General features: G+C 72.4%; 52 protein-coding genes and 1 pseudogene (1 of these 53 only partly in view). 28 read left to right on the forward strand and 25 right to left on the reverse strand.

The features are described 5' to 3' along the window. Positions 1 to 163: 163 nt before the first annotated feature. From ACWF9Z_RS13265 to ACWF9Z_RS13285, 5 genes are all read right to left on the reverse strand, one after another. Complete coding sequence (locus ACWF9Z_RS13265; protein WP_214946746.1) at positions 164 to 931, reverse strand: succinate dehydrogenase iron-sulfur subunit; 768 nt, start codon at positions 929 to 931, stop codon at positions 164 to 166. Beyond that, the gene (gene sdhA / locus ACWF9Z_RS13270; protein ID WP_453601233.1) at positions 931 to 2,685 is read right to left on the reverse strand and encodes a succinate dehydrogenase flavoprotein subunit; all 1,755 of its coding nucleotides are present in this window, start codon (positions 2,683 to 2,685) and stop codon (positions 931 to 933) included. The genes ACWF9Z_RS13265 and sdhA overlap by 1 nt, the downstream gene beginning before the upstream one ends. 23 nt (positions 2,686 to 2,708) lie before the next feature. After that, positions 2,709 to 3,191 carry a succinate dehydrogenase hydrophobic membrane anchor subunit gene (locus ACWF9Z_RS13275; protein WP_356651941.1) on the reverse strand — a complete coding sequence of 161 codons (483 nt, stop codon included), beginning with the start codon at positions 3,189 to 3,191 and terminating at the stop codon, positions 2,709 to 2,711. 5 nt (positions 3,192 to 3,196) lie between these two features. Further along, a complete protein-coding gene (gene sdhC, locus ACWF9Z_RS13280) occupies positions 3,197 to 3,577 on the reverse strand; it encodes a succinate dehydrogenase, cytochrome b556 subunit (RefSeq protein ID WP_283844494.1) in 381 nt (126 codons plus the stop codon). A gap of 152 nt (positions 3,578 to 3,729) precedes the next feature. After that, positions 3,730 to 4,335 (reverse strand): 2-oxo-4-hydroxy-4-carboxy-5-ureidoimidazoline decarboxylase, encoded by a 606-nt coding sequence (locus ACWF9Z_RS13285; protein WP_453601238.1) that lies wholly within the window; start codon positions 4,333 to 4,335, stop codon positions 3,730 to 3,732. Between the two features lie 407 nt (positions 4,336 to 4,742). Between ACWF9Z_RS13285 and ACWF9Z_RS13290 the strand changes: the two genes are divergently transcribed. Continuing rightward, on the forward strand, positions 4,743 to 5,507 hold the full coding sequence (locus ACWF9Z_RS13290; RefSeq protein ID WP_453601420.1) for an RNA polymerase sigma factor: 765 nt from the start codon (positions 4,743 to 4,745) through the stop codon (positions 5,505 to 5,507). Continuing rightward, entirely contained in the window at positions 5,507 to 6,631 is a 1,125-nt protein-coding gene (locus ACWF9Z_RS13295; protein ID WP_453601241.1) for a hypothetical protein, read from the forward strand. Before ACWF9Z_RS13290 ends, ACWF9Z_RS13295 begins: the two co-directional genes overlap by 1 nt. A 252-nt stretch (positions 6,632 to 6,883) precedes the next feature. Here ACWF9Z_RS13295 and ACWF9Z_RS13300 read toward each other — a convergent pair whose 3' ends face one another. After that, complete coding sequence (locus ACWF9Z_RS13300; RefSeq protein ID WP_453601244.1) at positions 6,884 to 7,762, reverse strand: L,D-transpeptidase family protein; 879 nt, start codon at positions 7,760 to 7,762, stop codon at positions 6,884 to 6,886. Positions 7,763 to 7,917: 155 nt separating this feature from the next. Between ACWF9Z_RS13300 and ACWF9Z_RS13305 the strand changes: the two genes are divergently transcribed. Both ACWF9Z_RS13305 and leuE read left to right on the forward strand, forming a co-directional pair. Further along, a complete protein-coding gene (locus ACWF9Z_RS13305) occupies positions 7,918 to 9,531 on the forward strand; it encodes an acyl-CoA mutase large subunit family protein (protein ID WP_453601246.1) in 1,614 nt (537 codons plus the stop codon). A 141-nt stretch (positions 9,532 to 9,672) separates the two neighbouring features. Next, positions 9,673 to 10,371 (forward strand): leucine efflux protein LeuE, encoded by a 699-nt coding sequence (gene leuE, locus ACWF9Z_RS13310; protein WP_453601249.1) that lies wholly within the window; start codon positions 9,673 to 9,675, stop codon positions 10,369 to 10,371. 45 nt (positions 10,372 to 10,416) lie between these two features. Here leuE and ACWF9Z_RS13315 read toward each other — a convergent pair whose 3' ends face one another. After that, positions 10,417 to 11,844, reverse strand: a complete 1,428-nt coding sequence (locus tag ACWF9Z_RS13315; RefSeq protein ID WP_453601252.1) for a polysialyltransferase family glycosyltransferase — start codon at positions 11,842 to 11,844, stop codon at positions 10,417 to 10,419. Beyond that, complete coding sequence (locus tag ACWF9Z_RS13320; protein WP_453601254.1) at positions 11,841 to 12,869, reverse strand: glycosyltransferase family 2 protein; 1,029 nt, start codon at positions 12,867 to 12,869, stop codon at positions 11,841 to 11,843. The genes ACWF9Z_RS13315 and ACWF9Z_RS13320 overlap by 4 nt, the downstream gene beginning before the upstream one ends. A gap of 176 nt (positions 12,870 to 13,045) precedes the next feature. Between ACWF9Z_RS13320 and ACWF9Z_RS13325 the strand changes: the two genes are divergently transcribed. From ACWF9Z_RS13325 to ACWF9Z_RS13380, 12 genes and pseudogenes are all read left to right on the forward strand, one after another. After that, a complete protein-coding gene (locus tag ACWF9Z_RS13325; RefSeq protein WP_453601257.1) occupies positions 13,046 to 14,431 on the forward strand; it encodes a DUF6716 putative glycosyltransferase in 1,386 nt (461 codons plus the stop codon). A gap of 62 nt (positions 14,432 to 14,493) precedes the next feature. Then, positions 14,494 to 14,850, forward strand: a pseudogene (locus tag ACWF9Z_RS13330) (cytidylyltransferase domain-containing protein); the annotation flags it as partial. A gap of 360 nt (positions 14,851 to 15,210) precedes the next feature. Beyond that, on the forward strand, positions 15,211 to 16,119 hold the full coding sequence (locus ACWF9Z_RS13335; RefSeq protein ID WP_453601423.1) for an N-acetylneuraminate synthase family protein: 909 nt from the start codon (positions 15,211 to 15,213) through the stop codon (positions 16,117 to 16,119). A 94-nt stretch (positions 16,120 to 16,213) separates the two neighbouring features. Continuing rightward, on the forward strand, positions 16,214 to 17,389 hold the full coding sequence (locus tag ACWF9Z_RS13340) for a hypothetical protein (RefSeq protein WP_453601259.1): 1,176 nt from the start codon (positions 16,214 to 16,216) through the stop codon (positions 17,387 to 17,389). A gap of 137 nt (positions 17,390 to 17,526) precedes the next feature. Beyond that, a complete protein-coding gene (locus ACWF9Z_RS13345; protein WP_453601426.1) occupies positions 17,527 to 18,786 on the forward strand; it encodes an amidohydrolase in 1,260 nt (419 codons plus the stop codon). Positions 18,787 to 19,058: 272 nt separating this feature from the next. Beyond that, on the forward strand, positions 19,059 to 20,114 hold the full coding sequence (locus ACWF9Z_RS13350) for a BMP family lipoprotein (RefSeq protein ID WP_453601261.1): 1,056 nt from the start codon (positions 19,059 to 19,061) through the stop codon (positions 20,112 to 20,114). A gap of 230 nt (positions 20,115 to 20,344) precedes the next feature. After that, positions 20,345 to 22,033: an ABC transporter ATP-binding protein gene (locus tag ACWF9Z_RS13355; RefSeq protein ID WP_453601429.1), complete on the forward strand. Its 1,689-nt coding sequence runs from the start codon at positions 20,345 to 20,347 to the stop codon at positions 22,031 to 22,033. Beyond that, entirely contained in the window at positions 22,030 to 23,145 is a 1,116-nt protein-coding gene (locus ACWF9Z_RS13360) for an ABC transporter permease (RefSeq protein ID WP_453601264.1), read from the forward strand. The genes ACWF9Z_RS13355 and ACWF9Z_RS13360 overlap by 4 nt, the downstream gene beginning before the upstream one ends. Further along, positions 23,142 to 24,407 carry an ABC transporter permease gene (locus ACWF9Z_RS13365; protein ID WP_453601266.1) on the forward strand — a complete coding sequence of 422 codons (1,266 nt, stop codon included), beginning with the start codon at positions 23,142 to 23,144 and terminating at the stop codon, positions 24,405 to 24,407. The genes ACWF9Z_RS13360 and ACWF9Z_RS13365 overlap by 4 nt, the downstream gene beginning before the upstream one ends. A gap of 8 nt (positions 24,408 to 24,415) precedes the next feature. Beyond that, positions 24,416 to 24,808 (forward strand): cytidine deaminase, encoded by a 393-nt coding sequence (locus ACWF9Z_RS13370; protein WP_453601268.1) that lies wholly within the window; start codon positions 24,416 to 24,418, stop codon positions 24,806 to 24,808. A gap of 100 nt (positions 24,809 to 24,908) precedes the next feature. Beyond that, on the forward strand, positions 24,909 to 26,186 hold the full coding sequence (locus ACWF9Z_RS13375; RefSeq protein WP_453601271.1) for a thymidine phosphorylase: 1,278 nt from the start codon (positions 24,909 to 24,911) through the stop codon (positions 26,184 to 26,186). Between the two features lie 96 nt (positions 26,187 to 26,282). Then, positions 26,283 to 26,873 (forward strand): Uma2 family endonuclease, encoded by a 591-nt coding sequence (locus ACWF9Z_RS13380; RefSeq protein ID WP_453601274.1) that lies wholly within the window; start codon positions 26,283 to 26,285, stop codon positions 26,871 to 26,873. A gap of 271 nt (positions 26,874 to 27,144) precedes the next feature. Here the strand turns inward: ACWF9Z_RS13380 and ACWF9Z_RS13385 are convergent, their stop codons facing one another. From ACWF9Z_RS13385 to ACWF9Z_RS13400, 4 genes are all read right to left on the reverse strand, one after another. Beyond that, positions 27,145 to 28,155: a sigma-70 family RNA polymerase sigma factor gene (locus ACWF9Z_RS13385; protein ID WP_453601276.1), complete on the reverse strand. Its 1,011-nt coding sequence runs from the start codon at positions 28,153 to 28,155 to the stop codon at positions 27,145 to 27,147. Between the two features lie 21 nt (positions 28,156 to 28,176). Next, positions 28,177 to 28,827, reverse strand: coding sequence for a hypothetical protein (locus tag ACWF9Z_RS13390; RefSeq protein WP_453601279.1), 651 nt, complete (start codon positions 28,825 to 28,827; stop codon positions 28,177 to 28,179). A 1-nt stretch (position 28,828) separates the two neighbouring features. Then, positions 28,829 to 30,073: a DUF402 domain-containing protein gene (locus ACWF9Z_RS13395; RefSeq protein ID WP_453601281.1), complete on the reverse strand. Its 1,245-nt coding sequence runs from the start codon at positions 30,071 to 30,073 to the stop codon at positions 28,829 to 28,831. Between the two features lie 93 nt (positions 30,074 to 30,166). Then, a complete protein-coding gene (locus tag ACWF9Z_RS13400) occupies positions 30,167 to 31,492 on the reverse strand; it encodes an MFS transporter (protein ID WP_453601283.1) in 1,326 nt (441 codons plus the stop codon). A gap of 99 nt (positions 31,493 to 31,591) precedes the next feature. Between ACWF9Z_RS13400 and ACWF9Z_RS13405 the strand changes: the two genes are divergently transcribed. After that, entirely contained in the window at positions 31,592 to 32,530 is a 939-nt protein-coding gene (locus ACWF9Z_RS13405; protein ID WP_453601286.1) for a LysR family transcriptional regulator, read from the forward strand. Here ACWF9Z_RS13405 and ACWF9Z_RS13410 read toward each other — a convergent pair. The 3 genes from ACWF9Z_RS13410 to ACWF9Z_RS13420 all read right to left on the reverse strand — a co-directional run bounded on the left by ACWF9Z_RS13410 (position 32,502) and on the right by ACWF9Z_RS13420 (position 36,057). Beyond that, positions 32,502 to 33,617 (reverse strand): LuxR C-terminal-related transcriptional regulator, encoded by a 1,116-nt coding sequence (locus tag ACWF9Z_RS13410; RefSeq protein WP_453601288.1) that lies wholly within the window; start codon positions 33,615 to 33,617, stop codon positions 32,502 to 32,504. The genes ACWF9Z_RS13405 and ACWF9Z_RS13410 overlap by 29 nt on opposite strands. A 606-nt stretch (positions 33,618 to 34,223) precedes the next feature. After that, positions 34,224 to 35,042 carry a MerR family transcriptional regulator gene (locus ACWF9Z_RS13415; protein ID WP_453601290.1) on the reverse strand — a complete coding sequence of 273 codons (819 nt, stop codon included), beginning with the start codon at positions 35,040 to 35,042 and terminating at the stop codon, positions 34,224 to 34,226. Positions 35,043 to 35,340: 298 nt separating this feature from the next. Further along, positions 35,341 to 36,057, reverse strand: a complete 717-nt coding sequence (locus ACWF9Z_RS13420) for an alpha/beta hydrolase (RefSeq protein WP_453601293.1) — start codon at positions 36,055 to 36,057, stop codon at positions 35,341 to 35,343. A gap of 377 nt (positions 36,058 to 36,434) precedes the next feature. On the opposite strand from ACWF9Z_RS13420, the gene ACWF9Z_RS13425 reads away from it, so the two are divergent. The 3 genes from ACWF9Z_RS13425 to ACWF9Z_RS13435 all read left to right on the forward strand — a co-directional run bounded on the left by ACWF9Z_RS13425 (position 36,435) and on the right by ACWF9Z_RS13435 (position 38,908). Continuing rightward, positions 36,435 to 37,583 carry an adenosine deaminase gene (locus ACWF9Z_RS13425; RefSeq protein ID WP_453601295.1) on the forward strand — a complete coding sequence of 383 codons (1,149 nt, stop codon included), beginning with the start codon at positions 36,435 to 36,437 and terminating at the stop codon, positions 37,581 to 37,583. A gap of 139 nt (positions 37,584 to 37,722) precedes the next feature. Beyond that, positions 37,723 to 37,983: a hypothetical protein gene (locus ACWF9Z_RS13430; protein ID WP_453601297.1), complete on the forward strand. Its 261-nt coding sequence runs from the start codon at positions 37,723 to 37,725 to the stop codon at positions 37,981 to 37,983. A 166-nt stretch (positions 37,984 to 38,149) separates the two neighbouring features. Further along, positions 38,150 to 38,908: a hypothetical protein gene (locus ACWF9Z_RS13435; protein WP_453601300.1), complete on the forward strand. Its 759-nt coding sequence runs from the start codon at positions 38,150 to 38,152 to the stop codon at positions 38,906 to 38,908. An 18-nt stretch (positions 38,909 to 38,926) separates the two neighbouring features. Here the strand turns inward: ACWF9Z_RS13435 and ACWF9Z_RS13440 are convergent, their stop codons facing one another. The 6 genes from ACWF9Z_RS13440 to ACWF9Z_RS13465 all read right to left on the reverse strand — a co-directional run bounded on the left by ACWF9Z_RS13440 (position 38,927) and on the right by ACWF9Z_RS13465 (position 43,667). Next, positions 38,927 to 39,136, reverse strand: a complete 210-nt coding sequence (locus ACWF9Z_RS13440) for a PspC domain-containing protein (RefSeq protein WP_449483765.1) — start codon at positions 39,134 to 39,136, stop codon at positions 38,927 to 38,929. A gap of 43 nt (positions 39,137 to 39,179) precedes the next feature. Next, positions 39,180 to 39,875, reverse strand: a complete 696-nt coding sequence (locus ACWF9Z_RS13445; protein WP_453601302.1) for a VanZ family protein — start codon at positions 39,873 to 39,875, stop codon at positions 39,180 to 39,182. Between the two features lie 50 nt (positions 39,876 to 39,925). Beyond that, positions 39,926 to 40,579 carry a PH domain-containing protein gene (locus tag ACWF9Z_RS13450; RefSeq protein ID WP_453601305.1) on the reverse strand — a complete coding sequence of 218 codons (654 nt, stop codon included), beginning with the start codon at positions 40,577 to 40,579 and terminating at the stop codon, positions 39,926 to 39,928. Positions 40,580 to 40,604: 25 nt separating this feature from the next. Beyond that, complete coding sequence (locus ACWF9Z_RS13455; RefSeq protein WP_453601308.1) at positions 40,605 to 41,222, reverse strand: class F sortase; 618 nt, start codon at positions 41,220 to 41,222, stop codon at positions 40,605 to 40,607. 50 nt (positions 41,223 to 41,272) lie between these two features. Next, on the reverse strand, positions 41,273 to 42,259 hold the full coding sequence (locus tag ACWF9Z_RS13460; RefSeq protein WP_453601311.1) for a hypothetical protein: 987 nt from the start codon (positions 42,257 to 42,259) through the stop codon (positions 41,273 to 41,275). A gap of 415 nt (positions 42,260 to 42,674) precedes the next feature. Continuing rightward, positions 42,675 to 43,667 carry a hypothetical protein gene (locus ACWF9Z_RS13465; RefSeq protein ID WP_453601313.1) on the reverse strand — a complete coding sequence of 331 codons (993 nt, stop codon included), beginning with the start codon at positions 43,665 to 43,667 and terminating at the stop codon, positions 42,675 to 42,677. A 254-nt stretch (positions 43,668 to 43,921) separates the two neighbouring features. Here ACWF9Z_RS13465 and deoC point away from each other — a divergent pair, with 254 nt between their 5' ends. The 3 genes from deoC to ACWF9Z_RS13480 are packed head-to-tail and all read left to right on the forward strand — an operon-like array spanning position 43,922 to position 47,239. Next, complete coding sequence (deoC, locus tag ACWF9Z_RS13470; RefSeq protein WP_453601432.1) at positions 43,922 to 44,884, forward strand: deoxyribose-phosphate aldolase; 963 nt, start codon at positions 43,922 to 43,924, stop codon at positions 44,882 to 44,884. Positions 44,885 to 44,889: 5 nt separating this feature from the next. Then, positions 44,890 to 46,326, forward strand: coding sequence for an aldehyde dehydrogenase family protein (locus tag ACWF9Z_RS13475; RefSeq protein WP_356651882.1), 1,437 nt, complete (start codon positions 44,890 to 44,892; stop codon positions 46,324 to 46,326). Next, positions 46,319 to 47,239: an aldehyde dehydrogenase family protein gene (locus ACWF9Z_RS13480; protein WP_453601316.1), complete on the forward strand. Its 921-nt coding sequence runs from the start codon at positions 46,319 to 46,321 to the stop codon at positions 47,237 to 47,239. Before ACWF9Z_RS13475 ends, ACWF9Z_RS13480 begins: the two co-directional genes overlap by 8 nt. Positions 47,240 to 47,376: 137 nt before the next feature. Here the strand turns inward: ACWF9Z_RS13480 and ACWF9Z_RS13485 are convergent, their stop codons facing one another. Next, a complete protein-coding gene (locus tag ACWF9Z_RS13485) occupies positions 47,377 to 47,739 on the reverse strand; it encodes a hypothetical protein (protein ID WP_453601318.1) in 363 nt (120 codons plus the stop codon). A 66-nt stretch (positions 47,740 to 47,805) separates the two neighbouring features. On the opposite strand from ACWF9Z_RS13485, the gene ACWF9Z_RS13490 reads away from it, so the two are divergent. Beyond that, entirely contained in the window at positions 47,806 to 48,504 is a 699-nt protein-coding gene (locus tag ACWF9Z_RS13490; protein ID WP_453601435.1) for a uridine kinase family protein, read from the forward strand. A 248-nt stretch (positions 48,505 to 48,752) separates the two neighbouring features. On the opposite strand, the gene ACWF9Z_RS13495 is transcribed toward ACWF9Z_RS13490, so the two are convergent. Beyond that, the gene (locus ACWF9Z_RS13495) at positions 48,753 to 49,472 is read right to left on the reverse strand and encodes a SigE family RNA polymerase sigma factor (RefSeq protein WP_453601320.1); all 720 of its coding nucleotides are present in this window, start codon (positions 49,470 to 49,472) and stop codon (positions 48,753 to 48,755) included. Positions 49,473 to 49,715: 243 nt separating this feature from the next. On the opposite strand from ACWF9Z_RS13495, the gene afsQ1 reads away from it, so the two are divergent. Genes afsQ1 through ACWF9Z_RS13510 form a run of 3 tightly spaced genes read left to right on the forward strand, consistent with a single transcriptional unit; the run spans position 49,716 to position 52,523 of the window. Further along, on the forward strand, positions 49,716 to 50,393 hold the full coding sequence (gene afsQ1 / locus ACWF9Z_RS13500; RefSeq protein WP_385374671.1) for a two-component system response regulator AfsQ1: 678 nt from the start codon (positions 49,716 to 49,718) through the stop codon (positions 50,391 to 50,393). Further along, positions 50,390 to 51,877, forward strand: a complete 1,488-nt coding sequence (locus ACWF9Z_RS13505; RefSeq protein ID WP_453601324.1) for an ATP-binding protein — start codon at positions 50,390 to 50,392, stop codon at positions 51,875 to 51,877. Before afsQ1 ends, ACWF9Z_RS13505 begins: the two co-directional genes overlap by 4 nt. After that, the gene (locus tag ACWF9Z_RS13510) at positions 51,861 to 52,523 is read left to right on the forward strand and encodes a hypothetical protein (RefSeq protein ID WP_453601326.1); all 663 of its coding nucleotides are present in this window, start codon (positions 51,861 to 51,863) and stop codon (positions 52,521 to 52,523) included. Before ACWF9Z_RS13505 ends, ACWF9Z_RS13510 begins: the two co-directional genes overlap by 17 nt. 66 nt (positions 52,524 to 52,589) lie before the next feature. On the opposite strand, the gene ACWF9Z_RS13515 is transcribed toward ACWF9Z_RS13510, so the two are convergent. Continuing rightward, a complete protein-coding gene (locus ACWF9Z_RS13515; RefSeq protein WP_453601329.1) occupies positions 52,590 to 53,498 on the reverse strand; it encodes a LysR family transcriptional regulator in 909 nt (302 codons plus the stop codon). Between the two features lie 124 nt (positions 53,499 to 53,622). On the opposite strand from ACWF9Z_RS13515, the gene ACWF9Z_RS13520 reads away from it, so the two are divergent. Next, positions 53,623 to 54,390 (forward strand): SDR family NAD(P)-dependent oxidoreductase, encoded by a 768-nt coding sequence (locus ACWF9Z_RS13520; protein ID WP_453601332.1) that lies wholly within the window; start codon positions 53,623 to 53,625, stop codon positions 54,388 to 54,390. 97 nt (positions 54,391 to 54,487) lie between these two features. Here ACWF9Z_RS13520 and ACWF9Z_RS13525 read toward each other — a convergent pair whose 3' ends face one another. Next, positions 54,488 to 55,558 carry the 3' portion of a phospho-sugar mutase gene (locus ACWF9Z_RS13525; RefSeq protein WP_453601437.1) on the reverse strand. Its footprint extends 588 nt past the window's final position, so 1,071 of the gene's 1,659 nt are visible here — the last part of the coding sequence; its start codon lies beyond the right edge, outside the window; the stop codon is at positions 54,488 to 54,490.

Below are 55,558 nucleotides of genomic sequence, written 5' to 3' on the forward strand. Positions count from 1 at the left end.
TCTGTTTCTCTCATCCCGGGGGTGGCGGCGCGGCCCCCACCCGCCGCACCGGCGAGCGCCGCGCGCGGGGGCGGGGGGGGGGGCCGCCCCCGCGCCCCCCCCCCCCCCCCGCGCCCGGTGCGTGAACACCGGGCGCGGGGCCCTCGGTACGGCGGGGCGAGTCTCAGAAGCGGCGCGTGATGAGGGCGCGCTTGACTTCCTGGATCGCCTTCGTGACCTCGATGCCACGCGGGCACGCGTCGGTGCAGTTGAACGTCGTGCGGCAACGCCACACGCCGTCCTTGTCGTTCAGGATCTCCAGCCGCTGCTCGCCGGCCTCGTCACGCGAGTCGAAGATGAAGCGGTGCGCGTTGACGATCGCCGCCGGGCCGAAGTACTGGCCGTCGTTCCAGAACACCGGGCACGAGGACGTGCACGCGGCGCACAGGATGCACTTGGTGGTGTCGTCGAAGCGCTCGCGGTCCTCGGCGGACTGCAGGCGCTCGCGCGTCGGCTCGTTGCCCTTGGTGACCAGGAACGGCATGACGTCCCGGTACGCCTGGAAGAAGGGCTCCATGTCGACGACGAGGTCCTTCATCACCGTCAGGCCCTTGATGGCCTCGACCGTGATCGGCTTCTCCGGGTTGATGTCCTTGATCAGCGTCTTGCAGGCGAGCCTGTTCTTGCCGTTGATCCGCATCGCGTCGGAGCCGCAGATGCCGTGCGCGCACGACCGGCGGAAGGTCAGCGTGCCGTCGAGGTCCCACTTGATCTTGTGGAGACCGTCGAGCACGCGCTCCTTCGGGTCGATCTCGATCTGGAAGTCCTGCCACTGCGACTCGTCCGAGATCTCGGGGTTGAAGCGGCGGATCCGGAACGTGACCGTGATGAAGGGCGAGGCCGCGGCCGCGGCCTCCATCTCGTCCGTCTTGGACAGGGTCGGGGTGGCCATCAGTACTTACGCTCCATCGGCTGGTAGCGGGTGACGACGACGGGCTTGTAGTCGAGCCGGACCGAGTCCTGACCGTTGTCGTCGACCTCGCGGTACGCCATGGTGTGGCGCATGAAGTTGACGTCGTCGCGGTTGGGGTAGTCCTCGCGGTAGTGACCGCCGCGGGACTCCTTGCGCGCGAGCGCGGACACGGCCATGACCTCGGCCAGGTCGAGCAGGTTGCCCAGCTCGATGGCTTCCAGCAGGTCCGTGTTGAAGCGCTTGCCCTTGTCCTGGACGGACACGTTGAGGTAGCGCTCGCGCAGTTCCGCGATCTTCTCCACCGCGGTCTTGATCGTCTGCTCGGTGCGGAACACCATCACGCAGGCGTCCATCGTCTCCTGGAGCTCGAGGCGCAGGTCGGCGACCCGCTCGTTGCCCGTGGAGTTGCGCAGCCGCTCGACCTGGTCGATGACCTGCTGCGCCGGGTTCTCGGGCAGCTCGACGAAGTCGTTGGCGTGGGCGTACGCGGCGGCCGCGATGCCCGAGCGCTTGCCGAAGACGTTGATGTCCAGCAGCGAGTTGGTGCCCAGGCGGTTCGCGCCGTGCACCGACACGCACGCGACCTCGCCGGCCGCGTACAGGCCCGGGACGACGGTGGTGTTGTCCATGAGGACCTCACCCTCGACGTTCGTCGGGATGCCGCCCATGGCGTAGTGCGCGGTGGGCTGGATCGGGATCGGGTCCGTGTACGGCTCGATGCCCAGGTAGGTGCGCGCGAACTCGGTGATGTCCGGGAGCTTCGCGTCGAGCTGCTCCGGCGGCAGGTGCGTCAGGTCCAGGTACACGTGGTCACCGGCCGGACCGCAGCCGCGGCCCTCACGGATCTCGGTGTAGATGGAGCGCGAGACGACGTCACGGGACGCGAGGTCCTTCATGACCGGCGCGTACTTCTCCATGAAGCGCTCGCCGTCCTTGTTGCGGAGGATGCCGCCCTCACCGCGGGCGCCCTCCGTCAGCAGGATGCCCATGCGCCAGATGCCCGTCGGGTGGAACTGGAAGAACTCCATGTCCTCCAGCGGCAGGCCGCGGCGGTAGCAGGCCGCCTGGCCGTCACCCGTGAGGGTGTGCGCGTTGGAGGTCACCTTGAAGAACTTGCCGGTGCCGCCCGAGGCGTAGATGACGGACTTGGCCTGGAACACGTGGATCTCGCCGGTGGCGAGCTCGTACGCGACCACGCCGGCCGACTTCTTGACGCCGTCCTCCTCGACCAGGAGCTGGTCCAGGACGTAGAACTCGTTGAAGAACTCCACGCCCTCCTTGACACAGTTCTGGTAGAGGGTCTGGAGGATCATGTGACCGGTGCGGTCCGCGGCGTAGCAGGACCGGCGGACCGGCGCCTCGCCGTGGTTGCGCGAGTGGCCGCCGAAGCGGCGCTGGTCGATGGTGCCGTCCGGGGTGCGGTTGAACGGCAGGCCCATCTTCTCGAGGTCGAGGACCGCGTCGATGGCCTCCTTCGCCAGGATCTCGGCGGCGTCCTGGTCGACCAGGTAGTCACCGCCCTTGACCGTGTCGAAGGTGTGCCACTCCCAGTTGTCGTCCTCCACGTTGGCGAGCGCGGCGGCCATGCCGCCCTGCGCGGCGCCCGTGTGGGAGCGGGTGGGATAGAGCTTCGTCAGCACGGCCGTGCGGCTGCGCTTCGTCGACTCGATGGCGGCGCGCATGCCCGCACCACCTGCCCCGACGATGACGGTGTCGTACTTGTGGATCTTCATTGGTTTCGCCTCAGCCCCGTTGCCTAGCGGATGTTCGGGTCGAAGGTGAAGATCACCAGCGTGCCCAGAAGAATGGTGAACACGGTGGCGGTGTAGAGCAGGCCCTTGAGCCACAGCCGCGTGTTGGCGCGCTCCGCGTAGTCGTTGATGACGGTACGCAGACCGTTCGCGCCGTGGAGCATCGCGAGCCACAGCATCAACAGGTCCCAGCCCTGCCAGAACGGGGACGCCCAGCGGCCGGCCACGAAGGCGAAGCCGATCTTGGAGACGCCGCCGTCGAGGACGAGCTGGATCAGCAGGTGGCCGATGACCAGGACGACGAGCACGACGCCCGAGAGGCGCATGAAGAGCCACGCGGCCATCTCGAAGTTGCCACGGGTCGAGCGCGGGGTCTTGGAGGTCCGCTTGCGCGGAGCCTCGATGTACGGCGCCGGGTTGTCGACGTCGTAGAGGGACACGCCCTCCACGTCGCCGATGCCCTTTTCGAAAGAAGTGTCAGAAGACATGCGCGTCACTTCCCGAACAGTTCAGCAGCTGCGTGGCCGAGTACGGGGTACAGGGCCCCGACCATCAGCACGACCCAGATGCCCACGACCGACCAGAGCATCTGCTTCTGGTAGCGCGGACCCTTGGACCAGAAGTCCACGGCGATGACACGGAGACCGTTGAGCGCGTGGAACAGGATTGCGGCGACGAGGCCGTACTCCAGCAGCGCGACGATCGGAGTCTTGTAGGTAGCCACGACATCGTCGTACGCCTCGGGGGAGACGCGGACGAGAGCGGTGTCGAGGACGTGTACGAACAGGAAGAAGAAGATGAGGACGCCGGTGACTCGATGAGCCACCCAGGACCACATTCCTTCCCGGCCGCGGTACAACGTTCCAGCCGGCACGGAAAACCCTCCGGAAGCGGGGCGGGGGCCAGCCGGCTTCTTTGTCGGTCGGGCCCGGCCGGGTACGGTCCTCCGGCCCCGGACATCGTAGCGACGCTTTGTCGGTTCCCTTGCGCGGGGGCCATCGGTGTGATCAAACAGGCACGGACGGACTATCCCACAGGGGCGAATAGCCCGAATTCGGCCGCAGACACCCCGTCCGCCGACGTCAGCCAGTGCGTCAGGTCGGCGAGCCGGGCCTGCGCGACGCGGCGGAGCTCGTCCGCGGAGATCGCGCGCTCCTCGTCCACCTCCAGGTCCATCCGCCGCCGGATGGCGGCCAGCAGCTGGTCCGCCTGCTCTCCCGGGGTGCGCGCGTCCAGGAAGATCACGAAGGCGTGGCCGAAGGTCCGCTCGTACGCGCAGTGGGCCGCGCGGAGCGCCAGCAGCGCGGCGTACGGGGCCCCGGGCTCCAGTTCCGGCGGGAACTCCCAGGCCAGCGCCTCCGAGAGGTCCGCCTGGGCGAGGTCGTACGAGGCCTCGTCCGCGGCGGCCAGCAGCGCGTCGGAGTCGGGGTAGGGCCGGTGCGCCGCCACCCGCTGGGCCCAGCGGGCGCTGCCGCAGCAGTGCAGCAGGGCGGCATGGGCGGCTTCGGGGGACAGGGCGTTGAACCGCGCGAGCCCGGAGCCGTGAGAAGGGTCGGAGCCTCCACGGGCCTGTGCCGGAAGGTGGCTGGACAGCGGGGGGCTCCTCGTGGCGTGGCGCGGGTGTACCGCCACGCTATCGACGCCGGGTCGGGTGTGTCGTACGCATCCCGGGTTTTCACCCGGAAGTGAGCCGAAAGGATGACAAGACCGGATGTGGGCCGCCGGGCGCCCGGTCGGAGGGCGTGTGCGGGGCCGGCCCGGGAGGGGGCATGATGGCGAGGGAGAGGGGCCGGCCGACAGGCCGGAGAAGGGGAGGGCGGCCGAGGCCGCCACCCCCCACAGGAGAGGCCCCGGCCGCCATCCGTCACGGGCTCGTGCGACAAGCCCGTACCCCTGTCAGCGTCTGCGGTGCGTTTTGTGTCACACCTCGCTCCGCGCAGGGTTGGTTGCTCGTTGTACAACTCGTGGACGAAGGTGCTTGAACGCCGTAACGTGCTGATTTGCGCCAGACGTACAGGACAGTGAACGGGTTGGGGACTTTGCTGGGGGACGACGCGGAGCTGACCACCGCGGTGCTCGCGGCACAAGACGGCGACGAAGACGCGTTCCGTACTGTGTACCGCGCCGTGCACCCGCGCCTGCTCGGATACGTCCGCACGCTCGTCGGAGACGGCGACGCCGAGGACGTCACCTCCGAGGCATGGCTGCAGATCGCCCGCGACCTCGACTCCTTTACCGGCGACGCCGACCGCTTCCGCGGCTGGGCCGCGCGCATCGCCCGCAACCGCGCCCTCGACCACATGCGGATGCGCGGCCGCCGGCCCGCCGTGGGCGGCGACGAGACCGAGCTGACGGGCCACGCCGCCGATTCCGACACGGCGGGCGAGGCCATGGAGTCCCTCTCCACCGGGCGCACGATGGCGCTCATAGCCCAGCTCCCGCAGGACCAGGCCGAAGCCGTCGTCCTGCGCGTCGTGGTCGGCCTCGACGCCAAGACCGCGGCCGAGACGCTGGGCAAGCGCCCCGGCGCCGTACGCACCGCCGCGCACCGGGGACTGAAGAAACTGGCCGAGCTGCTCTGCCAGGAAGGCGGCTTCGAGCCGGACTCCGGCATCGGCTCCGGACCGGACCGCGGCCTCGGCGATAATGGCGACGACGGTGGCCGAGTTGCCCGTGACCAGGAACGGGGCGGCGGGGGCGGGAGGGATCTCGACGCCGTACCGGCGCAGCGCGGCCGGGGTGGGGGACTCGTAGAGCAAACCGGTGTGACGCATTCACGTTGGCGGACGCAGAAGGACATGTGATGGCCGACGAGCGCGACAGGTGGCTGGACAAGGCCGCGGCGGACAGACTGCTGCGCGGAGAACCGGCCGTACCTGCCGCCGAGCACCCTGCCCGCGCGCGTGCCGAGCGGCTGCGCGCGGCCCTCGGCGCACTCGCCGAGCGCCCGCCGGCAGGTGCCGGAGAACTGCCCGGAGAGGCCGCCGCGCTGGCCGCCTTCCGCGCCGCGCGCGGCGCGGCGCCCCGGGAAGGGGCCGCGGCCGCCGAGGAATTCGGCTCCGGCGAGACGGTGGTGGAACTCAGCCCCTTCGGTGCGGCCGGCCCGTTCGGTGCGACCGGTCCGCTCGGCGGGGCCGGTCCGCGTCCGGAGCGGCACCAGCGCCGGGGCGGCGGTCAGGGCCCCGGCGTCGTCCCGCGGCGCGGGCGGCCGGTCCGCTTCGTCCTCGCGGCGGCCGTGGCGAGCGTCGCCGTGGGCGGCCTGGCGGCCGCCGCCGGCGCCGGGCTGCTCGACCGGGACACCCGCGACGGCGCGGTGCACGCCCCGGCCATCGCGGTGACCACGGGTTCCTCCTCGGACGCCTCGGGCGGCGGCGACCCGGTGCCGGTCCCGCAGCCGGGGTTCACCACGCCGGGCGGCGACGAGAGCCGGGGCACCACGCCCGGGCCCTGGGACACCGGGGACGCGCAGGGCCGTACGCCGGACGGATCCGGCGGGAACGCCGCGACCGGCGGGTACGGCGCGGGCGGCACGGGCGGCGGAGCGAGCACGGGCCCCTCGGCCAGCGGCCCCGCCCCGGACCGCGGGGGCAAGGACCCCTTCCTCGAAGGTGGCACCGACGGCGGCGACATCGGCACGTTCAAGGACGCCGAGGGCCGGACCCGCGCGGTGGAGCTGTGCCGGGACTTCCGGGCCGGGAAGCTCGACAACGAGCGGCGCGAGAAGCTCGTGCGCCTGGCCAAGGGGCTGCTGCGGATCCCCCGCTACTGCAAGACCGTCCTCGACGGGGCCGGCGGGGACACCCGCGGCGGAACCTCGTCCGCGACCGGCGGGGGCGCCCCGATGGACTCCCCGCCGCTGAACCCGGCCACGCCGGCCGACGTGGAGCAGGGTGCGGACGGTTCGCTCGGGCTGCGCTCGCGCGGCTGAGGGCACGCGGCCGCCGGGAGCCCCGAGGCTTCCCGACCGGGGGACCGAGTATCGGACAGTGTCCGGAAATAGCTCCCCGCACCGGCTGTAACACTTTTGGACCCGGTGGCGCAGTACATAACGAGCCGACTGGTCATCGGCCGCGCATGAGCCGGGGTTCCCCCCGTACCCCTGGGCTCTGCGCCAATGGCGCGGGCGGGATTCGTTCCCCCGATCCCGCCCGCGCCCTCAACTTCAGGCCCACGGCCGGACTCACCAGTAGACGACGACCTTGTCGCCGGTCTGGACCGCGCCGAAGAGCGCCGACAGCTTGCCCTTGTCCCGGACGTTCACGCAGCCGTGCGAGGCACCCGCGTAGCCGCGGGCGGCGAAGTCCGAGGAGAAGTGCACGGCCTGGCCGCCGCTGAAGAACATCGCGTACGGCATGGGCGTGTGGTAGATCGTCGACACCCAGTCCTTCTCCTTCCGGTCCACCTTGAACTCGCCCTCGCGGGTCGGCGTGTTCTCCGAGCCGAAGCGGACGTCCATGGTGGAGACGACCTTGCCGTCGATCATCCAGGTGAGCGTGCGGCTCTCCTTGCTGATGCACATGACGCGGCCCGTCATGCAGCGCGGGTCGGGCGCGTCGGCCTCGTTCTCGGCCGGCGGGCGCAGCTCGTCGGCGGTCGGCTTCTTGGAGGAGCTCTGGATCTTCTTCCAGGTGGGCTCGTCCACCCCGCCCGTGGCCGTCAGCTTGTTCTTCGACTGGAAGGACTTGACCGCGGCGGTCGTCTTCGAGCCGTAGAAGCCGGTCGGCGCGACCGACATCAGCTTGAGCTGGCGCAGCCGGGCCTGCAGCTCGCGCACCTGGTCGCTGTCGTCCCCGTTGGCCATGATCTGCTTCACGGTGGGCGAGGGGGAGGCCGAGGGGGAGGCCGACGCGGACGGCGAGGCGGACGCGGACGGCGAGGCGTCTCCGGGCTTGCCGTCCGAGGACGGCGACATCTCGGGGGAGGCGACCGCCGTGGGCGATGCGGGAGCAGACGAGGCGGAGCCCGCGGACTCCGTCTTCTGCGGACCGCATGCGGTCGCGGCGAGCGCGACGGCGGTGGCCAGGCCAAGAGTGCGGATTATGACTTTCTGGCGGTGCATTGCATTCCCCCGATTTCTCAGACGTGTATCTAGGTGATGCCTGACGGGCGTGGACAGTTGCAGGGAACGCCGCGATGTTGCGCCATTGTGACCAGCGGCAGTCGCGGGGACGGTTCTACCAGCCCCGGACCCCTCGGAGCTACGGAGGACGGGTCATGAGGACGGGTCATGGGGACGGGCACGTGCCACGCGCGCACACCGAGAGCGGGAACCCGATCGAGCCCGTCTACAGGCCGGGCGACCTGGCGGGCTGGGATCCCGCGACCGAACTGGGCGAACCCGGGGCGTACCCGTACACCCGGGGCGTCTACCCGACGATGTACACCGGACGGCCCTGGACCATGCGCCAGTACGCCGGGTTCGGGGACGCGGCGCAGTCCAACGCCCGCTACCGGCAGCTCATCGCGAGCGGGGCCGCCGGCCTGTCCGTGGCCTTCGACCTGCCGACCCAGATGGGCCACGACTCCGACGCCCCGCCGGCGCACGGGGAGGTCGGCAAGGTCGGCGTCGCGATCGACTCGGTCGAGGACATGCGGGTGCTGTTCGACGGGATCCCGCTCGACCGGGTGTCCACGTCGATGACGATCAACGCTCCGGCCGCGCTGCTGCTCCTGCTCTACCAGCTGGTCGCCGAGGAACGGGGGATCGAGGCCGCCGCGCTGACCGGGACGGTCCAGAACGACGTGCTCAAGGAATACATCGCACGGGGGACGTACATCTTCCCGCCCGGACCCTCGCTCAGGTTGACGGCGGACACCTTCCGTTACTGCCGGGCCGAGATCCCCCAGTGGAACACCATCTCCATCTCGGGCTACCACATGGCCGAGGCCGGGGCCTCGCCCGCGCAGGAGATCGCCTTCACGCTCGCCGACGCGATCGCGTACGTCCGCACCGCGCTGGACGCCGGGATGGAGGTCGACGCGTTCGCACCCCGCCTGTCGTTCTTCTTCGTCGCCCGCACCACCCTCCTGGAGGAGGTCGCGAAGTTCCGCGCGGCCCGGCGGATCTGGGCCCGGGTCATGCGCGAGGAGTTCGGGGCCAGGGACCCGAAGTCCCTGATGCTGCGCTTCCACACGCAGACCGCCGGAGTGCAGCTCACCGCGCAGCAGCCGGAGCTGAACCTCGTACGGGTGGCCGTGCAGGGGCTCGCCGCCGTACTGGGCGGCACCCAGTCGCTGCACACCAACTCCTTCGACGAGGCGATCGCACTGCCGACGGAGAAGTCGGCCCGCCTCGCCCTGCGGACGCAGCAGGTGCTGGCGTACGAGACGGACGTGCCGCACACCGTCGACCCCTTCGCGGGTTCGTACGCGGTGGAGCGCATGACGGACGACGTGGAGGCGGCGGCGCTCGCCCTGATGCGGCGGGTCGAGGACCTGGGCGGGGCGGTCGCCGCGATCGAGGCGGGCTTCCAGAAGGGGGAGATCGAGCGGAACGCGTACCGGATCGCGCAGGAGACCGAGAGCGGCGAGCGGGTGGTGGTCGGGGTCAACCGCTTCGCGCTGGCCGAGGAGGAGCCGTACGAGCCGCTGCGCGTGGACCCGGCCATCGAGGGCCGGCAGCGGGCGGCGCTGGCCGCGCTGCGGGCGGGGCGCGACGGGGCGGCCGTGGCCGCGGCGCTGGCGGCCGTCCGGGAGGCGGCGCGGGGGACGGCGAACGTGCTCTACCCGATGCGGGAGGCGCTGAGGGCGCGGGCCACGGTGGGGGAGGTGTGCGGGGTGCTGCGGGAGGAATGGGGGACGTACGTGCCCGCCGATTCCACCTGGTGACCCAGGACGCACCGCCGTGACCTGCGGTGATCATCCGGGCGGTGCTTCGCCGCGCCGCGCCGCCCGGTCCGTTCCCGGTGCGTGACCACAGGGTGAAACCCACTGGCGCGACAGGTGTGTCCTTATGCGACACTCCTGCACATGCTGGGTGTCACAGATCTTCCGACGTATCTCGCCGGCCTCGTGCTGGTCATTCTCCTGCCGGGCCCGAACTCCCTCTACGTGCTCTCCACCGCCGCGCGCGGCGGGGTGCGCGAGGGGTACAAGGCCGCCTGCGGCGTGTTCACCGGGGACGCCCTGCTGATGACCCTGGCGGCGGTCGGCGCCGGAGCCCTGCTGCAGACCAGCCCGATGCTCTTCGGGATCGTCAAACTGCTCGGCGCCGGCTACCTGACCTGGCTCGCCATCGGCATGTTGCGCGGCGCGTGGACGATGTGGCGCGCACGGCGGGAGCGGGCGGAGGGCGCGGCCCGGGCCCAGGCCCAGGCCCAGGCCGCGGAGGCGGGCGCGGCGCTCGCGCCCGCGGCGGCCGGGACCGGCGAGAAGGAACGGCCCTACCGCCGGGCGCTGCTCATCAGCGTGTTCAACCCGAAGGCCATCCTCTTCCTGATGTCCTTCTTCGTGCAGTTCGTGGACCCGCACTACGGGTACCCGGCCCTGTCCTTCCTGCTGCTGGGCGGCCTGCTGCAGCTCGGCAGCTTCCTGTACCTGACCACCTTGATATTCGGCGGGACCCGTCTGGCGGCCGCCTTCCGCAGCCGCAAGCGGCTGTCCGCCGGCGCCAGCTCGGCGGCGGGCGTGCTGTTCCTGGGCTTCGCGGCCAAGCTCGCCGTCAGCTAGCCCGTACGGCCCGGCAGCCCGGCAGCCCGGCAGTCCGCGGCCGTCTCAGCCGACCGCCCTGCGCACCAGGCGCGCCACGCGGCGCGCCGCGCGGCTGCGGGGCAGGAAGGACAGCCGGGCCGGGATGCCGCCCGGCAGGCCGAGCGCGGTCAGCCGGCGGCGGGTGAAGTAGCGCCAGGTGCGCGGGGTGAGGTTCCCGGCCAGCCAGCGCTCGGCCTCCGCCCGGCGCGCGGCGAGGATCGTGGGCTGCATCGTGAACCCGACGGCGGTGAGCAGGCCGGTGAGCTCGGAGGCCGCGGCGGCCGCGCCCGTGGCCCCGGTGGCCTCCGCGACCCCCGTGGCCTCCGCGACCCCCGTGGCCCCGATTCCCGAGGTCCCCGAGGACGACGCCGACCCCGGCGGGGTCCAGGAGCGTACGGCCGCCGCGTCCGCCAGGTCGGGCAGCAGGGCGTCGGCCACGGCCAGCGGGATCCGGTTGCTGTTCTGGTACGGCGTCAGGCGCGCCAGTACCGCCCGCGTGCCGGTCCGGGCGACCGGGAGCCCGTACAGGGTGGCGGCGGTCAGCAGCCCCGTCGAGAAGCAGCCGACCACCAGGGCGGGGCGCAGCCGGTCGTAGAGGGTCTCGGCGAGCACCGGGGTGCCGAGGACGGTGAGCCGGACGCCGAGCCGCCCGGCCTCCTCCTCCGCCCGTCGCGCGTAGGCGGCGGGGGCGCTCGGGTGCGGTTTGAAGACCAGCTCGCGGTGGCCCAGCGCGTGCGCGCCCCGGACCATCTCCCCGTGCAGTTCCTCCTCCTCGCGGACCGGCATCAGGTCGAGCGCGGAGAGGTACTGGCCCAGCAGCAGCGCCGGGGCGTCGCCCACGGGCGCGTGGTCCGGCACGTCGAGCCCGGCGACGACCTTGCGGAAGGCCGCCGCCGGGATCACCTCGGCCCGGACCCCGAACTCGGTCAGCAGCAGTGGTTCCAGACCCGGTACGAGGTCCAGGTGCAGCACCCGCCGGACGCGGCCGCCGAGTCCCGGGTCGAGGCGGAAGCGGGTGGGGCCGTAGCTCATCAGCCCGTCGGCGTAGACCTCGACGGCGGCCCCGGGGAAGAGCCGGCACAGGCTCTGCGCGGGCGGCACCTGGAGTGATTCCACGATCAGCTCGACCCGGTCCGTGCCGAGGCCCCAGGAGGCGCGCAACTGCCGTTCCCACAGGGGCACGTCCTCGGTGCGCGGGGCCCAGACGCAGGGGTGCTGCGGGGCGATGACCGCGTTCCAGTCGAGGACCTCGTCGAAGCGGGTGCGCAGGGCGGCGAAGCCGGGCATCGCGGTCAGGCCGGGGGTGATCTCGGCGGTGACGGCGTGGTTGCTGGTCAGCAGGATCCGGCGGGCGGCGGGCGGGAAGACGTCCGCGTCGAGGGCGGCCGCGAGGGTCGCCGTGCCGTAGAGGGTGGAGGCGAGGAAGACCTGGGTGACGCCGTCGCCGCTCATGCGGACGCCTCGGGGCGGGCCGGGGCCGCGGGAGCGCCCGCGGCGGCTCCGCCGGCCCTGTTCACGGAGCCGTGGCGACGGCGCAGACGGCGGAGCAGGGCGGCGCGGTCGGCGTCCATCGAGTTCAGGGCCCGGGCGAGGACGTCCTGGGGCATTCGGCCGAGCGCGGCCGCGCTCATCGAGCGGAGTTTCCTGGCCACGGGGGGTTCGAACCTTTCGATGGAACCGATGTGGTGCGCGATGATCGCGCAATAGGTGCGGACGGCTTTCGGAAGAAGAAGATCGAATTCCCGGTCGGCGGCGGTATCGCTGATGACCTGGTCGAACGCGCGAATGAAATCGAGCTGCCGTTCGTCCCCGATCTGTGTCAGCGAGGTGGAAATTCCGCGCCGGTAGAAGGTGCCGGGCAGGCCGACCGCGGCGAACGACCGGGCCTCCCGGTGCAGCCGCCAGATCCACGGCCGGTCCTCCGCCGTCCGCAGGCCGTCCGTGAAGTGCAGCAGCCCGCGGTCCAGCAGCCGCCGGTGGTACATCCCCGCCCACGCGTACGGGTAGTCCACCGAGGTGGCGCGCGAGGCGGGCAGGATGCCCGTGCGGGGATCGGCCGCGACCGACTCCGGGCCGTAGGGGACGCGCTGCACGCTGCGGGTCCTGCCCGTGCACCGGACATGGTCGGTGCGGACGAAATCGCAGTTCAGGGCCTGTATGGCGGCCAGTGTGCGGGCCAGATGGCCCGGCGCCAGCCAGTCGTCCCCGTCGAGGAAGGCGATGAACTCCCCGCGGGCCGCGTCGAGGCCGGTGTTCCGTGCCGTCGCCAGGCCGCCGTTGCGTTCGCGTCCGAGGAGCACGGCGCCGGGAAGGTCGCGCGCCGCACGCTCCAGCAGCGCGGGCGTCCCGTCCGTCGAGCAGTCGTCGACGAGCAGGAACTCGAAATCGTCCCGGGCGTTGAGTTCGAGACTTTTCAGGGCATCCGGCGCGTATGTCTGCACGTTGTAGAACGGCACGACGACAGAGAGCTTGAGCACTCGCGAGACATTAGGGCGCCGCTCGTCATTCACCGTGGCCCGGACGCGGATTTCGTGTGAACGACGCACGGCGGGCGCGTTAACCCGGACGCTTTCGCAGATCGTCGACGGGTTGTTAACCCGCTGTTGTGCGCTCGTTGGGCCGGTCACCGAAAAGGCGGAATAGCTTCTGCCGCGTGCCAGCAAGCAATCGCGCGGCGCCCGCCGCAGCCCATGGGTCCGTCCTTCGCGTGGCCGTACTCGCCGATTCCGACACCCGGTGGAAATGGGGAGCGCTCACCGCGCGCCGCCTGTCCCCGGAGCCCGGCTCCGTGCACCTGACCGGATTCCTGCTGCGCGGCCGGGCCACCCCCACCGCGCGCCAGCTCGGCGAGGTCGGCGTCCGGCCCGACCGGCTGACCGAGGTGACCTGCGCGGAGTTCCTCACGGAGCTGTCGGACCCGGGGCGGGAGCCGTACGACGTGGTCGTCCTCGCGCTCGTCGGCGGTGCGGTGCAGGCCGTGCTGCACGGGGCGCGGGCACTGTGGCCCGCACCGGGAACCCGGCCGGTCCTCGTCACCGGGTACGTCGGAGTCGTCTACGAGAAGCTCGCCGACGGGCTGCTGCTGCGGCACGGTGCGGACCTCGTCCTCGCCAACTCCCGCCACGACGCGGAGCGCTTCCGCGCGGTGTACGAGGGCGTGGGCGCGGACGCGGCGGCCGTGGTGGAGACGGCGCTGCCCTTCCTCGACGGGGCGCCGTACGCACCGGTCGGCGACACGCCCCACCGGGTGGTCTTCGCGGTCCAGCCGTCCGTACCGGAGGGCCGCGCGGACCGCGCGTACCTGCTGGGGCGGGCCGCGGAACACGCCCGCCTGCACCCGGAGCGCGAGGTGCTGATCAAACTGCGCAGCCGCCCCGGGGAGCACACCACGCACCTGGAGGAGCTGCCGTACCAGCGTCTGGCGGAGCGGCTGCCCGGCGGCCTCCCCGCCAACTGCCGTCTGGCGTACGGGAACATGGGCGAGGTCCTCGACACCACGGACCTGCTGGTCACCGTCTCGTCCACGGCCGCCCTCGAGTCCCTCCACCGCGGCATCCCGACGGCCGTCCTCACCGACCTGGGCATCCGCGAGAGCCTGGGCAACCACCACTTCCTGGGCTCGGGCTGCCTGGCCTCCTGGACCCAGCTCGACGCGGGCCTCCTGCCGGAACCGGACCCCCGCTGGCTGGCCGCCCACGGCGTGGGCCGGGCGGGCGACGCGCCACCGCGGGCCGCCCGTCAAGACCCCCACGCCGCCGCCCGGACGCGGCTCGCGGAGCTGCTGGGGCAGGCCGGCCGGCTCCCTGCCCCGGCCCCCTACTACACGCGGTCCACCGCTCCCGGATACCTGCCCGGGATCCTGGCCCGGCACCACCTCGGCCCCGACGGAAGCCCGCTGCCCGGCGCCGCCGGGCCCCGCACGGGGGAGTCCCGGCTGCGCCGCACGCTCCGCGCGCACCTGCGCGAAGCCGCCCGCGGCGCCTACCGCCACGGCGTCCAGCGGGTCGCGCCGGTGATCCGCCGCCTGGGGGAGCTGTGAACCCCGCTCAGGCGCCGGCCGTCGCCCGGTCCGGACGCGGGCGCGGGCCCAGGGTGCTGGCCGTGATCCCCGCGCGCGGGGGGTCCAAGGGGGTGCCCGGCAAGAACCTGGCCGATGTCGGCGGGATGCCGCTGGTGGTGCGGGCCGTGCGGGCCTGCCTCGGGGCCGGGAGCGTCACCGACGTCCTGGTGTCCACCGACTCCGAGGCGATCGCCACCGCCGCCCGCGCCGCCGGAGCCGTGGCGCTCCGCCGGCCGGCCGGGATCTCCGGGGACACGGCCACCAGCGAAGCCGCCCTGCTGCACGCGCTCGACACGTTCGAGGAACTGCACTCGGTCAGCGTCGACGTGGTGCTCCTCGTCCAGTGCACCAGCCCCTTCGTCACCGCCTCCGACGTCGAATCGGTCGCCGCGGCCGTCGCGTCCGGCGCCGCCGACAGCGCGCTCACCGTGGCCCCCTTCCACGGGTTCCTCTGGCGGGCGGAGCCCGACGGCTCCGGAGCCGGGGTCAACCACGAGGCCGCGTACCGCCCCCGCCGGCAGGACCGGCCCCAGGACCTGCTGGAGACCGGCGCCGCCTACGCCATGGACGCCGCCGGCTTCCGGGCCGCCCGGCACCGCTTCTTCGGCCGGACCGTGCCCGTCGCCACCGACCCCGCCCGGGTGCTGGAGATCGACGATCCCCACGACCTGGCCCGCGCCCGCGCGCTCGTACCCGTACTCGCGCCCTCCCCGCCCGTCCCGCCCGCCACGCCTCCCGTACCGAAGGACAGCCCTGCCATGAAGGCCACCCCCGCCGCCCGCCACCGCACCTTCGGCTCGCGCATCGCCGGCCCGGGCCACCGCGTCTACGTCGTCGGCGAGATCGGCATCAACCACAACGGCGACCTCGGCAACGCCCTGGCCCTCGTCGACGCCGCCGCCGAGGCCGGCTGCGACGCCGTGAAGTTCCAGAAGCGCACCCCCGAGATCTGCACCCCGCGCGACCAGTGGGACATCGAACGCGACACCCCCTGGGGCCGGATGACCTACATCGACTACCGCCACCGCGTGGAGTTCGGCGAGGACGAGTACCGCGCCATCGACGAGCACTGCGCGCGGCGCGGCATCGACTGGTTCGCCTCCCCGTGGGACACCGAGGCCGTCGCCTTCCTGGAGAAGTTCGACCTCCCCGCCCACAAGGTCGCCTCGGCCTCCCTCACCGACGACGAGCTGCTGCGCGCGCTGCGCGCCACCGGCCGCACCGTCGTCCTCTCCACCGGCATGTCCACGCCGAAGCAGATCCGGCACGCGGTGGAGGTGCTCGGCAGCGACAACATCCTGCTCTGCCACGCCACTTCGACGTACCCGGCCAAGGCGGAGGAGCTCAACCTGAGGGTCATCCACACCCTTCAGGAGGAGTACCCGAACGTCCCGATCGGCTACTCCGGCCACGAGACGGGCCTGCAGACCACGCTGGCCGCCGTCGCGCTCGGCGCGGCCTTCGTCGAGCGGCACATCACCCTCGACCGGGCGATGTGGGGCTCCGACCAGGCCGCGTCCGTCGAGCCCGGCGGCCTGACCCGGCTGGTCCGTGACATCCGCACCATCGAGACCGCGCTGGGCGACGGCGTCAAGCGGGTCTACGCGTCCGAGCTCGGCCCGATGAAGAAGCTCCGCCGCGTCCACGGGGAGCCGGCCGCCGTCTGAGCGGGCCGTGCGCGGCTCCGCACGGGGCCGGGTCCGGCTCCGCGGGCCGTACGACGAGCGCCGATTCCTTCCTCCCCCTGACGAGGAGTACGCCGTGACACCCTCCGCCCTCACCCCAGCTCCCACCGCCACTCCCACCCTGGCTTTCGTGGAGAGCCCCGTCCAGCTCCTCAACGTCCTGGAGTGGGCGTACGCGCAACGCGGCGGGCGGCTCCTCGGGGCCGTCCCGCACCAGCCCGCCCGGGGCGGGGGAGCCGGCCCCCGGCCGGCCGCGCCGGCGGCGTCCCCGCCCGTGCGGATCGTCGTGCTCCCGCCCACCGACCCCATGTCCCGCGGCCAGTTGCGCCGCATGGCGGCCCTGGCCCGGGACGAGGGCCACGAGGTGCGGTGGCAGGAGGCCCGCGGGGGCCGCCTCGCGCCGCTGCGGGCGTTCGCCGCGCTCGCCCGCGACGTCCGGTCGGCGCGGCGCGTGGTCATAGGGGACCCGTTCTCCCGCTACGTCCAGCTCCTGCTCACCCTCGTCCGCGCCACCGAGCTCGTGGTGGTCGACGACGGCACCGCCACCATGGAGTTCGTCGCCCAGACGGCCCGCGGCGAACGGCTCGTACGCTGGCACCGGGCCGGCGGCGGGGGACTGCCGGGCCGGCTGCGGGAGCTGGCGTACGCCCCGGTCTCGGCGACCGCGCGGCGCCGCTTCACCCCGGCGGCCGGGAGCGGGTACGGCGTCGAGGTGTTCAGCTCGATGCCCGTCACCGCCCCGCACGCCGCCGTGACCGTCCGCCTCAACGACTTCGCCTGGACCCGGGCCCGCTACGGGCCGCCGCGTCTGACGAAGGGCACCGACCTGGTCGGGACCTCGCTGGTGGAGACCGGCGTGGTCGATCCGGACCGCTACCGGGAAGCGGTGTGCGCGCTGGCCGCCGAGCACGGGGCCACCCGCTACTTCGCGCACCGCCGGGAGTCCCCGGAGAAGCTGCGCGCGCTGAGCGAGGCGACCGGGCTGGAGATCGTCCGTCCGGACCTGCCGCTGGAGCTCGTCGCCCGGCGCGGACCGGTCGGGCGTACGGTCGTCAGCTTTCCGTCCACGGTCGTCCACACGCTGCCGTACGCCCTGGCCGGTACCGGTGTGACGGTGGCCGTATGCGATGTCGATCCCGGATGGCTCACGCAGGGCGCCTCGGCGCGGGCCCGCGGTTTTCTCGCCGGAGTCACGGACACGGCCCGGGACGTGCACAGACTTCCTGCTCAGACGGCTCCGGCGGCTCGATGAGCGCTCGAGTTTACCCGCGCTCACATCCCGTCATGCGTCCAGAGGCCGGGTTTCTTTCCCCTAACGGCATGAACTTTTGGTGATCTCCGGCCAGTTGAGGCACGGGTGCGCCTACCCTTCAACGGGTGAACCAGTTGATGTCCCGCGCGTCCCAGATCCCCCAGACCGCCGCGCCCGCCCGGCCCGAGCTGCCCGGCAAGCTTCCGGACCACCTGCGTGCCGAACTGATCGCCTTCCGCCGGGACTTGCACATGCATCCCGAGCTGGGACACCACGAGTTCCGCACCACTGCGGCGATCAAGGCCCGGCTGGAGAAAGCCGGCCTGAGCCCCAGGGTGCTGAAGTCGGGGACCGGCCTCGTCTGTGACGTGGGGACCTGGGACGGGGTCCGGCCCATGCTGGCCCTGCGCGCGGACATCGACGCCCTGCCCATCCCGGATGCCAAGACGCACGTCTCGTACCGTTCGACCGTCCCGGACCGCGCCCACGCCTGCGGCCACGACGTGCACACCGCCGTCGTCCTCGGCGCCGGCCTCGTCCTCGCCGAGCTCGACCGCCAGGGCGCGCTGCCCCGGCCCGTGCGGCTGCTCTTCCAGCCCGCCGAGGAAGTGCTGCCGGGGGGCGCCACCGAGGCCATCGACTCCGGGGTGCTGGACGGCGTCGGCAAGATCATCGCCGTGCACTGCGACCCCCGGGTCGACGCGGGCCGGATCGGCCTGCGCAGCGGGCCCATCACCTCGGCCTGCGACCGGCTGGAGATCGCCCTCGCCGGGCCGGGCGGGCACACCGCCCGCCCGCACCTGACCACCGACCTGGTGACGGCGGCCGCCCGGGTCGCCGTCGACCTGCCGGCCGTACTGGCCCGCCGCATGGACGCCCGCTCGGGCATGTCGGTCACCTGGGGCCGGATCGAGGCCGGCCACGCCTGCAACGTCATCCCGATGCACGCGGAGCTGTCCGGAACCGTGCGCTGCCTGGACCTGAACGCCTGGCACGAGGCCCCCGACCAGATCCACGCCGCCATCGACGAGATCGCCTCGCTGCACCGGGCCAAGTCGGAGATCACCTACGTGCGCGGGGTGCCCCCGGTCGTGAACGACCCGGTGGTCACCGAACTGCTCCGCGAGGCGATGGGCGCCCGGTGCGGCGCCGCGTCGGTCGAGGACACCGACCAGAGCCTGGGCGGGGAGGACTTCTCCTGGTACCTGGAGCACGTGCCCGGGGCCATGGCCCGGCTGGGGGTCCGCACGCCCGGGGACACGGCCAAGCGGGACCTGCACCGGGGCGACTTCGACGTGGACGAGACGGCGATCGGGGTCGGCGTGGAGTTCTTCACGGCCGCCGTGCTGCTGGACGGACGGGCGCCCGAAGCGCGCCGCGCCGGGCCGGCGAGCTGAGCTTCCCCCGCCGCCGGGCCGGGCTTCCCCGGTCGCCCGGCCGCTCGTTGGCCGAAACTTGTACAACATCGCGGGCCGCCGGGTCGGACGCGTCCAGCCCTTGGTACGCAAGGGCTGGGCGTGTCGCGAGTTACCGGTCGGTCACTGTCTGGTTCGCGACGATCCGGTAACGACTCATGAACGGGCCTTTAACTGACATCTACGCGCGTTACGATCGCCGCGAAACCAGCGCCGGTCGTGGCGCTTCGGTCAGGTTTTGAAGGAGCCTCCCCTTGCGCCGGATCACCAGGATCGCCACCGTGGGCGTCGCGTCCGCGGCGCTGGCCCTCTCGGCCACCGCCTGTGGCGGTAAGAAGTCCTCGGACAGCTCGTCCTCCTCCACCAAGGAGGCCAGCAGCGCCGCCATCGCGTACGACATCGGCGGGCGTGGCGACCAGTCGTTCAACGACGCCGCCTACGAAGGCCTCGCGAAGGCCGAGAAGGACCTGCAGATCAAGGGCGCCCAGGCGGAGCCCACCGATGGCGAGGGCGAGGCCGACAAGGTCCAGCGCCTCACCGAGCTGGCCCGCAAGGGCAACAACCCGGTCATCGGCGTCGGCTTCGCGTACGCGCCGGCCATCAAGAAGGTCGCCGAGAAGTTCCCGAACACCACGTTCGGCATCATCGACGACACCTCGGTGACCGCGAACAACATCGCCAACCTCGTCTTCAACGAGGAGCAGGGCTCCTACCTGGCCGGCGTCGCCGCCGCCAAGGCGTCCAAGACCGGCACGGTCGGCTTCATCGGCGGTGTCGAGGTTCCGCTGATCAAGAAGTTCGAGGCGGGCTTCACCCAGGGCGTCAAGGACACCAACCCGAACGCCAAGGTGCTCACCCAGTACCTGACCCAGCCGCCGAACTTCGACGGTTTCGCCAAGCCCGACCTGGGCAAGGCCGCCGCCGAGGGCCAGCTCGACAAGGGCGCCGACGTGGTCTACGCGGCCGCCGGTCTCGCCGGCTCCGGTGCCATCGAGGCCACCTCCGCCAAGGGCAAGTGGGCCATCGGCGTCGACTCGGACCAGTACAACCAGGCCGGTCTGGCGAAGTACAAGAACAGCATCCTGACCTCGGTCACCAAGGACGTCTCCGACTCGGTCTTCAACCTGATCAAGTCGGTCAAGGACGGCAAGCCCGAGACCGGTGAGGTCCGCTACGGCCTCGACGAGGACGGCGTCGGCCTGGCCGACTCCAACCCCGAGTACAAGAAGATGACCGACGTCATCGCCGCGGTGGAGAAGGCCAAGGCCGACATCATCGCGAAGAAGATCGAGGTCAAGACCGCTCCGTAAGGTGCCGTCCTGACATCTGGTCAGCGTGATCTCCGGGGTCCGGGAAGCGGTCTCTACCGCTCCCGGGCCCCGATACGTGTCACGTGGTTTCATGTGATCTTGTGGCCGGGTGGCCGCAAGTTTTCACTTCCGACAGTGCTACGCGCGTAGAAGCATCGTGGACGCGATACTTTCTCTCCCCCGCCCTGTCCTCCCTGCCTCCGCTCCTTCCGCGCCAAGGAGAGTGCGTCATCAACGCGTCCAGCCCGCCCCCCGCCGTAGAACTGCACGGCATCACCAAGCGCTTCCCCGGCGTCGTCGCCAACAAGGACATCGCGATCACCGTCCGCAAGGGCACGGTCCATGCCTTGATCGGCGAGAACGGCGCCGGCAAGTCGACCCTGATGAAGATCCTCTACGGCATGCAGAAGCCGGACGAGGGCACCATCGCGGTCGACGGGGAGCAGGTCTCCTTCAGCAGCCCCGGCGACGCCATCGCCCGCGGCATCGGCATGGTGCACCAGCACTTCATGCTCGCCGACAACCTCACCGTCCTGGAGAACGTGGTTCTCGGCGGCGAGAAGCTCTACGGCATCGGCGCCAAGGCCCGTAAGAAGATCAAGGAGATCTCGGACGCGTACGGCCTCGGCGTGCGCCCCGACGTCCTGGTCGAAGACCTCGGAGTCGCCGACCGGCAGCGCGTGGAGATCCTCAAGGTCCTCTACCGCGGAGCCAGGATCCTCATCCTCGACGAGCCGACCGCCGTGCTCGTGCCGCAGGAAGTGGACGCGCTCTTCGACAACCTGCGCGAGCTCAAGGCCGAGGGCCTCACCGTCATCTTCATCTCGCACAAGCTGGGCGAGGTGCTGAAGGTCGCCGACGACATCACCGTCATCCGTCGCGGCACCACGGTCGGCACCGCCGACCCGAGGACCGCCACCACCAAGCAGCTCGCCGAGCTGATGGTCGGCGCGGAGCTGCCCTCGCCGGAGACCCGCGAGTCGACCGTGACGGACGTCCCGATGCTGAAGGTGGCGGGCCTGACCCTCGCCGCGGGTGACTCCGTCATCGCCGAGCCGGAGGTCCTGTCGCGCCAGGCCCCGCAGGACTCCGCCCTGTACGAGCAGGTCGAAGCCGGCCGTCTCCTCCTGGACGACGTCAGCTTCACCATCCACAAGGGCGAGATCCTCGGCATCGCCGGGGTCGAGGGCAACGGCCAGACCGAGCTGATCGAAGCCCTCATGGGCATGAGCGCCGCCGACGCGGGCGTGATCACGCTGGACGGCCGGGACATCACCAAGGCCCCGGTGCGAGCGCGCCGCGAGGGCGGCATCGGCTACATCCCCGAGGACCGCCACCGCCACGGCCTGCTGCTGGAATCCTCCCTCTGGGAGAACCGCATCCTCGGCCACGTCACCGAGGCCCCCAACTCCAAGCGCGGCATCCTCGACCCGAAGGCCGCCCGCAAGGACACCGAGCGGATCGTGCGCGAGTACGACGTCCGCACGCCCGGCATCGAGGTCACCGCGGCCTCGCTCTCCGGCGGCAACCAGCAGAAGCTGATCGTCGGCCGCGAGATGAGCCACAACCCGAAGTTCCTCATCGCGGCCCACCCCACCCGTGGTGTGGACGTCGGCGCGCAGGCGCAGATCTGGGACGCGATCCGCGAGGCCCGCCGCGAAGGCCTGGCGGTCCTGCTGATCTCCGCCGACCTCGACGAGCTGATCGGCCTGTCCGACACCCTGCGCGTCATCTACCGCGGCCGCCTGGTCGCCGACGCCGACCCCGCGACCGTGACCCCCGAGGAACTCGGCACCGCCATGACGGGCGCCGCCTCCGGGCACATCGAAGGCCCCGCCGAAACCGCAGAAGCCACCGACAACCGCTCCGACGCCGGTACGGACGCCCGTACCGACTCTCCGGAGGACGAGGCCCGATGAAGAAATTCGACAAGGACCGGCTGCTCCTCGGTATCGCCGGACCCGCGCTCGCGCTGGTCACCGCCTTCGGGCTGACCATGCTCGTGCTGGGCGCGACGGGCATCAACCCGATCGAGCCCCTGCGCCTGATGGTGGAGAACGCCGGTTACGAGGACGTCCAGATCCTCATCGTGAACCAGGCGGGCACCTACTACCTGGCGGCCCTGGCCGTGGCCATCGGCTTCCGGATGAACCTCTTCAACATCGGCGTCGACGGCCAGTACCGCCTCGCCGCGATGATCTCCGCGGTGGTCGGCACGGCCGTGGCCCTGCCCGGTCCGCTGCACATCCTGCTGATCGTGGTTGTCGCCATGCTGACCGGTGCCTTCTGGGCCGGCATCGCCGGCGTCCTGAAGGCCAAGCGCGGGGTCAGCGAGGTCGTCTCCACGATCATGCTGAACGCCATCGCGACCAGCCTGATCGCCTGGCTGATCCTGCCGAAGAACCTCGGCATCCAGCCCGCGGGCTCGAACGACCTGACCACCGGCGATATCGCCTCCACCGGCTGGTTCCCGGCGCTCTCGCTCGGTGACGGCCTGGAGATCTACGGCTTCACGTTCGTCGCCTTCGCGCTGGGCATCGTCTACTGGTTCGGGCTGAACCGGACCCGCTTCGGCTTCGACCTGCGCGCCACCGGCGCCAGCGAGTCCGCCGCGCAGGCCTCCGGTGTGGACGCCAAGAAGATGATCATCACCTCGATGCTGATCTCGGGCGCCGTCGCCGGCCTCTCCGGCATGCCGCAGCTGCTGGGCGAGACCCACACGTACAACCTGTCCTTCCCGGTCGGCATCGGCTTCACCGGCATCACCATCGCGCTGCTCGGACGCAACAGCCCGGTCGGCATCTTCTTCGCCGCGTTCCTGATGGCCTTCATCGACAAGGCCTCGGCCTCGCTCGACCAGGCCGGGTACGCCAAGGAAATCGGCACGATCATGAAGGGCCTGATCGTGATCGCGGTCGTCGTGTCCTACGAGCTCGTCCGCCGCTACGGGATCCGGCGCCAGCAGCAGAAGGTCGGCGAGGAACTCGCCGCCGGCGGCGCCATCAAGACCGACAAGGAGGTCGCGGCGTGAGCACCAGTACCGTTTCCGCGACGAGCGCCGCCCCCAAGAAGCAGGGCGGCCGCAAGAAGCTCACCCTGCCCTGGATCATGCTGATGATCGCGGGCGGCCTCGCGCTGGTCTCGCTCGTCCGCCTGATCAGCGGCGCCGACGACCTGACCTCGGTCGGCCAGGTCTCCGGTGCGCTCTCCCTCGCCGTGCCGATCGGCCTCGCCGGGCTCGGCGGCCTGTGGGCCGAGCGCGCGGGCGTCGTCAACATCGGACTCGAGGGCATGATGATCCTCGGCACCTGGTTCGGTGCCTGGGCCGGCTACCAGTGGGGTCCGTGGACCGGCGTCATGGCCGGCCTGATCGGCGGCGCCATCGGCGGCCTGCTGCACGCGATCATCACGGTCACCTTCAACGTCAACCACATCGTCTCCGGTGTGGCCATCAACATCCTGGCGCTGGGCTTCACCCAGTACCTGTCGAACTTCACGTTCGCCGACGCCCCGGGCGGCTCCTCCAAGCAGTCCCCGCGCGTCGAACCGATCTACGAGATCACCGTGCCGGGGCTGTCGGACTGGATGGTGACGCTCCAGGGCAAGCACTGGTTCTTCGTCTCCGACCTCGCCGGCGTCATCGGCGGCCTGGTCACCGGCCTGTCGCTGCTGACCGTCGTGGCCCTGCTGCTGATCCCCGGCACCTGGTGGGTGCTGTGGCGCACCACCTTCGGGCTGCGGCTGCGCTCCTGCGGCGAGAACCCCGTCGCCGCCGAATCGCTCGGCGTCAACGTCTACAAGTACAAGTACATCGCCGTGATCGTCTCGGGCGCCTTGGCGGGCCTCGGCGGCGCGTTCCTCTCGATCGTGGCCAGCCCGATCTACCAGGAGGGCCAGACCGGCGGCCGCGGCTACATCGGCCTCGCCGCGATGATCTTCGGTAACTGGATGCCGGGCGGCATGGCGCTGGGCGCCGGCCTGTTCGGCTTCACCGACAGCCTCAAGCTGCGCGGTGGCGCCGAGAACGTCCACGCGATGCTGCTGCTCCTCGCGATCCTGCTCGTCCTGGTCGTCGCCTGGCAGCTCTACAAGAAGAAGTACGTCCAGGCCGGCGTCTCGGCGGTCTTCGCCGTGCTGCTGTTCGTCTGGTACGCGACCACCGACGCGGTGCCCAGCCAGTTCGTGGACGCCGCCCCGTACCTGACGACCCTGCTGGTGCTGGCGCTGTCCGCGCAGCGCCTGCGGATGCCCAAGGCGGACGGCCTGCCGTACCGCAAGGGCGAGGGCAAGTGAGCGGGCCCATGAGCACCACTGCCGACTGGGACGCCCTGCGCGAGGCCGCCCGGGACGCCATGTCCCGCGCGTACGCCCCGTACTCGGGCTTCCCGGTCGGCGTGGCGGCGCTGGTCGACGACGGCCGCACCGTGGTCGGCTGCAACGTCGAGAACGCGAGCTACGGCCTCGGCCTGTGCGCCGAATGCGGTCTGGTCTCCTCCCTCCAGGCCACGGGCGGCGGCCGGCTGACGCACTTCACGTGCGTGGACGGCAAGGGCGAGATCCTCGTCCCCTGCGGCCGCTGCCGGCAGCTGCTGTTCGAGTTCGGCGGCGCCGAACTGCAGGTGGAAACACCGCAGGGCGTCCTGCCGCTCTCCGCGATGCTGCCCCAGGCCTTCGGGCCGGACCATTTGAGATAACCGTGGTGACGGCCCTCCGCCCTGCCGGGCGGGGGGCCGCCGTCCTTCCCCACCGGGAACCCCTCTCCTCATCTCTATGCGCGTAGAAGGAAGCACTTCCATGGACGTCATCTCCGTCATCCGCACCAAGCGGGACCGCGGCGAACTGAGCCCCGAGCAGATCGACTGGGTCATCGACGCGTACACGCGCGGCGTGGTCGCCGACGAGCAGATGTCGGCACTGGCGATGGCCATCCTGCTGAACGGCATGAACCGGGCCGAGATCGCCCGCTGGACCGCCGCGATGATCGCGAGCGGCGAGCGCATGAACTTCGACTCCCTCTCCCGCCCCACCGCGGACAAGCACTCCACCGGCGGCGTCGGCGACAAGATCACCCTGCCGCTGGCCCCGCTCGTCGCCGCCTGCGGCGCGGCCGTCCCGCAGCTCTCGGGCCGCGGCCTCGGCCACACCGGCGGCACCCTGGACAAGCTCGAGTCCATCCCCGGCTGGCGCGCCCTGCTCTCCAACGAGGAGATGCTGCACGTCCTCGACACCACCGGCGCCGTGATCTGCGCGGCGGGCGACGGGCTCGCCCCGGCGGACAAGAAGCTCTACGCGCTGCGCGACGTCACCGGCACCGTCGAGGCGATCCCGCTGATCGCCTCCTCGATCATGTCGAAGAAGATCGCCGAGGGTACCGGCTCGCTCGTCCTGGACGTGAAGGTCGGCACCGGCGCGTTCATGAAGAACATCGAGGACGCGCGCGAGCTGGCGCGGACCATGGTGGGCCTGGGCACCGACTCGGGCGTCAAGACGGTCGCGCTGCTCACCGACATGTCCACCCCGCTCGGCCTCACCGCCGGCAACGCGCTGGAGATCCGCGAGTCCGTGGAGGTCCTGGCGGGCGGCGGCCCCTCGGACGTGGTCGAGCTGACCCTGGCCCTGGCCCGGGAGATGCTGGACGCGGCGGGCATCAAGGACGCCGACCCGGCGAAGGCCCTGGCCGACGGCTCCGCGATGGACGTGTGGCGCCGGATGATCTCGGCCCAGGGCGGCGACCCGGACGCGGCCCTGCCCGTGGCCCGCGAGCAGCACGTGGTCACGGCGACCGCCTCGGGCGTCCTGACCCGCCTCGACGCGTACGGGGTGGGCGTCGGCGCCTGGCGCCTGGGCGCCGGCCGCGCCCGCAAGGAGGACCCGGTCCAGGCGGGCGCGGGCATCGAGCTGCACGCGAAGCCGGGCGACACGGTCACGGCGGGCCAGCCCCTGATGACCCTGCACACGGACACCCCGGAGAAGTTCGGCTACGCCCTCGCGGCGCTGGACGGCACCTTCGACATCGCGGCGGCGGGCACGTCCTACTCCGCCACGCCGATCGTCCTGGACCGCATCGCCTGACCTGCGGCTTCCCCTTCGGGTGAACGGGACCGGTGGACGCCCACCGGTCCCGTTCTGCATGCTGGGATCGGTGACGAACCGAGTGAGGAGCACACCATGAGCGCACTCGCAGTCGAGCACCAGCCCCCGAGCGGTGACGACTGGGACTCGGTCGTCCGTCTCTGGGAGGAGATGGGCGTGCCGGAGGGCTGCAAGGTGGAGATCATCGAGGGGATCATCACCGTGGCACCACCGCTCGTCAACAACCACAACCTGATCGCTGTGTCGGTGCAGCGGCGCCTGTACAAGGCGATTCCTGACGACTGGGAGGTCTTCCAGACCCTGAACCTGGCCGTCCCGAGCCGCAGCGGCCTCTACATCCCGGACCTCGCGGTCGTACCGAGGGCGGAGGTCACCAAAGGGGAGAACTTCGTCCCCGCAGCTGCCGCAGAGCTCGTCGTGGAGATCACCTCGAGGTCGAACGCCGTCAACGACCGCGTCGGCAAACTCAAGGGCTATGCCGCCGCGGGTGTCCCGCTCTACCTCCTCATCGACCCGCACGCGACCGGCAGTCCCACCATCCACCTGTACGGCGAGCCCTGCGACGGGAAGTACCGCGTCCTGTCGGCGGCCAAGTTCGGCGAGGCCCTGCACCTGCCCGCGCCGTTCGACCTGACCCTCGACACCTTCGCCTTCCCCAGGCCGTGAGCGGCTCCTTCCGGCCCCACCGATGAGTTCCGGCGGGGCCGGGGGTCTTCCCCACGTGGAGACCAGAACCCTGACCCTGGAAGGGCCGGAGCCGGATACGGCCGAGCTGTGCGCGCGGGTGTCCGCGCTGTGCCGGGACGGGCCCGACGGGCTGGTGTGCGAGGCGACCGCGGTCGCAGCACCCACCCTCGCGACCGTCCAGGCCCTCGCTCGCGCGGCCCTGACCGCCCGGCGCCTCGGCGTCCCCTTCCGGGTGCGGGCCGCGCCCCCGCTACGCGCCCTGCTGCACCTCGTAGGACTCCTCGAGCTGCTCGGGGAGGCCGAAGAGCGGGAACCACCGGGAGGTGTCCAGGAACGCGTTGAGCCCGACGATCTTCCCGCCTGAGACCTCCAGCACCTGCAGCGCCCACGGGGTCCAGCCCGGCCGCCCGTCCTCGCGCGGCCGGTACTGGCCGAAGGCCGGCATGCCGTTCGCCGTGGTCGGGAGCAGGCGGGAGCCCTTGCAGCCGATGCCCTGGTTGAGGTGCCAGGCGGCGATGTCCTCGTGACCCCGCAGCCACAGGTCGAACGGCGGCATCGACAGCACCGCGTCCTCGTGCAGGAGGGTGGTGAGGCGGGTGATGTCGTACGCCTCGAAGGCGGAGAGGTACTGCTCCAGCAGCTTGGCCTGGTCGCCGTCCAGCGGGTCCGCGGCCTCGCTCTCGCGGATCCGGGTGGCGGCGAGCGTGGCCCGGGCCCGCTGGAGCGCGCTGTTCACCGACGCGACCGTGGTGTCCAGCAGCGTGGCCACCTCGTCGGCCTTCCAGGCGAGGACCTCGCGCAGGATGAGCACCGCCCGCTGCTTGGCCGGCAGGTGCTGGAGGGCCGCCACGAAGGCGAGCCGCACGGATTCCTTGGCCAGCGCCATCTCCGCCGGATCGGCGGTCTGCGGCAGCACCCGCCCGTCCGGGACCGGCTCCAGCCAGGTCACCTCGGGCCGCTCGTTGAGGACGGCGGAGGCCTGGTGCTGCGGGGAGGTGAGGTCCATGGGGCGGGCCCGCTTGTTCCCCGCGCTCAGCAGGTCCAGGCAGACGTTCGTCGCGATCCGGTACAGCCAGGACCGCAGCGAGGAGCGGCCTTCGAACGTGGCGAAGCTGCGCCAGGCGCGGACGTACGTGTCCTGCACCGCGTCCTCGGCGTCGAAGGAGGATCCGAGCATGCGGTAGCAGTAGCCGGTGAGCTCGACCCGGTACCGGCCGAGCGCCTCGTCCAGCTCCGGTCCGAGGTCGGTGCTTTCCGTCATGTCCGCTGATCCCCCTGGTAGTTACCGATAACGGGAACCTACCCGAGGGGTCTGACACCCGCAGCCCGGCACGCGACCCGCCCCTGCGCGGCGCGGCGTTCGCCTGAGCAGATCGGCAGCAGGGAGGCGGCCCGGGCACCGGCGAGCAGGCGCGTCAGCTCCGCACCCGGGATCGTACGGCGAGGCCCCGACCGGCTCCGCGAAGAGCCCCAGCTCCCGGGTGCGGGCCACGGCGCCCGGGCAGGGGGCGCGGGTGGTGACGTAGACGTACTGGTCCCAGCCGGTCTCCACGGCGAAGCCGTCCTCCGTCTCCAGGCCGCACCAGACGCTGCTGCCGCCGAGCATGCGGCGCAGGAGTTCCAGCGCGAGCGGCAGCGCGACGACCGCGCCGTCGTGGAAACCCGTCAGGTCCGCGGGGAACAGGCCCTCCAGGGGGTGCTCCCGCGCCGCCGGGCCCGGACGGAAGGGCAGGGAGCCGCCGCCGATCCCCGGGTCCCGCACGGCGAGCCGCTCGACCCCGCTCTCCTCGGCGAACGCCCGGACGGCCGCCAGGTACGCGGCGTCGACCGGACCGTGGTCGCTGTCGGTGTCCAGCGGACCGTGATAGGTCCCGTCCGGGGCCCGGTCGGCGGGGTCGTACTTGGTCACCCGGTACGCGTGGGCCGGCGACACGTCAGGCCCCTTCTTCCGTTTCGTACGGCGCGATGCTCCAGCGCAGGACGCTCTCGCCCGCGCGCTCCTCCAGCGTGACGGGGTGGACCCGCCCGTACGCCCGCTCCCCGCGGTGCCGCATCGAGTGGTCCCCGCCGTCCCAGCCGAGGCCCAGCACCCGGCAGCCGCCGAGCTCGACGGCACCGGCCCGCAGCGCGTGGTCCCGGCCCGCGCGCCGCAAGCGGGCGGCCGGCCCGTCCGCGGACTCGCCGTCCAGCCCCTCGAAGCCCTCCAGCGCCAGGGCGTCGCCCAGGACCGTGCCGCAGCGGTCGACGGGGAGGCCGCCGAGCACCACGGGCCCGTCCCCGTGGGCCGCGCGGTCCCAGGGAAGGCCGAGGGAGACCTCGAGGACCGAGACCACCGGCCTGCCGTCGAAGGGGGAGGGGGAGGTCCGGGCCCGTACGGGCAGCGGCCGGCCGGCGGCGGCCGGGACGGCGACGGCCTCGTATCCCCACGACGCGGGCGCGTCTGCCTCGCCGTCGTGGAGGTGACCGCCGCCGGCCGCCGCCGCGGCGACGGCCCGCTCCGACCGGGGCGGGCCCCCGTCCGGCCGGTGACCGTTCCAGCCCGCCGTGCCCAGGAGCAGCACCCCCGAGGGTGCGGTCACCGATCCCAGGGGCAGCTCCGGGAGTTCCGGGAGGGCCCAGGAGGCGGGCGGGCGGAAATCGCACCACGTGCCGTCGAAGGGGTAGGTGGCCGTTTCGACGAGCTCCGTGACGCGCACCCCCTCCGCACGGATCCCGGCGGCCTCGGCCGCCGTCCAGTACACGGGGTGGCCGGTCTTCTCGGCGAAGGACTCCTCGTCCTTCCAGGCCCACGCGCGATCCGGGGCCACCGTGATGTCCAGCTCCTGATCCGTGACGTGGACGTCCGCGCCCTCGCGCCGACGGGACTCCAGGTTGACGTACCAGCCGCGGAACTCCTGCTCCTCGGTGAACGTCCACCACACCGCGTGCCCGGCCCCGGCCGGCTGGAGGATCAGCGCGCCCCCGCGCCGCCACCGGCTCGGCCGCAGCGGGTACGAGCCGCCCGGCGGCAGGTCCCGCAGGTGCGCGCCCGGCGGGAGGGCGGCGCGCCAGACCGGGGTGCCCGGGGCGATCCACAGCAGCAGGCCCCCGGCTCCGTCGGCGCGGTCCTCCACGACGCGGGCCGGACAGATCATGCTGACCGTGTCACCGAGGATCAGGTGAAAGTTGACTATGGGCATGACCGGCGATCATGCCATCCGCCTTCCCCGGGGCACCGGCCGCGTACCCGCCGCCCGTCTGCCGCGTACCCGGCCCCGCGGGGCCAGTACCCGTCAGCGGGCCGGCAGTGCCGCCGCGTGGGCCGTGCGGGCCGCGTGGGAGCCGTACAGGGTGATCGAGACGACGCCCGCGACCGCGAGCAGCGCGAGGGTGACCGTGGCCGCCCAGCCCGCCGAGTGGTAGGCGAGGGCGCCGAGCGTGCCGCCGGCGCTGGAGCCGATGTAGTACGCCGACTGGTAGAGCGCCGAGGCCTGCGCACGGCCCGTCTTCGCCGTGCGGCTCACCGCCGCCGAGGCCACCGCGTGGCCCGAGAAGAAGCCCGCCGTGATCAGGACCAGACCCAGCACGATCGCGGTGATCGAGTCCGCGAGGGACAGGAACAGGCCCAGGGCCGTCGTGGTCACCGCCAGGTACAGCGCCCCGCGCCGGCCGGTGCGGGCGACGAGCTGTCCGGCGGCCGCCGAGGAGACCGTGCCGACCAGGTAGACGAGGAAGACCGAGCCGACGATGCCCTGGCCGAGGGAGAACTCGTCCACCAGGCGGTAACCGATGACGGTGTAGACCGCGCCGAACACGGTCATGAACAGCGCGCCGATCCCGTACAGCCGCAGCAGCAGCGGATCGCGCAGGTGACCGGAGACGGTACGTCCCACCGCGCGCGGGTTCAGCGACGCCGCCCGGAAGAAACGGGCCCGGGGGAGGAGGACCAGGAAGGCCACCGCGCAGGCCAGGGACATCAGGGCTACGGTCAGCAGCCCGCCGCGCCAGCCCCAGGCCTGGGCCGCCCAGCCGGTGACGATGCGGCCGCTCATGCCGCCGATGGAGTTGCCCGCGACGAACAGTCCGATCGCGGCGACCAGCGCCTTCGGCTTGACCTCTTCCGCGAGGTAGGCCATCGCGGAGGCCGGGATGCCGGCGATCGCGGCGCCCTGGACCGCGCGCAGCGCGGTCAGCCACTCCAGGTTCGGTGCGAAGGGGACGAGGAGGCCGACGCCCACGGCCACCACCATCGACCAGGTCATCATCCGGGTCCGGCCGAACCGCTCGGACAGCGCGCTGAGCGGCAGCACGAACAGGGCGAGGGCGCCGGTGGCGGCCGAGACCGTCCAGCTGGCCTGACCCGCCGTCACGCCGAAGCCGTCGGAGATCGCGGGCAGCAGGGCCTGGGTGGAGTAGAGGAGGGCGAAGGTGGCCAGTCCGGCGGCGAACAGCGCGAGGCTCATGCGGCGGTAGCCGGGGCGGCCGGGCGCGTGCGGTTCGGGGGCGGACACGGACGTCACGGTCGCGGACGTCTCGGCCGCGGGGGTCTCGGGTGCGGCAGGGGACGGCGGGAGAGAGGCACCCACGGTGGTGGGCGCCCCGGTATGAGCGGGAGGCATGTCTACGACGGTAGAGCCGTCCTTTTCATGCGTCCAATGCACAACATCGCGATAATCGATCCGTCCGTGCATCAGCAGAGGTCAGATGGGTGCCTATCGATGAGCCGTTACGAAGAAGACATGGCCGTGACATACGCCCTGGCCCCTCGCCTCGCGCAGTTCGCCGCCGTGGCCCGGCACGAGCACGTCACCCGCGCCGCGCACGAGCTGGGCGTTCCCCAGTCCACCCTGTCGCGGGCCATGGTCCGGCTCGAACAGGACCTGGGCGTCACGCTGTTCGCCCGCAAGGGCCGCAGCGTCGCCCTCACCACCGCCGGCCGGACCTTCCTCGCCTCCGCCGAGCGCTCGCTGGCCGAGATCGCCTGCGCCGCCGGCTCCGTACAGCAGGACGCGGACCCCTCCTTCGGGAAGGTCGCCTTCGGCTTCCTGCACACCCTGGGCTCCGAGACCGTGCCGGGGCTGATCCGCGCCTTCCGGGCCGACCATCCGGGGGTCAGGTTCTCCCTGGTCCAGAACTACGGCGAAGCGATGCTGGAGCGGCTCCGGGCCGGCGAGCTCGACCTCTGCCTGACCTCGCCGCTGCCCGACGCCCCCGACCTGGTGGCCCGCCGCCTCGACGAGCAGCGGCTGCGCCTGGTGGTCCCCGACGACCACCGCCTCGCCGCCCGCAAGCGGATCCGCCTCGCCGAGGCCGCGGAGGAAACCTTCGTCACCCTGGAGCCCGGCTACGGACTGCGCCGCATCACCGACGACCTGTGCGCGGAGGCCGGGTTCACGCCCCGGGTCGCCTTCGAGGGCGAGGAGGCCGAGACCTTGCGCGGGCTCGTCGCGGCCGGGCTCGGCGTGGCGCTGCTGCCGCCGCCCGCCGTGGCCCGGCCGGGGGTCGTCGAGCTGACGGTCACGGCTCCGCGCGCGGTCCGCGAGATCGGGGTGGCCTGGCTCGACGGGCATCCGGACACGCCGCCGGTGGCGGAGTTCAAGCGGTTCCTGCTCTCCCGCCGGGGACGGCTCATTCCGGAGCTTCAGCCGGGCGCGTGAGCGGGGCTCCGGCCGCCGCCGACAGCAGGAACCCCGCCTGGAAGCGGGACTTGGCGCCCACCGCGCGCATGATCTCGGCGATGTGGCGCTGGCAGGTCCGCTCGGACATGCCGAGCCTCCTCGCGATGACCTTGTCCTCCATGCCCTCCGCGAGCAGGCGCACGATGGTCTGGCGGAGCTCCTCGGAGATGGAGCGGGCCCGGTCCGGGCCGATGGTGGTGGTGAAGGGATCGGCCTCGGCCCAGGAGCGCTCGAAGGCCTGCACCATGAAGCGGACGACGCTCGGATCGCGCACCAGCAGCGCCGCCTTCTCGTCGTCGTGGACCTCCATCAGGCCGGTGTGCCGGTCGACGAGGATCATCCGCATCAGGCCGTCGCCGACGGTACGGACCTGCGAGCCGAGGGCGGTCACCCGCTCCACGTACGCGGCCGTCGCATGGGAGTAGCGGGCGGTGTGCTGGTAGATCGTGCGCAGCCGCACGCCGCGGGCCAGCATCTTCTCGTCGCGCAGGACCGCTTCCGCGAGGATCGCCGGCGGCCGGCCGCCGCCCGGATGGCAGGTCAATATCTCGCACTCGGCCGACGCGGCGAACCCGCGGAGCAGGTCCTCCAGCACGCCCCGGTCGGTGATCAGCTCCAGGCTCTCCACCCCGTCGCGGTCGCGGTGCGCGGAGCCGGCCTCGTACTGCGGGACCAGTGCCTCGAGGCGGGCGCGCAGGCGGTCCATCTCGTCATGGGTCTCGCGCACCTGCAGGGCCAGCGGGGCCAGCGTGCGGGCGGCGGCGGTCCGCGGGGACACCGCGCTCCAGCGCTGCGGCGGCGGGACCTCGGCCGGGCCGCCCGCGGGGGCGTCGGCCGCGGCCCCGGGCGCGCGGTCGGCCGTGGGCCCTGCCGTGGCCCCGGCCGTGGCGTTCGGGCGGGGCTGGAGCAGATGGGCCTCCGCCAGCTCGGCGATGGCCGCGGCCACGGCGGCCGGGTCGCCCAGCAGTTCGGCGGCCTCCGCCTCGGAGAAGGCGCGCCGCTCGGCCGCGTACCCGTACAGGCGTCGGGCAACGGGGCTCAGTTGGTCCGCTTCGTCCGCTGGCATATCCATATCGTCCCGGCCTGCCCCGTTTCGTAAACCCCTCGTGTTCCTGCAAGGCACCAAGACGATGCCCTTCGATCTTCGCGAGCATATGCCGAACCGGCACAGTGGTGACACGGCGTTCTCGGGGGAGGGCGCGGGCGTCCCGAGTCCGCGCTTCGCCGTCATGGTGTCGCGCCCGTCGTGCGGGTGCGCATGCCTCTGGTGGTCGCGCCGGAGCCGCCGCGCCATCCGGCCGTGAGGGGACGGCGCGGCAGGCCCGGCCGGCCCGCGCGGCTGACCGCCGCCCGAGCCGCTCCGACCGGCCCGACGCCCGAGGCCGCGTCCGCCGGACCGCGCCCGGACCGGGTCGGGGTCCGGACCGCCCGGCGGATGACGGGGCCCGGGAGAGCGTCATCTGGCAGATTCCGACTTCACGCACTGGTGCATCTGTACGCGCGCGAGCGCGCCGAAGCCGAGGAAAAGGCCGGCAGGGCGTGGAGGGCTGTCCCTTGGGCCTGCTGGACAGCGAGTGCTGAGAGCCGGAGCCTGGCGCCCGGTCCGGCGGAAGGTCTTCCGCCAGGTTTCGTCATCCGGTGGCGGCTCGGGGGATGCCCATGGGCCGCCGCGTCAGCGAAACGGCACGGCGACGTCCGCCACGTGTTCGCCCGGTTCGGCGGTCGCCCAGCTCGGGTAGTACACCTCCCGGTTGGAGGCGCTGCGGGCGTACCCGCGCTCGGCGAGCCATGCGCCGACCGCGTCGTGGGCAGGAGCCATCGCCGGGTAGCCGTCGTGCCGCTTCGTCAGGGCGGTGTACGCCTCTCGATGCGCGGGCTCGATGCGCAGGCCGACCCGACCCGCCGGTCCGGCCTCGTTCCGGGTCGGGGCGCAGACCTCGACGGGGCCGTCGGAGTCCTCGCTCACCAGGCCGTGGTAGACGGCGAAAACAGGTCCGGACAGGCACGCTCCTGCCTGCCGCAGGTGGGAGAAGAGCAGTTCGCTCGCCTCCGCGAGGAATGCGGGCAGGCCGGCGGCGGTCACGTGGCGCTGGGTGAAGACAACCTTCTGCTCGGGCACGTCGCGCTCGGTGATCTCGTACAGGGTCGGGCTCCTTCCGGTGAGCACTTCCATGGCGTAGCCCACCGCCTCCCGGCGGGCCGCGTGTGCGGAGTCCTGTTCTCGCCGGTACGCGTCGAGCAGTCGTACGGACTCCTCCTCGCCGCTCGAGTCGAGCACCGCCGCGATCCGCGCCAGCGGCATGCCAGTGGCGCGCAGCAGCGCGATGCGGCGGGCTCGTTCGACCTGGGCGGGGCCGTAGTGGCGGAACCTGGTCCGCGAATCGACTTGGGCGGGCGGCAGCAGCCCCCGGTCTCCGTAGAGCCGCAGGGCCTTGGGGCTGAGCCTGGTCCTGACCGCGAGCTCCCCGATGGTGATCCATTCCTCTTGCACACGGCCACTGTGCCCTCTGCCCCTGGGGAAGGGACAAGCGAGGCGCCCGCCCGATGCCGAGCACCCACGCCCCTGGCCTCGGGCCGCCCGCGCGAACGCGAGCCGCACGGCGGCACCGGCCCCCCCGGAGGCGCGGCGCGGTCTGCGCCCTCCGGCCTGGCCGCACCATCAGCCTCTCGTGGCCCAGTGGCCGGATCGCGATGTGCCCGGGGTGCGGTGCCGGAGGGACCGTGGGTGCGGAGCGTCCGGGCAGGGCGGGCCGGACACCGCGGGCCCGGCAAGATCCGGAAGAGGCGGCCTAGCGCCGCGAGCGCCCGTAGCCGGAGGCCAGCGGCATCCGCAGGCCCAGCGGGGGCGGAGCCGCGAGCGCGTCGGTGACCGGCCGGGAGTAGGGGCCGCTGAACACCGAACCCAGGACGAAGTCCACGGACAGCGCCACGACTTCGGCCTGGTGATCGCGCAGCCCGTGCCCGTCGGAGTGCACCTCGAACCGGCAGGTCGTGCGGTTGGCCTTCTTCGCCCGCGTCGCCAGCCGGAAGGACAGCTCCGGGTCGCTGCGCGCGTCGTTGGTGCCGTGCACGATCAGCACCTGGCGGCCCGAGAGCTGTCGCACCGGTTCGGGGGAGTCGAGCGCGGACGCATACGTCAGCGAAGGGGCCAGCGCGAGAACGGAGTTGACCGCCTCGTGGCCGCCCGCCGCGAGGGCCGCCGTGCCTCCCGCGTCGTAGCCGGCCAGGCAGACCGGTACGTCCCCGTACCGGCGGACCACCTCGTCCGCCGCCCACGCGGCGTCCTCCTCGCGGGCGCCCCCGCCGTGGATGACCTGGTGGGCGACCAGTCCGTCCGCCGCCCCCGCGCGGGCCAGGGCCCGCGCCAGTGGACGCACCGGACCGGGGGAGAGTCTGGACGCTCCGGGAAGCAGGAGGACCACACCGCTGACAGTAGAGACCGAGCCGGTCGCGCCGGCCGCCCGCCCCAAGCGGGCCCCGCGCGCCGGGGGTGCATGCTGTGCCATGGCGAAACAGTCTCAGACGCCGGGGCCCACGTCACCCGTTCGCGCAGTCGTCGTTGTCTTCGGGGCCGACTCGGCCCGCGAACGGCCGGAAGCGGGACCCTCGTTCGGGTGGGACGCCGGAACGCCGGGAGGCCCGGGGGCCGGCGGTGAAGCCGCGGCGGAAGGCGGCCGGGCACCGGCGGGAGACGGCCCGCGAGCGGGCGGGGAAGGCCCGGTGAGCCGCAGGTTCACGGGGCGGCGCGGGCCGGGGACCCCGCTGCGCGCGCCGAGGGCGACCGCGCCTCCGGGCGGGCGGCGGCCGGCGTCCCGCATATCGGGTTCATTTCGGCAGGGTTCCGTTAACAGCGCTCTACGCGCGTAGGAGCTAGAGTGCCCAGATGACGAGCGAGACCCCCAACCTGCCCACACCGGATCAGATCCGCCGCTCCCCGAAGGTGCTCCTGCACGACCACCTCGACGGTGGACTGCGCCCCGGGACCATCATCGAGCTGGCGCACAAGGTCGGCTACGAGAACCTTCCCGAGACCGAGGCCGACAAGCTCGGCGTCTGGTTCCGGGAAGCCGCCGACTCCGGCTCCCTCCCGCGCTACCTGGAGACGTTCGCGCACACCTGCGCCGTCATGCAGACGAAGGAGGCCCTCTTCCGGGTGGCCTCCGAGTGTGCCCAGGACCTGGCCGAGGACGGCGTCGTCTACGCCGAGATCCGCTACGCGCCCGAGCAGCACCTCGAGGCCGGCCTGACCCTCGAAGAGGTCGTCGAGGCGGTCAACGAGGGCTTCCGCGAGGGCGAGCGCCGCGCGCGGACCAACGGAAACCGCATCCGCGTCGGCGCGCTGCTCACGGCGATGCGGCACGCGGCCCGCGCGCTGGAGATCGCGGAGCTGGCCAACCGCTACCGCGACAAGGGCGTCGTCGGCTTCGACATCGCCGGCGCCGAGGCCGGGTTCCCTCCCACCCGCCACCTCGACGCCTTCGAGTACCTCAAGCGCGAGAACAACCACTTCACCATCCACGCGGGCGAGGCCTTCGGTCTGCCGTCGATCTGGCAGGCCCTGCAGTGGTGCGGCGCCGACCGGCTCGGGCACGGCGTGAAGATCATCGATGACATCGAGGTCGCCGAGGACGGTTCCGTGACGCTGGGCCGCCTGGCCTCGTACGTCCGGGACAAGCGCATCCCCCTGGAGATGTGCCCCACGTCGAACCTGCAGACGGGCGCGGCGCTCTCCTACGCCGAGCACCCGATCGGCCTGCTGCGGAAGCTGCACTTCAGGCTGACGGTCAACACCGACAACCGGCTGATGAGCGGCACCAGCATGAGCCGTGAATTCGAGCACCTCGTGGACACCTTCGGCTACTCGCTGGAGGACATGCAGTGGTTCACGGTCAATGCGATGAAGTCCGCGTTCATTCCTTTCGATGAACGGCTGGCCATGATCAACGAGGTCATCAAGCCGGGTTACGCGGAACTGAAGTCGGAGTGGCTGTTCCGTCAGACCGCTTCCACCAGCGGTTCCGTCTCGGTGTAGGCCAAGGCGTGACGGACTGAAAGCGCCCGGGAGGAGCAATTCCCGGGCGCTTTCTCGTATTTAATGATGTTTGCGGCCGACGGTTTGAAGTGACTAGTTTGCGGAGCCGCTCTTTTCCCCGTCGCAAGGACGATCCTTCATGAAGAAGTCAGCTGCCAAGACCATCGGTGTCGCCGCTCTCGGTGCCGCCTTCGCCGCAGTCGCCGCCGGGACCGCTTCGGCCTCCGTCCCCGCCGTCGGTCTCGGCGACGCGCTGGGCACCGTCCAGGGCCTCACCAGCCAGCAGCACGTGAACGCCGAGGACGGCCAGAAGGCGCCCGAGGCCACCGACCCGGCCGCCGCGCTCGGCACGGTCACCGGCCTGCTCGGCGGCCTGCCGACCAGCGGTCTCGGCGCCTGATCCGTTCCGGATCCCCTGACGGATTCGTACGCGATTCGTACGCGATTCGTACGCACGCCCACGCGGTGCACACCTCTTCGAGCAGGTGTGTGCCGCGTCGCGGCATGTGCCAGGATCACCGCCAACTGCCCGCCGACTCCCTGGGTATGAGGTCTCGATCATGCACATGAAGGCACGAACGGCCACGGCCGCGCTGCTCCCCGCCCTGCTCCTCGCCGCGGCGGGCTGCGGCAGCGGGACGCACACCTCCGCCGACCCCGAGTCCCCCGACCCGAAGGGCTCCGCGAGCACACCCGGCCAAGCCGCGTCACCGGGCTCGCCGGGCGCGGCCGGCACGGGCGCGCCCAAACGGTCCGGCAGCAGGCTGGAGCGCTCCGCCCTGGAACAGGGCGACCTCGCGGGCTACCAGATCTCCGCGGACGCCAAGAACCCCAACGCCCCCGACGGCCAGCCTCAGTCCGACCGCAAGGCCTGTCAGCCGCTCGCCGACATCATGGGCGACAAGCCCGACCCGGCCGCGCGCGAGACGGTCAACCGGGGCGTCGGCTCGCAGAAGCAGATGGGCCTCGCCGTCTCCGCCTCCGTCAGCTCCTACGCCGAGTCCGACGCCAAGGCGCTGATCGCCCGCCTCAAGGACGCCGTCGCCGCCTGCGGGACCGGCTTCTCCGCCACGGTCGAGAAGCAGACCGGCAGCTACCGCGACGTGAAGGCGGCCGACTACAAGGCGGGCGGCGACGAAAGCGTCAGCTGGACCACGACCGCGTCCGCCCAGGGCGTCACGGCGCAGGTGCACATCGTCGTCGTGCGCCAGGGCGACACCGTCGCCCGCCTCATGGCCCTCAACGTGACGGGCGCGCCCAAGGCCCCCGAGGTCCCGCACGAGATCACGGACAAGCAGATCCAGAAGGTCCGGGCGGCCCGCTGAATTCCGTGCCGTCCGGCATTACCAGCCGGCGGTTCCGGCGGCGCTGGTCTTGTCGTTCGGCAGGAGCACCCACAGCGCCAGGTAGACCAGGAACTGCGGGCCGGGGAGCAGGCACGAGACGACGAAGATCAGACGCATCGTGTTCGCGGATATCCCGAATCGGCGCGCGAGACCGGCACAGACTCCGCCGATCCATCGTCCGTCACGGGGGCGGGCAAGGGCGCTCATGGTCTCTCCTCGTCAGATGAGCGGGAAGTTTTCCCGCGATGCCTCAATACTCCCGGTGAATCGCGGACAGAACGTCGGTCCAGGGGCCGAGCCCGACCCTGGTAATTCTCGGGGTCGCCCCCTGAGAACGGCTGTGGGGCCGGCTCGGGGTGCGGCTCTGAGAACGGCTCGGAGCGACGGGACGGGAACCCCTCGGGGCGACGGGATCACCGGCCGGCGGGTCCGCGGGAACACCGGCCGGCGGGCCCGCGGGGGAGACCGTGCGGGCGTGCCGCAGCCGCGCCCGCAGCAGCGGCACGACGGCCGCGTGCGCCACGGCCACGCCGAGGGTGTTCAACAGCACCGAATCCACGTCGACCACCTGCCCCGGGACCGCGCTCTGAAGCATCTCCAGGCCCACCGAGACCAGCGCGCCGGCGGCCGCGGTCCGGGCCAGCGAGGACCACGCGGCCAGCGGCGACAGTTCCACGCGCCCGCTGATCATCGGCAGCAGCACCCCGAGCGGTGCCAGCAGGGCCAGACCGCCGCCGATCCGGCGGGCCGCCTCCAGGGGCCCGTAGGCGAGGTCCGCCCTGATCCCCTCCAGCGGGGTCAGATTGGCCGCCGCCGCCCACGGGACGTCCAGTGGGCGCAGCATCAGCCAGCCGACGAGGAGGAGATGCGCGGCCAGCAGGACTCCGGAGAAGAACCGGATCCGCAGGTGAATGGCGGCGTTGCCGCTGCCCTTGAGACGGTGCACGCCAGTGAAGACGCGGCGTCCGGTGCCCGCGGTTCCGCAAGGAGCGCCGGTCAGCCCGTGGCGAGCAACACGATGAGGATGAGCGCGCCGGCCACGGCCGGGGCGATGATCTCGTAGGACCAGGTGACCTTCACGGAGCCCTGGGCGCCGGGCCGCGCGGCCCCGCGCTCCTGCAGCTCGCGCAGCTCGTCCACGGTCTGGTCCGCGGCGGCCCGCTGCGGGTTCTCGGCGTTCTGGGGACGGCCCGCCGGGGCAGGCGCGGCCGTGCCCCGGCCCATGAGGCCGCCGATCCGGCCGTTCGGGCGGTTCTGGGCCCGGTTCGCCTTCTTGCGCTCCCGCAGGGAGACGGGGACGGACCACAGCTGGTACTTCGACCCCTCGGCCAGTACCTCGGCGGAGAACCGGGCGCGGACGGTGTCCACCGCGCCCCACGGCAGTTCGATGATCCGGAACGGGTTCCGCACGCGCATCCGGTCGGCATTGGCGAAGACCGCCGGACGGATGGTGAAGGCCACGATCAGCGGCGCGAGGAACAGCGCGACGGCGAGGGCCAGCCAGGGGGCGTTCCCGCTGCCCCGGACCACGGCGTCCCCGCAGAGCCATCCGAGCAGTGCGAGCATCACCACACCCGTGACGGTCGCCATGGGGGAGCGGTAGACCCGGTCGTCGTACACCGGCTCGTCAGTGGGCTGCTCGCTGCTCATGCGCCCGATTCTGCCTCACGTCGTCTCAGCCCACGAGATCGGCGTACAGGATGATGTTGTCGGGGCGGTGGCCCGCGGTGATCTCGCCGCCGCAGGTGATGACGCGCAGCTCGGGGCGCGGGGTGTCCCCGTAGACCTTGGCGGTCGGGAAGCTCTTCTTGTCCACCTGCTCCAGCTCGCGGACCCTGAAGACGGCGGTGCTCCCGTCCGCCCGGGAGACGCTGATCTCGTCGCCGGTGCGGACCCGCGAGACGTCCTTGAGCACGGCCGGGCCGCGGGCGGTGTCGAAGTGGCCGATCAGCACGGCGGGACCGGTCTCGCCGGGCGTGACGCCCTTGGTGTACCAGCCGATCTTGTCCGCCTCGGGTACGGAGGGGACCTCGACGGTGCCGTCGGCGGCCAGCCCGAGCTCCAGCACCGGCGAGGTGTCCACCCCGGCCGCGGGGATCCGTACGCGGACGGGCGCGGAGGCGGGCAGGGGGGTGGCCGCCGCCGGGGCCGCGGGAGCGGCCGTGGGGGTGACGGCGGGCGGGGCGGGGGCCGCGGGCGGGGTGCCGGTGGTGGGGGTGGAGGCGCCGCACCCGGTCAGGAGGACGGCGAGGAGTGCGGAGGGGAGCAGTTGGCGGGCGGCGCGGTGGGCCATGGGGACACTCCGGGAACGTACGCGGGCGGGGCGAGGAAGGGGCAGGGGTGTCAGTCCTGGGCGCGGCGGCGCAGGACCATGACGGCGCCGAGCGCGCCGAAGATCGCCATCAGCCCGGCGCCGGCCGCCACGGTGGTGGCGCGGTCGGTGCCGTCGGTGTCCCCGGCGGCGATCTCGGCCCCCGCCGCGACCCCGCCCTTGGGCACGACGGAGGTCTGACCGGCGGTCTGCGGCGTGGGCGCGGCCGGCGTGGTGGCGGACGCGGCGGGCTTCGGGGCGGCCGAGGCGGCGGCGGAGGGGATGGGCTTCGGCGCGGGTTCGTCGTCGTGCACCGTGTAGGCGGGCGTGCAGCCCTGGGGGAGCGCGGGGAAGTCGGCGTGGCCCAGCGGGACGGGGGCGTGGACGCCGCCCTGGGGGTGCCACCACTCCAGGACCGGGTGGGCTCCGCTCGGGTTCACGATGCGCACGTCGCGGCCCATGGGGTCGGTGCGGGTCAGCGTCAACGACCAGGTCTCGGACGGGTCGGCGGAGTGCCCGACGGCCCGGGGGCCCTCCGGTGACATCGTCAGGTCGGCGACGCTGCCCTCACCGATGTCGACCCGTCGGACCCCGGAGACGCACGGGGCGGCCGGCCCCGTGGCCTTCGGCAGCGGGAACGACTTGGTGACGTGCTGATCCCACACGGTGAGCACCGCCTCGGCGGTGTCCGCCTTGGCGAGGGTGAAGACCATCCCTTGTTCCGACGCCTGTGCGTGCGACCGGTTCAGCGACACCAGCGGCTTCGGGTGCGTCGTGCCGTCCTTGTCCACGACCCGGATCTCCACGGAGGGCCCCTCCGCCACGGAGTTGCTCATGAGCGCGACCAGGTGCTCGCTGATGACGACCTTCGTGGTCTCGGACGCGGTCGCCGTCGCCGATGCCACCGCCTGCGGCGCCGCGGCGGGCGCTGCGGACGCGGCGCCGGCGGCCGGTACGAGCAGGGCGCCCGCGAGGGCGGCGGTGACGATCGGGGCGCGGAGGGAAAGGACGGAACGCATAACGACTCCTGGAGCGTGGTCGGCCCGGTGGGCCCTGGTGGGCTCTGGCCGGCGGGAGGGTGGAGGCGAGCCGCATGCCGCGTCGGTCTGGTCGGTCTCTTTCGGCCGGGTCAGGTGTGGCGGGCTGCTGAGGAGAAATCTATTGATCTTGTTCGGCCGGACGATCCGCCTCCTGTCATGGATGTGTAACGGGTGCGGAGCTCTCCGCGACGTGTCGCGGCGCGTCGCGGCGCGTCGCGGTGGAACGGCCGACGCGAGCGCGTCGACACGGCCGTTCGACGCAAGGGCGTCGGCACGCCCGGCGGACGGAACGGCGGCGGGCGGAAGGGCGGCGGGTGACCCGGCGAACGCGCAGGGGCGGGCCACCGCGTGGGTGGCCCGCCGGGGCGGTGAAGCCGGGTCGTGCGGGCCGGGGTCAGCCGCGGGAGCGGGCCTTGCGGGCGCGGACCACGAAGGTGGTGCCGAGCGCGAGGAGGATCGCGACGAGCCCGGCGCCGGCGGCCGTCGTGGTGCTGTTGTCGTCGTCGGGGGTGATCTCGGCGCCCGCGGCCACGGAGCCCTTGGGGACGACGGTGGTCTGGCCGCCGGTCTGCGGCTTCGGCGCGACGGGCTCGACGGACGGCTTCGTGGACGGCTTCGCGGACGGCTTGGGGTCCGGCTGCGGCGTCTGGGTGGGCTTCTGGAACGCGTAGTCGAACGTGCAGCCCCGGGGCAGCTTCGGGAAGGTGGCGTGGCCGTACGGCATGTCGCCGCCCTGGGTCTTCCACTCGAAGACGGGCTCGGCGGAGCTCGGGTTCAGGATGCGGGCGACGATCCCGGCGCCTTCCGGCAGGGAGGGCACGGCGCGGGTCAGGCTCGTGTGCTCCCCCTCGCCTTCCTCGGCGAACTCCAGCTGGGCGACCGGGCCGTTCGGGGACATCATGAGCAGGGCCAGTGCGCCCGCCCCGATGGGCTGCGACACGGGCTCGCTCATGCACTCCGGACCCTGGGGCCTCGGCAGCGGGTAGGAGCTGGTCTTGCCGTTCTTGGTCACGACGAGGGTCTCGAGGCTTGCCGTCTCGCCCCCCTCGAGCTTCAGCTGCAGGCCCTCGGCCGAGCCGGTGCGGTGCTTGTCGTCCAGCGTGAGCAGGACGTGCCCCGTGTAGGTGTCGCCGGGCTTCCAGTCCGGGGAGACCGCGCGGATCCAGGCCTCGGGGCCCTCGGACTTGAAGCGCAGCACCGCGACGATGCCCTTGTCGATGGAGACGGGCGTGCCCGCGTAGCGGTCGGGGACGTCGGACGACACGGTCCCGGCGGACGACACGGTCCCGAAGGTCGACCCCGCGGCCGCGAAGGCGGCTCCGGCGGGGGCGAGGAGGGCCCCGGCGAGCACGGCGGTGGCGAGGGCGGTGCGGGCGGCGGTACGCATAACGACTCCTGGAGCGGTGGGTGAGGGAGGAGGAAGGAGAGCCGCATGCCGCGTTGTCTCTGTCGGGTTGTCGTCCGGGTGAGGTTCTGGCGGGCTGCTGAGACGAATGTATGGAGCACGTGCGTGCGGATCATGCGCTTCCTGTCATGGCCGCGTAACAGGGAGTGGAGGTGTCGATTCCATAGCGGATCAGTCGGAATCGGGGGGAGGGGGTGACAGGTCGCTACGCGCGTAGATATGCTCATGTGGTGACCATGCCCACCACCCTCACCGCATTCGCTGACGTGACGACGTCCGACAGTGCGCTGCGCCGCTTCCTGCACGGGCTGCCCGGCGTCGACGCTGTCGGCCTGGAGGCCCGTGCGGCCTCCCTCGGCACCCGCTCGATCAAGACGACGGCCAAGGCGTATGCCATCGACCTGGCCATCTCGATGATCGACCTGACGACGCTGGAAGGCGCGGATACCCCGGGCAAGGTCCGGGCGCTCTCCGCCAAGGCCGTGCATCCCGATCCGACCGACCGCACCACGCCCACGACGGCCGCCGTCTGCGTGTACCCCGACATGGTGGCCACCGCCAAGGCGGCCCTGCACGGCGCCGACGTCAAGGTCGCCTCCGTCGCCACCGCCTTCCCGGCGGGCCGCGCCGCGCTGCCCGTCAAGCTCGCCGACACGGCCGACGCCGTGGCCGCCGGCGCCGACGAGATCGACATGGTCATCGACCGTGGCGCCTTCCTCGCCGGCCGCTACCTCGAGACCTACGAGCTGATCCGCTCGGTCAAGGAGGCCTGCGTCCGCCCCGACGGCAGCGCGGCCCGGCTCAAGGTGATCTTCGAGACCGGCGAGCTGTCCACGTACGACAACATCCGCCGCGCCTCCTGGATCGGCATGATGGCCGGGGCGGACTTCATCAAGACCTCCACCGGCAAGGTCGGCGTCAACGCGACCCCCGCGAACACGCTCCTCATGCTCGAAGCCGTTCGCGACTTCAAGGCGCAGACTGGAATCCAGATCGGCGTGAAGCCGGCCGGCGGCATCCGGACCACCAAGGACGCGATCAAGTTCCTGGTCCTGGTCAACGAGACCGCGGGTGAGGACTGGCTGAGCAACCACTGGTTCCGCTTCGGCGCCTCCAGCCTGCTCAACGACCTGCTGATGCAGCGCCAGAAGCTGAGCACCGGCCGTTACTCCGGTCCCGACTACGTGACGGTGGACTGATCACCATGGCATCTGTATTCGATTACGCGCCCGCCCCCGAGTCGCGTTCCGTCGTCGACATCGCGCCCTCCTACGGGCTGTTCATCGACGGCGAGTTCACCGACGCGGCGGACGGCAAGGTCTTCAAGACCGTCTCCCCGTCCTCCGAGGAGGTCCTCGCCGAGATCGCGCAGGCCGGCGCCGCCGATGTGGACCGCGCCGTGAAGGCCGCCCGCAAGGCCTTCGAGAAGTGGTCCGCGCTGCCCGGCTCCGAGCGCGCCAAGTACCTCTTCCGCATCGCCCGGATCATCCAGGAGCGCAGCCGCGAGCTGGCCGTCCTGGAGACCCTCGACAACGGCAAGCCGATCCGGGAGACCCGCGACGCGGACCTCCCGCTGGTCGCCGCGCACTTCTTCTACTACGCGGGCTGGGCCGACAAGCTCGACCACGCCGGCTACGGCGCGAACCCGCGCCCGCTGGGCGTGGCCGGCCAGGTCATCCCGTGGAACTTCCCGCTGATGATGCTCGCGTGGAAGATCGCCCCGGCGCTCGCCACCGGCAACACCGTCGTGCTGAAGCCGGCCGAGACGACCCCGCTCTCCGCGCTGTTCTTCGCGGACATCTGCCGCCAGGCGGGCCTGCCCAAGGGCGTCGTCAACATCCTCACCGGGTACGGCGACGCGGGCGCGGCCCTCGTCGAGCACCCGGACGTGAACAAGGTCGCCTTCACCGGCTCCACCGCCGTCGGCAAGGCCATCGCGCGCCAGGTCGCCGGTACGGACAAGAAGGTCACCCTGGAGCTGGGCGGCAAGGGCGCCAACATCGTCTTCGACGACGCCCCCATCGACCAGGCCGTCGAGGGCATCGTCAGCGGCATCTTCTTCAACCAGGGCCAGGTCTGCTGTGCGGGCTCGCGCCTCCTGGTCCAGGAGTCGATCCAGGACGAGCTGATCGACTCGCTCAAGCGCCGCCTGTCCACGCTGCGCCTCGGCGACCCGCTCGACAAGAACACCGACATCGGTGCGATCAACTCCGCCGCTCAGCTCGCCCGGATCACCGCGCTCGCGGAGACCGGCGAGGCCGAGGGCGCCGAGCGCTGGTCCGCGCCGTGCGAGCTGCCGTCCTCCGGGTACTGGTTCGCCCCGACGCTCTTCACGAACGTCTCCCAGGCGCACACTGTCGCCCGTGACGAGATCTTCGGCCCGGTGCTGTCCGTGCTGAGCTTCCGCACGCCCGACGAGGCCGTCGCCAAGGCCAACAACAGCCAGTACGGCCTGTCCGCCGGCATCTGGACGGAGAAGGGCTCGCGCATCCTCGCGGTCGCGAACAAGCTCCGTGCCGGTGTCGTCTGGGCCAACACGTTCAACAAGTTCGACCCGACCTCGCCCTTCGGCGGCTACAAGGAGTCGGGCTTCGGGCGCGAAGGCGGCCGTCACGGCCTGGAGGGCTACCTCGATGTCTGAGCGAAGTGTCGAAAAGGGCGGCTCCGCCGCCGGGCGTCTGAGCGTCTTCAAGACCTACAAGCTGTACGTCGGGGGCAAGTTCCCGCGATCCGAGAGCGGCCGGGTGTACGAGGTGAGCGACTCGAAGGGCAAGTGGCTGGCCAACGCCCCGCTGTCCTCCCGCAAGGACGGCCGTGACGCGGTCGTCGCGGCCCGCAAGGCCTTCGGCGGCTGGTCGGGCGCGACCGCGTACAACCGGGGCCAGATCCTCTACCGCATCGCCGAGATGCTGGAGGGCCGCCGGGACCAGTTCGTCCGCGAGGTCGGCGACGCCGAGGGGCTGTCGAAGGCCAAGGCCGCGGCGGTCGTGGACGCGGCCATCGACCGCTGGGTCTGGTACGCGGGCTGGACCGACAAGATCGGACAGATCGTGGGCGGGGCCAACCCCGTCGCGGGCCCGTTCTTCAACCTCTCCACCCCCGAGCCGACCGGTGTCGTCACGGTCGTCGCCCCGCAGGCGTCGTCCTTCCTCGGGCTGGTCTCCGTGATCGCCCCGGTGATCGCCACCGGCAACACGGCCGTCGTCATCGCCTCCGAGACGGCGCCGCTCCCGGCGCTCTCCCTCGGCGAGGTGCTGGCCACGTCCGACCTGCCCGGCGGCGTCGTCAACATCCTGTCGGGCAAGGCCTCCGAGATCGGCCCGCACCTGGCCTCGCACCAGGACGTCAACGCCATCGACCTGGCGGGCGCCGACGTCGCGCTCGCCAAGGAGCTGGAGATCGCGGCGGCGGACAACCTCAAGCGCGTCCTGCGTCCACAGCCTGTGGACGACTGGAGCGCGGACCCGGGAACCTCGCGCATGACGGCGTTCCTGGAGACCAAGACCGTCTGGCACCCGACCGGGTCGCTGGGCGCGGGCGGCTCCTCGTACTGACGCGCACCCGCGCGTCCGGCCGTACGAGGCCCGGCTCCCACGAAGACCGGCCCCGGCAGTGTCCCCCGCACTGCCGGGGCCCCTTCATGTCCTGCGCGGGCCCCGTGGGGTTCGCGGGCCCCGCGGGCGTACGGGCGCTACTTCACCGCGCCCGGCAGCAGCGGGCCGAGCAGTGAGGACGCCGCCGCGGTGGGCAGTTCGCCGACCGACGAGCCGCGCGTCAGGCTGCCCGTGAGCATGCCCGTGCCGACCGAGGGGAAGTCCGCGACCTTCGTGGCCAGGCCGTTGTCCAGCGGGTCCACCCCGGTGTTGGCCAGCGGGTTCACCTTCAGGTTCGCGATCGGGTCGGCCACCCCGGACAGCGCCGCCGGGACCGAGAGCTCGCCCGCCTGCGCCCCGCCGGCGGCCATCGCGAGCGCCGCGCCGGCCATCGAGAGGGTCAGGCCTGCGGTGCGCAGCGCCGTGGGGTGGGCTGCTTTGGGGGCTGCGTGACGTGCCATGGATTCCTCGCCTGTGGGCTCGTACGACGTGGTAGTCGCGTGCGCACGCAGCGTAGTGGAGGTGTGATCCTGGATACCAACGGGCCCGTGGATGGGTCCCCTGCGCGAGGTAATGGTTCACACTTGTCTCCCGTGAGCTGTTCCTCTCCTTTGCCTACGCGTGTCGTGCTGCTGACCGGTCCCTCGGGGTCCGGCAAGTCTTCGCTGGCGGCCCGTTCCGGGCTGCCCGTGCTGCGCCTGGACGACTTCTACAAGGACGGCGACGACCCCACCCTCCCGCTCGTCGACGGCAGCGCCGACATCGACTGGGACTCCCCGCTGTCCTGGGACGCGGAGGCGGCGGTGGACGCGATCGCGCACCTGTGCGCCGCGGGCCGCGCCGAAGTGCCCGTCTACGACATCGCGACCTCCGCGCGGACCGGGACGGAGGCGCTGGACATCTCCCGGACGCCCCTGTTCATAGCCGAGGGGATCTTCGCGGCGGACATCGTGGCCCGGTGCCAGGAGCGGGGACTGCTGGCGGACGCGCTCTGCCTGCGGGGCCGCCCGTCGACGACGTTCCGGCGGCGCCTGGCGCGGGACCTGCGGGAGGGCCGCAAGTCCGTGCTGTTCCTGCTGCGCAGGGGATGGCGGCTGATGCGCGCCGAGCGGGGCATCGTGGCCCGCCACACCGCGCTGGGTGCCCACCCGTGCGGCCGTGACGAGGCCCTGGGCCGCCTCGCCGCCGCGGCGGCCGGCCGCCACCGCGCCGCGGCCCCGGCGTAGCCCCCGGCCAGGGACCCGGCCAGGCCCCGGATGCGGCCCTGCCCGGCACCCGGCCCCGCCCGGGATCCGGCCGGGACCCCCGGCCGCCGTGAACGCCAAAAGGCGGGATCAAACGGACCCCCGGCCGCTTGATCCCGCCTCTTGCCCCCCGTGACCCCCGCCCCACCCCCGCGGGACGGGCCCCCCGGCCCATGGTCTGTGTGGTCGTGCCGTGCTCGCCGTCGTGGCCGCGCGTCCCCGGACGGGGCCTACGCCACCAGGTCCTCGAAGGACTCCGACTCGTCGCGGCCGAAGCTCAGGGCCTCGTCCTCGCGCATGCGGCGCAGCGAGCGCCAGATGCTCGACTTCACCGTGCCGACGCTGATGCCCAGGATCTCGGCGATCTCCGGGTCCGTGCGGCCCTCGTAGTACCGGAGCACCAGCATCGTGCGCTGCGGTTCCGGGATCCGGGTGAGCGCCTGCCACAGCACCGCGCGCAGCTCCGTACCGCCCATCGCGTCGGTGTCCGAGGCCGTCTCCGGCAGCTCCTCGGTCGGGTACTCGTTGAGCTTGCGGCGGCGCCAGGCGCTGATGTGCAGGTTCGTCATCGTGCGCCGCAGGTAACCGCCCACGGCGGCCTTGTCGCTGATGCGGTCCCAGGCGCGGTACGTGGAGAACAGCGCGGTCTGCAGCAGGTCCTCGGCCTCGTAGCGGTCGCCGGTCAGGTGGAAGGCCGTCGCGTAGAGGGCGGCCCGCCGCTCCTGGACGTACGCCGTGAACTCGGCCTCGTTGGAGGAGTCCGTGCGGTCCGCGGTGTCCGCCGTGCGCTGCACGGGGACGGAGGGGCGCTCGTAGGTCTTCGCGTCGATGGCCACCACGTGCGCCGGCCGCCGGGAAGGGGCCGTCGCCGTACGGACGGCCGTCCGGCGGTTCACATCGTGCAGCCGCGTGACAACCGCGCTGGTCGTGGTTCCGTGCAGCGTGCTCATCTCGCGCCCCCCGTCGTGGAGTCTGTCCGTTCGTTGGTAGAAGACTGCCCCCCCGACATAACCGGGGTGTCCTTCGACTGTCACAGGCCTGTCACAGGGCCCGGGCAGGGGCCGCGCCGGACCGTCGCCCCGCGTGCGCCGCGCACCCGCCGCGCACCCGCCGCGCGTCCGCCGCGCGCCCCGTCCGGGATTGGGCCCGCCGGGCGGTCGAAGTCCCGACGGGCGATGGGACAGAATGAGCGCGTGCCCTTCCTGTTGCTCATCGAGGACGACGACGCCATCCGCACGGCCCTCGAACTCTCCCTGTCACGCCAGGGCCACCGTGTGGCCACCGCGGCGACGGGAGAGGACGGCCTCAAACTGCTGCGCGAGCAGCGGCCGGACCTGATCGTCCTGGACGTCATGCTGCCCGGGATCGACGGCTTCGAGGTGTGCCGGCGGATCCGCCGTACCGACCAGCTGCCGATCATCCTGCTGACCGCGCGCAACGACGACATCGACGTGGTCGTCGGCCTGGAGTCCGGAGCGGACGACTACGTCGTCAAGCCCGTCCAGGGCCGGGTGCTCGACGCCCGCATCCGGGCCGTGCTGCGCCGCGGCGAGCGGGAGTCCACCGACACCGCCGTCTTCGGCCCGCTGGTCATCGACCGGTCCGCCATGACGGTGACGAAGAACGGCGAGGACCTCCAGCTCACCCCGACCGAGCTGCGGCTGCTGCTGGAACTCAGCCGCCGGCCCGGCCAGGCGCTCTCCCGGCAGCAACTGCTGCGGCTCGTCTGGGAGCACGACTACCTGGGCGACTCGCGCCTCGTCGACGCGTGCGTGCAGAGGCTGCGCGCCAAGGTCGAGGAGATCCCCTCCTCGCCCACCCTGATCCGTACGGTGCGGGGCGTCGGCTACCGACTGGACTCCCCTCAGTGATCAGAGCCCTCTTCGCGGGCCGGCGCTGGACCAGCCTGCGGCTGAGGCTCCTCATCGTCTTCGCCCTGGTCGCGCTGACCACCGCGGTCTCCGCGTCCGGGATCGCCTACTGGCTCAACCGCCAGGCCGTCCTCAACCGGACCCAGGACGCCGCCCTCGGCGACTTCCGGCAGGAGATGCAGAACCGGGCCGCCGCGCTGCCCGCCGATCCGACGCAGGAGGAACTGCAGCGCACCGCCGAGATGATGGCGGGCAGCAGCCCCGGCTACAGCGTGCTGCTCCTGGGCGAGCGCAAGGACGGTACGAAGGTGACCGGCGCGGCCGGCCCCGACGCCTTCGGGTTGTCCGACGTGCCGAAGTCGCTCCAGCGCGCGGTCAACGACCGGCAGAAGACGACGGCGGTCAACGACGCCGAGTACCACATGTACTGGCAGCGGACGAAGCCGCACGGCAACCCGTACCTGGTCGGCGGCACCCGGATCGTGGGCGGCGGGCCCACCGGCTACATGTACAAGTCCCTCGCCCAGGAGCGCGACGACCTCAACGCCCTGGCCTGGTCGCTGACCATCGCCACCGGCCTCGCGCTGCTCGGCTCCGCGCTGCTCGCGCAGGCCGCGGCCCGGACCGTGCTCAAGCCCGTACAGCGGCTGGGCGACGCGGCGCGGCGGCTCGGCGAGGGGGAGCTGGACCACCGCCTGGAGGTGTCGGGGACGGACGAACTCGCCGACCTGGCGCACACCTTCAACAAGACGGCGGAGGCGCTGGAGAAGAAGGTCGCCGACATGAGCGCGCGGGAGGAGTCCAGCCGGCGGTTCGTCGCGGACATGTCCCACGAACTGCGCACGCCGCTGACGGCGTTGACGGCGGTCGCCGAGGTGCTGGAGGAAGAGGTCGACGACCTCGATCCGATGATCGCACCGGCGGTGGCGCTGGTCGTGAGCGAGACCCGGCGGCTGAACAACCTGGTCGAGAACCTGATGGAGGTCACCCGCTTCGACGCGGGGACGGCGCGCCTGGTGCTGGACGACGTGGACGTCGCCGACCAGGTGACGGCCTGCATCGACGCGCGGGCCTGGCTGGACGCGGTCGAACTCGACGCGGAGCGCGGGATCGTGGCACGCCTCGACCCCCGGCGCCTGGACGTGATCCTGGCCAACCTGATCGGCAACGCCCTCAAGCACGGCGGCTCGCCGGTACGGGTCTCCGTGCTGGTGCAGGGGGAGTGGCTGGTCATCGCGGTGCGGGACAACGGTCCGGGCATCCCGCAGGCCGTGCTGCCGCACGTCTTCGACCGCTTCTACAAGGCGAGCGCCTCGCGGCCGAAGTCGGACGGCAGCGGGCTGGGCCTGTCCATCGCACAGGAGAACGCGCACATCCACGGCGGGGACATCACCGCCGCGAACAGGGCGGAGGGCGGTGCGCTGTTCACCCTGCGGCTGCCGATGGACGTGGGGAAGGTGATCGCGCATGAAGACGAGTCGTAGTCGCAGTCGCAGTCGCGGCCGGGTGCGCGGTTCGGCCGTCGCGGCCCTGAACGGTCTCGCCCTCGCGGGGCTGGCCCTCGCCGGGTGCGGCATCCAGGCGTCCACCGTGCCGGTGGACGTGGGCGCGGCGCCCTCGCGGGTGTCCTGTGACACCCCGGCCAAGCCGTCGGCCGGATCGGCCACGGTGCAGGGCATCCGGGCCACGGTGGAGCTGGTCTGCGGAGCCCAGCTGGTCGGCGTCGAGCGCGTGGTGCCGATGCCGGAGAAGAAGCCGTCCCGGGACGTGATGGTGCTGGTCAGCCAGGCCTTGCTGGAGGCGCTGCAGCGGGAGCCGTCGCCGCAGGAACGGGACGCGGGCTTCACGACCGGTGTCCCGGCCGGGCTGACGGCGGCCGCGCCGCGGCCGGGCGACCCGGCGGGGACGGTCCGCCTCAGCCGCAAGCCGGAGGACCTGCCGCCGGTGGCCCTGTCGCAGATCGTGTGCACGCTGTCGGACAGCGAAGCCGTGTCCGCGGGAACGGGACCGGTGGTCCTGGGCGGCCCGGACTCGGACCCGCCGAGGGCGTGGGAGTGCAGCGAAGCCGTCCGCTCCCGCCCGGAAGCGGTCCCGACCCTGGGCGACGTGGTCCTCCCGACCCCTTCCTGACGGAGTGCGTGAGCGGGACCTCCGGGCGGACCGCGCCGCGCCCCGGGGGCGTCGTGCGCGTCCCCCTCAGGGGAGGCGCGGGCCCGTGAGGTGAGCCGTCAGCTCCTCCACGAAGGCCGCCTGGCGGGGCGGGAGGGGGCCGGGGCGCGTCGCGCAGAACCACGTGCGGGTCAGGGGCCGGGCCCCGATGCGGACCAGGGCGAGGCCGTGCGAGGCGGTGTACGGCGCGGCCACCCAGTTCGGCAGGATCGCCACGCCCTGTCCGCCCGCCGCCATCTCGATGACCAGGTCGGTCACCAGGGGCATGGTGGTGACGCGGGCGGGCCGGGCGCCCAGGGGGATCGGCAGCGGCTGCGCGGGGACGCGGCTCTGGTCGTAGACGTCGTAGAGGATCAGGTCCACGTCCGTGAAGTCGCGGGCCGTCACGTGCGGGCGGGACGCCCAGGGGTGCCCGGCGGGCACCACGGCCACCATCTCGTCCTCGAACAGCGGGCTCAGCCGCACCCGGTCCATCTGCGTGTCCTGCCGGGTGACCAGGGCGACGTCGACGAGGTCGGCGAGGAGGGCCGGGACCGGGGCGTCGTCGGGGACGGGGACGATCCGCACCTCGGTGTCCGGCTCCCGTGCGCGGAAGGCGCGCAGTACGGGGGGCAGCCACGGGAAGGTGGTGCTGCACTGTGCGGCGAAGCGCACCCGGCGGTCCCTGCCGTCACGGATGTCCCGCAGGTCACGGGTGGCCGACTCCAGCTCGCCGAGCACGTGGCGCGCGGCGACGAGCATCCTGCGGCCGGCCGGGTTCGGCACCAGCCGGCGGCCCGCGCGCTCGAAGAGCAGCATCCCCAGCCGGTCCTCCAGCCGGGTCAGGCGCTGGCTGAGGGCGGGCTGGCTCACGTAGAGCCGGGAGGCGGCGGCGGTCAGCGAGCCGGTCTCGGCCATCGCCTCCAGGAGTTCCAGGTCCCGCAGGTCTACATCCATAACCGTGGATTATCACATGCTTCAAAAACGGTCGTGGTGTGATGAGTTGACGGGTCGTACGTTTCTGGTGTCAGCGAGACGCGCCGACCGGTCGAACCGGTCGGATACGAAAGGCACCTCCACCATGTCCGACGTCACGACCCACGCCGCCGCCGTCCACGGCACCCGTACCGCCCTCGTCACGGGCTCGTCCAGCGGCATCGGCCTGGACATCGCCCGCGCCTTCCTGGAGGCCGGCGCCAACGTCGTCCTCAACGGCCGCGACGCCGACCGCCTCGCCAAGGCCGCGGCCGCCCTCGGCCGGCCCGAGCGCACCGCCTGGGCCGCGGGCGACATCGCCGACCCGGGCACCGGCGAGGCGCTCGTGCGCACCGCCCTCGACCGGTTCGGCGCCGCCGACGTCCTCGTGAACAACGCCGGGACCTTCGCGTCCAAGCCCTTCACCGAGGTCACCGAGGAGGAGCTGGACGGCTTCCTGACCCACAACCTCAAGGGCACCTACCTCACCACCCAGGCCTTCGTGCGGGCGGTGCGCGCGCAGGGGCGCGGCGCCGCGGTGGTCAACATCGGCACCGTCCTGGTGGACCACGGCCTGGCCGGCCTCCCGGCCTCGGCGCCGGTGGCGAGCAAGGCCGGTGTGCACGGGCTGACGGTCAGCCTGGCCGCGGAGCTCGCGGCCGACGGCATCCGGGTCAACCTCGTGGCGCCCGGCATCGTGCGCACGCCGCTGCACGAGGGCGCCGACGTGGACGCGTTCGGTGGCCTCGCGCTCCTGAACCGGGTCGGCGAGGTCTCGGAGATCTCCCAGGCGGTCCTCTACCTCGCGGACGCGCAGTTCGTCACGGGCCACGTCCTGCGCGTGGACGGCGGCCACGTCACCGGCCGCTCCTGAGGGGACGCGGACCCCGGGGCCCCGGACGGCGACCGGCCCCGGACCGAGAGGTCCGGGGCCGGTGGGCCGCTGGCCGGTGCGGGCGGCGCCGAAGGGGTCAGATGCCCGCCGCGGCCGCCAGGTCCTTCTTGATCGCCTCGAGGACTTCCCGGCCGCGGGCGCGGGCCGGGGCGAGGTCCGCGGCGTCCGCCACCGGGACCACGACCTCCAGGTAGCACTTCAGCTTGGGCTCCGTACCCGACGGGCGGACGATCACCCGGGCCTCGTAGTCGCCCTCGAGGTAGTAGCGCAGCCCGTCCGTGGGCGGGAGCGTCGCCGTTCCCCGGTTCAGGTCCTCCGCCGAGCTGACCCGCAGGCCCGCCAGCGAGAGGGGCGGCTGCGCGCGCAGCGCCGCCATCGCCGAGGCGATGACCGACAGGTCCTCGACGCGGACCGACAGCTGGTCCGTGGCGTGCAGCCCGTGTTCCATCGCCAGGTCGTCCAGCAGATCGGTCAGGGTCCGGCCCTGCTCCTTGAGCTCCGAGGCCAGTTCGGCGACGAGCAGGGCGGCCGTGACGCCGTCCTTGTCGCGGACGCCCTCGGGGTCCACGCAGTAGCCGAGCGCCTCCTCGTACCCGTAGCGCAGGCCCTCGACGCGGGAGATCCACTTGAAGCCGGTGAGGGTCTCCTCGTAGCCGACGCCCGCCGCCCGCGCGATCCGCCCGAGGAGGGAGGAGGAGACGATGGACTCGGCGAAGACGCCCTCGGCGCCCTTGTGCACCAGGTGGGCGGCGAGCAGCGCGCCGACCTCGTCGCCGCGCAGCATCCGCCAGCCGGAGGCCGAGGCCTCGTCCGGGACGGCCACCGCGCAGCGGTCGGCGTCCGGGTCGTTCGCGATGACGATGTCCGGCCCGACCCGGGCGGCCGTCGCGAAGGACAGGTCCATCGCGCCCGGCTCCTCCGGGTTGGGGAAGGCGACCGTCGGGAAGGCCGGGTCCGGCTCGGCCTGCTCGGCCACCAGGACCGGCGCCGGGAAGCCGGCGCGGGCGAAGGCGGCCAGGACCACGTCCTTGCCGACGCCGTGCATGGCCGTGTAGACGGTCCGCACGCCCCGGGGGGAACCGGGGGTCAGGACGGCGTCCGTACGCTCCAGGTAGGCCTCCAGGACCTCGTCGCCGAGGTCCTGCCA

Source organism: Streptomyces sp. NPDC054961 (genome assembly GCF_053609145.1).

Bases quoted from the DNA above. Each gene is read 5' to 3' on its own strand.
- ACWF9Z_RS13265 (WP_214946746.1), bottom strand. From the start codon at position 931: ATGGCCACCCCGACCCTGTCCAAGACGGACGAGATGGAGGCCGCGGCC.
- sdhA (WP_453601233.1), bottom strand. From the start codon at position 2,685: ATGAAGATCCACAAGTACGACACCGTCATCGTCGGGGCAGGTGGTGCG.
- ACWF9Z_RS13275 (WP_356651941.1), bottom strand. From the start codon at position 3,191: ATGTCTTCTGACACTTCTTTCGAAAAGGGCATCGGCGACGTGGAGGGC.
- ACWF9Z_RS13295 (WP_453601241.1), top strand. From the start codon at position 5,507: ATGGCCGACGAGCGCGACAGGTGGCTGGACAAGGCCGCGGCGGACAGA.
- ACWF9Z_RS13300 (WP_453601244.1), bottom strand. From the start codon at position 7,762: ATGCACCGCCAGAAAGTCATAATCCGCACTCTTGGCCTGGCCACCGCC.
- ACWF9Z_RS13305 (WP_453601246.1), top strand. From the start codon at position 7,918: ATGAGGACGGGTCATGGGGACGGGCACGTGCCACGCGCGCACACCGAG.
- leuE (WP_453601249.1), top strand. From the start codon at position 9,673: ATGCTGGGTGTCACAGATCTTCCGACGTATCTCGCCGGCCTCGTGCTG.
- ACWF9Z_RS13315 (WP_453601252.1), bottom strand. From the start codon at position 11,844: ATGAGCGGCGACGGCGTCACCCAGGTCTTCCTCGCCTCCACCCTCTAC.
- ACWF9Z_RS13335 (WP_453601423.1), top strand. From the start codon at position 15,211: ATGAAGGCCACCCCCGCCGCCCGCCACCGCACCTTCGGCTCGCGCATC.
- ACWF9Z_RS13345 (WP_453601426.1), top strand. From the start codon at position 17,527: ATGTCCCGCGCGTCCCAGATCCCCCAGACCGCCGCGCCCGCCCGGCCC.
- ACWF9Z_RS13360 (WP_453601264.1), top strand. From the start codon at position 22,030: ATGAAGAAATTCGACAAGGACCGGCTGCTCCTCGGTATCGCCGGACCC.
- ACWF9Z_RS13370 (WP_453601268.1), top strand. From the start codon at position 24,416: ATGAGCACCACTGCCGACTGGGACGCCCTGCGCGAGGCCGCCCGGGAC.
- ACWF9Z_RS13375 (WP_453601271.1), top strand. From the start codon at position 24,909: ATGGACGTCATCTCCGTCATCCGCACCAAGCGGGACCGCGGCGAACTG.
- ACWF9Z_RS13380 (WP_453601274.1), top strand. From the start codon at position 26,283: ATGAGCGCACTCGCAGTCGAGCACCAGCCCCCGAGCGGTGACGACTGG.
- ACWF9Z_RS13385 (WP_453601276.1), bottom strand. From the start codon at position 28,155: ATGACGGAAAGCACCGACCTCGGACCGGAGCTGGACGAGGCGCTCGGC.
- ACWF9Z_RS13395 (WP_453601281.1), bottom strand. From the start codon at position 30,073: ATGCCCATAGTCAACTTTCACCTGATCCTCGGTGACACGGTCAGCATG.
- ACWF9Z_RS13400 (WP_453601283.1), bottom strand. From the start codon at position 31,492: ATGCCTCCCGCTCATACCGGGGCGCCCACCACCGTGGGTGCCTCTCTC.
- ACWF9Z_RS13405 (WP_453601286.1), top strand. From the start codon at position 31,592: ATGAGCCGTTACGAAGAAGACATGGCCGTGACATACGCCCTGGCCCCT.
- ACWF9Z_RS13410 (WP_453601288.1), bottom strand. From the start codon at position 33,617: ATGCCAGCGGACGAAGCGGACCAACTGAGCCCCGTTGCCCGACGCCTG.
- ACWF9Z_RS13420 (WP_453601293.1), bottom strand. From the start codon at position 36,057: ATGGCACAGCATGCACCCCCGGCGCGCGGGGCCCGCTTGGGGCGGGCG.
- ACWF9Z_RS13425 (WP_453601295.1), top strand. From the start codon at position 36,435: ATGACGAGCGAGACCCCCAACCTGCCCACACCGGATCAGATCCGCCGC.
- ACWF9Z_RS13430 (WP_453601297.1), top strand. From the start codon at position 37,723: ATGAAGAAGTCAGCTGCCAAGACCATCGGTGTCGCCGCTCTCGGTGCC.
- ACWF9Z_RS13435 (WP_453601300.1), top strand. From the start codon at position 38,150: ATGAAGGCACGAACGGCCACGGCCGCGCTGCTCCCCGCCCTGCTCCTC.
- ACWF9Z_RS13440 (WP_449483765.1), bottom strand. From the start codon at position 39,136: ATGAGCGCCCTTGCCCGCCCCCGTGACGGACGATGGATCGGCGGAGTC.
- ACWF9Z_RS13450 (WP_453601305.1), bottom strand. From the start codon at position 40,579: ATGAGCAGCGAGCAGCCCACTGACGAGCCGGTGTACGACGACCGGGTC.
- ACWF9Z_RS13455 (WP_453601308.1), bottom strand. From the start codon at position 41,222: ATGGCCCACCGCGCCGCCCGCCAACTGCTCCCCTCCGCACTCCTCGCC.
- ACWF9Z_RS13460 (WP_453601311.1), bottom strand. From the start codon at position 42,259: ATGCGTTCCGTCCTTTCCCTCCGCGCCCCGATCGTCACCGCCGCCCTC.
- ACWF9Z_RS13465 (WP_453601313.1), bottom strand. From the start codon at position 43,667: ATGCGTACCGCCGCCCGCACCGCCCTCGCCACCGCCGTGCTCGCCGGG.
- deoC (WP_453601432.1), top strand. From the start codon at position 43,922: ATGCCCACCACCCTCACCGCATTCGCTGACGTGACGACGTCCGACAGT.
- ACWF9Z_RS13475 (WP_356651882.1), top strand. From the start codon at position 44,890: ATGGCATCTGTATTCGATTACGCGCCCGCCCCCGAGTCGCGTTCCGTC.
- ACWF9Z_RS13480 (WP_453601316.1), top strand. From the start codon at position 46,319: ATGTCTGAGCGAAGTGTCGAAAAGGGCGGCTCCGCCGCCGGGCGTCTG.
- ACWF9Z_RS13485 (WP_453601318.1), bottom strand. From the start codon at position 47,739: ATGGCACGTCACGCAGCCCCCAAAGCAGCCCACCCCACGGCGCTGCGC.
- ACWF9Z_RS13495 (WP_453601320.1), bottom strand. From the start codon at position 49,472: ATGAGCACGCTGCACGGAACCACGACCAGCGCGGTTGTCACGCGGCTG.
- ACWF9Z_RS13510 (WP_453601326.1), top strand. From the start codon at position 51,861: ATGAAGACGAGTCGTAGTCGCAGTCGCAGTCGCGGCCGGGTGCGCGGT.
- ACWF9Z_RS13515 (WP_453601329.1), bottom strand. From the start codon at position 53,498: ATGGATGTAGACCTGCGGGACCTGGAACTCCTGGAGGCGATGGCCGAG.
- ACWF9Z_RS13520 (WP_453601332.1), top strand. From the start codon at position 53,623: ATGTCCGACGTCACGACCCACGCCGCCGCCGTCCACGGCACCCGTACC.